The sequence below is a fragment of the Streptomyces sp. NPDC101165 genome, from assembly GCF_044768135.1.
Taxonomy (GTDB): Bacteria; Actinomycetota; Actinomycetes; order Streptomycetales; family Streptomycetaceae; genus Streptomyces.
On the sequence record NZ_JBIWPG010000016.1, the window covers coordinates 168,503 to 224,666 of the forward strand.

Annotated in this window: 53 protein-coding genes and 4 tRNA genes (2 of these 57 cut by a window edge); 14 read left to right on the forward strand and 43 right to left on the reverse strand. The window is 69.4% G+C overall.

Annotated elements, in window-relative coordinates; translation table 11 throughout:
• The 6 genes from ACIRVH_RS31420 to rpsL all read right to left on the reverse strand — a co-directional run.
• Positions 1-694: the beginning of a hypothetical protein gene (locus ACIRVH_RS31420; RefSeq protein ID WP_403960136.1), read on the reverse strand. 1,463 nt of this gene lie to the left of the window's left edge; only the first 694 of its 2,157 coding nucleotides appear in the window; it begins with the start codon at positions 692-694; the stop codon falls past the left edge of the window.
• A 45-nt stretch (positions 695-739) separates the two neighbouring features.
• Positions 740-1,180, reverse strand: coding sequence for a hypothetical protein (locus tag ACIRVH_RS31425; RefSeq protein WP_403960139.1), 441 nt, complete (start codon positions 1,178-1,180; stop codon positions 740-742).
• A gap of 492 nt (positions 1,181-1,672) precedes the next feature.
• Complete coding sequence (gene tuf / locus ACIRVH_RS31430) at positions 1,673-2,866, reverse strand: elongation factor Tu (protein ID WP_403960142.1); 1,194 nt, start codon at positions 2,864-2,866, stop codon at positions 1,673-1,675.
• Positions 2,867-3,021: 155 nt separating this feature from the next.
• Positions 3,022-5,148: an elongation factor G gene (gene fusA, locus ACIRVH_RS31435; RefSeq protein ID WP_403960145.1), complete on the reverse strand. Its 2,127-nt coding sequence runs from the start codon at positions 5,146-5,148 to the stop codon at positions 3,022-3,024.
• Between the two features lie 39 nt (positions 5,149-5,187).
• Positions 5,188-5,658: a 30S ribosomal protein S7 gene (gene rpsG / locus ACIRVH_RS31440; protein WP_003992340.1), complete on the reverse strand. Its 471-nt coding sequence runs from the start codon at positions 5,656-5,658 to the stop codon at positions 5,188-5,190.
• 2 nt (positions 5,659-5,660) lie between these two features.
• Entirely contained in the window at positions 5,661-6,032 is a 372-nt protein-coding gene (gene rpsL / locus ACIRVH_RS31445; protein WP_003948652.1) for a 30S ribosomal protein S12, read from the reverse strand.
• Positions 6,033-6,426: 394 nt separating this feature from the next.
• On the opposite strand from rpsL, the gene ACIRVH_RS31450 reads away from it, so the two are divergent.
• The gene (locus ACIRVH_RS31450) at positions 6,427-7,422 is read left to right on the forward strand and encodes a hypothetical protein (protein ID WP_403960148.1); all 996 of its coding nucleotides are present in this window, start codon (positions 6,427-6,429) and stop codon (positions 7,420-7,422) included.
• On the opposite strand, the gene ACIRVH_RS31455 is transcribed toward ACIRVH_RS31450, so the two are convergent.
• The 11 genes from ACIRVH_RS31455 to ACIRVH_RS31505 all read right to left on the reverse strand — a co-directional run bounded on the left by ACIRVH_RS31455 (position 7,367) and on the right by ACIRVH_RS31505 (position 21,494).
• Positions 7,367-8,047: a hypothetical protein gene (locus ACIRVH_RS31455; RefSeq protein WP_403960151.1), complete on the reverse strand. Its 681-nt coding sequence runs from the start codon at positions 8,045-8,047 to the stop codon at positions 7,367-7,369. The two genes, ACIRVH_RS31450 and ACIRVH_RS31455, sit on opposite strands and share 56 nt — an antisense overlap.
• Before the next feature lie 174 nt (positions 8,048-8,221).
• Complete coding sequence (locus tag ACIRVH_RS31460) at positions 8,222-12,121, reverse strand: DNA-directed RNA polymerase subunit beta' (RefSeq protein ID WP_097252934.1); 3,900 nt, start codon at positions 12,119-12,121, stop codon at positions 8,222-8,224.
• A 97-nt stretch (positions 12,122-12,218) separates the two neighbouring features.
• Entirely contained in the window at positions 12,219-15,704 is a 3,486-nt protein-coding gene (gene rpoB / locus ACIRVH_RS31465; RefSeq protein WP_403960155.1) for a DNA-directed RNA polymerase subunit beta, read from the reverse strand.
• Positions 15,705-16,273: 569 nt separating this feature from the next.
• Positions 16,274-16,657, reverse strand: coding sequence for a 50S ribosomal protein L7/L12 (gene rplL, locus ACIRVH_RS31470; protein ID WP_094215523.1), 384 nt, complete (start codon positions 16,655-16,657; stop codon positions 16,274-16,276).
• Between the two features lie 116 nt (positions 16,658-16,773).
• Positions 16,774-17,304 carry a 50S ribosomal protein L10 gene (gene rplJ, locus ACIRVH_RS31475; RefSeq protein WP_094215524.1) on the reverse strand — a complete coding sequence of 177 codons (531 nt, stop codon included), beginning with the start codon at positions 17,302-17,304 and terminating at the stop codon, positions 16,774-16,776.
• Between the two features lie 314 nt (positions 17,305-17,618).
• Positions 17,619-18,536 carry a hypothetical protein gene (locus ACIRVH_RS31480; RefSeq protein ID WP_403960158.1) on the reverse strand — a complete coding sequence of 306 codons (918 nt, stop codon included), beginning with the start codon at positions 18,534-18,536 and terminating at the stop codon, positions 17,619-17,621.
• 164 nt (positions 18,537-18,700) lie between these two features.
• Positions 18,701-19,426, reverse strand: coding sequence for a 50S ribosomal protein L1 (gene rplA / locus ACIRVH_RS31485; RefSeq protein WP_393467556.1), 726 nt, complete (start codon positions 19,424-19,426; stop codon positions 18,701-18,703).
• Between the two features lie 81 nt (positions 19,427-19,507).
• Complete coding sequence (gene rplK / locus ACIRVH_RS31490; RefSeq protein WP_055515278.1) at positions 19,508-19,942, reverse strand: 50S ribosomal protein L11; 435 nt, start codon at positions 19,940-19,942, stop codon at positions 19,508-19,510.
• A 169-nt stretch (positions 19,943-20,111) separates the two neighbouring features.
• Positions 20,112-20,948 (reverse strand): transcription termination/antitermination protein NusG, encoded by an 837-nt coding sequence (gene nusG, locus ACIRVH_RS31495; RefSeq protein ID WP_403960163.1) that lies wholly within the window; start codon positions 20,946-20,948, stop codon positions 20,112-20,114.
• Between the two features lie 80 nt (positions 20,949-21,028).
• Positions 21,029-21,316, reverse strand: a complete 288-nt coding sequence (gene secE / locus ACIRVH_RS31500) for a preprotein translocase subunit SecE (RefSeq protein WP_403960166.1) — start codon at positions 21,314-21,316, stop codon at positions 21,029-21,031.
• Between the two features lie 105 nt (positions 21,317-21,421).
• Positions 21,422-21,494, reverse strand: a tRNA-Trp gene (locus tag ACIRVH_RS31505).
• A 261-nt stretch (positions 21,495-21,755) separates the two neighbouring features.
• Between ACIRVH_RS31505 and ACIRVH_RS31510 the strand changes: the two genes are divergently transcribed.
• Both ACIRVH_RS31510 and ACIRVH_RS31515 read left to right on the forward strand, forming a co-directional pair.
• Positions 21,756-22,982: a pyridoxal phosphate-dependent aminotransferase gene (locus ACIRVH_RS31510; RefSeq protein WP_403960169.1), complete on the forward strand. Its 1,227-nt coding sequence runs from the start codon at positions 21,756-21,758 to the stop codon at positions 22,980-22,982.
• A 123-nt stretch (positions 22,983-23,105) separates the two neighbouring features.
• On the forward strand, positions 23,106-24,143 hold the full coding sequence (locus ACIRVH_RS31515; RefSeq protein ID WP_403960172.1) for an adenosine deaminase: 1,038 nt from the start codon (positions 23,106-23,108) through the stop codon (positions 24,141-24,143).
• Here ACIRVH_RS31515 and ACIRVH_RS31520 read toward each other — a convergent pair.
• Positions 24,088-24,798 carry a hypothetical protein gene (locus tag ACIRVH_RS31520; RefSeq protein ID WP_403960175.1) on the reverse strand — a complete coding sequence of 237 codons (711 nt, stop codon included), beginning with the start codon at positions 24,796-24,798 and terminating at the stop codon, positions 24,088-24,090. The two genes, ACIRVH_RS31515 and ACIRVH_RS31520, sit on opposite strands and share 56 nt — an antisense overlap.
• A 57-nt stretch (positions 24,799-24,855) precedes the next feature.
• Positions 24,856-25,452: a TetR/AcrR family transcriptional regulator gene (locus ACIRVH_RS31525; protein WP_403960178.1), complete on the reverse strand. Its 597-nt coding sequence runs from the start codon at positions 25,450-25,452 to the stop codon at positions 24,856-24,858.
• A 104-nt stretch (positions 25,453-25,556) separates the two neighbouring features.
• On the opposite strand from ACIRVH_RS31525, the gene ACIRVH_RS31530 reads away from it, so the two are divergent.
• Positions 25,557-26,189, forward strand: coding sequence for an NAD(P)-dependent oxidoreductase (locus ACIRVH_RS31530; protein ID WP_403960181.1), 633 nt, complete (start codon positions 25,557-25,559; stop codon positions 26,187-26,189).
• A 55-nt stretch (positions 26,190-26,244) separates the two neighbouring features.
• On the opposite strand, the gene ACIRVH_RS31535 is transcribed toward ACIRVH_RS31530, so the two are convergent.
• The 8 genes from ACIRVH_RS31535 to ACIRVH_RS31570 form a co-directional block, all read right to left on the reverse strand.
• Entirely contained in the window at positions 26,245-27,300 is a 1,056-nt protein-coding gene (locus tag ACIRVH_RS31535; protein ID WP_403960184.1) for a UDP-N-acetylmuramate dehydrogenase, read from the reverse strand.
• A gap of 173 nt (positions 27,301-27,473) precedes the next feature.
• Positions 27,474-28,910, reverse strand: coding sequence for a DHA2 family efflux MFS transporter permease subunit (locus tag ACIRVH_RS31540; RefSeq protein ID WP_403960187.1), 1,437 nt, complete (start codon positions 28,908-28,910; stop codon positions 27,474-27,476).
• Positions 28,911-29,004: 94 nt separating this feature from the next.
• Positions 29,005-29,574, reverse strand: coding sequence for a TetR/AcrR family transcriptional regulator (locus tag ACIRVH_RS31545; protein ID WP_403960190.1), 570 nt, complete (start codon positions 29,572-29,574; stop codon positions 29,005-29,007).
• Between the two features lie 100 nt (positions 29,575-29,674).
• Positions 29,675-30,103, reverse strand: a complete 429-nt coding sequence (locus ACIRVH_RS31550; protein ID WP_393467532.1) for a MaoC family dehydratase — start codon at positions 30,101-30,103, stop codon at positions 29,675-29,677.
• Between the two features lie 7 nt (positions 30,104-30,110).
• Positions 30,111-30,563 (reverse strand): MaoC family dehydratase N-terminal domain-containing protein, encoded by a 453-nt coding sequence (locus tag ACIRVH_RS31555; protein WP_403960193.1) that lies wholly within the window; start codon positions 30,561-30,563, stop codon positions 30,111-30,113.
• A gap of 88 nt (positions 30,564-30,651) precedes the next feature.
• Positions 30,652-30,816 (reverse strand): 50S ribosomal protein L33, encoded by a 165-nt coding sequence (gene rpmG / locus ACIRVH_RS31560; RefSeq protein ID WP_003948671.1) that lies wholly within the window; start codon positions 30,814-30,816, stop codon positions 30,652-30,654.
• A gap of 89 nt (positions 30,817-30,905) precedes the next feature.
• Positions 30,906-30,978: transfer RNA gene (locus ACIRVH_RS31565), tRNA-Met, on the reverse strand.
• Between the two features lie 46 nt (positions 30,979-31,024).
• Positions 31,025-31,097, reverse strand: a tRNA-Thr gene (locus ACIRVH_RS31570).
• 360 nt (positions 31,098-31,457) lie between these two features.
• On the opposite strand from ACIRVH_RS31570, the gene ACIRVH_RS31575 reads away from it, so the two are divergent.
• Together ACIRVH_RS31575 and ACIRVH_RS31580 are read left to right on the forward strand one after the other, a co-directional pair.
• On the forward strand, positions 31,458-32,723 hold the full coding sequence (locus ACIRVH_RS31575) for an amidohydrolase family protein (protein ID WP_403960196.1): 1,266 nt from the start codon (positions 31,458-31,460) through the stop codon (positions 32,721-32,723).
• 233 nt (positions 32,724-32,956) lie between these two features.
• Positions 32,957-33,613: an NAD(P)H-binding protein gene (locus ACIRVH_RS31580; protein WP_403960199.1), complete on the forward strand. Its 657-nt coding sequence runs from the start codon at positions 32,957-32,959 to the stop codon at positions 33,611-33,613.
• A gap of 75 nt (positions 33,614-33,688) precedes the next feature.
• Here ACIRVH_RS31580 and ACIRVH_RS31585 read toward each other — a convergent pair whose 3' ends face one another.
• Both ACIRVH_RS31585 and ACIRVH_RS31590 read right to left on the reverse strand, forming a co-directional pair.
• Entirely contained in the window at positions 33,689-33,901 is a 213-nt protein-coding gene (locus ACIRVH_RS31585; protein WP_403960201.1) for a hypothetical protein, read from the reverse strand.
• An 80-nt stretch (positions 33,902-33,981) separates the two neighbouring features.
• Positions 33,982-34,063 (reverse strand) — tRNA-Tyr (locus tag ACIRVH_RS31590).
• A gap of 212 nt (positions 34,064-34,275) precedes the next feature.
• On the opposite strand from ACIRVH_RS31590, the gene ACIRVH_RS31595 reads away from it, so the two are divergent.
• Positions 34,276-34,764, forward strand: a complete 489-nt coding sequence (locus ACIRVH_RS31595; RefSeq protein ID WP_145886731.1) for a YajQ family cyclic di-GMP-binding protein — start codon at positions 34,276-34,278, stop codon at positions 34,762-34,764.
• A gap of 76 nt (positions 34,765-34,840) precedes the next feature.
• Here the strand turns inward: ACIRVH_RS31595 and ACIRVH_RS31600 are convergent, their stop codons facing one another.
• The gene (locus ACIRVH_RS31600; RefSeq protein ID WP_403960204.1) at positions 34,841-35,107 is read right to left on the reverse strand and encodes a GlsB/YeaQ/YmgE family stress response membrane protein; all 267 of its coding nucleotides are present in this window, start codon (positions 35,105-35,107) and stop codon (positions 34,841-34,843) included.
• Between the two features lie 155 nt (positions 35,108-35,262).
• On the opposite strand from ACIRVH_RS31600, the gene ACIRVH_RS31605 reads away from it, so the two are divergent.
• Complete coding sequence (locus ACIRVH_RS31605; RefSeq protein WP_403960207.1) at positions 35,263-36,549, forward strand: APC family permease; 1,287 nt, start codon at positions 35,263-35,265, stop codon at positions 36,547-36,549.
• A 1-nt stretch (position 36,550) separates the two neighbouring features.
• On the opposite strand, the gene ACIRVH_RS31610 is transcribed toward ACIRVH_RS31605, so the two are convergent.
• From ACIRVH_RS31610 to ACIRVH_RS31665, 12 genes are all read right to left on the reverse strand, one after another.
• Positions 36,551-36,943 (reverse strand): YccF domain-containing protein, encoded by a 393-nt coding sequence (locus ACIRVH_RS31610; protein ID WP_403960210.1) that lies wholly within the window; start codon positions 36,941-36,943, stop codon positions 36,551-36,553.
• Positions 36,940-37,803, reverse strand: a complete 864-nt coding sequence (gene htpX / locus ACIRVH_RS31615; protein WP_386577155.1) for a zinc metalloprotease HtpX — start codon at positions 37,801-37,803, stop codon at positions 36,940-36,942. Before htpX ends, ACIRVH_RS31610 begins: the two co-directional genes overlap by 4 nt.
• Positions 37,804-38,017: 214 nt before the next feature.
• Positions 38,018-39,541, reverse strand: coding sequence for an NADH-quinone oxidoreductase subunit N (locus tag ACIRVH_RS31620; RefSeq protein WP_403960213.1), 1,524 nt, complete (start codon positions 39,539-39,541; stop codon positions 38,018-38,020).
• Positions 39,538-41,112 carry an NADH-quinone oxidoreductase subunit M gene (locus ACIRVH_RS31625; protein ID WP_403960215.1) on the reverse strand — a complete coding sequence of 525 codons (1,575 nt, stop codon included), beginning with the start codon at positions 41,110-41,112 and terminating at the stop codon, positions 39,538-39,540. The genes ACIRVH_RS31620 and ACIRVH_RS31625 overlap by 4 nt, the downstream gene beginning before the upstream one ends.
• Positions 41,113-41,118: 6 nt before the next feature.
• Positions 41,119-43,140 (reverse strand): NADH-quinone oxidoreductase subunit L, encoded by a 2,022-nt coding sequence (locus ACIRVH_RS31630; RefSeq protein WP_403960218.1) that lies wholly within the window; start codon positions 43,138-43,140, stop codon positions 41,119-41,121.
• Positions 43,137-43,523, reverse strand: coding sequence for an NADH-quinone oxidoreductase subunit NuoK (nuoK, locus tag ACIRVH_RS31635; protein ID WP_403960221.1), 387 nt, complete (start codon positions 43,521-43,523; stop codon positions 43,137-43,139). The genes ACIRVH_RS31630 and nuoK overlap by 4 nt, the downstream gene beginning before the upstream one ends.
• Entirely contained in the window at positions 43,523-44,167 is a 645-nt protein-coding gene (locus tag ACIRVH_RS31640) for an NADH-quinone oxidoreductase subunit J (protein WP_403960224.1), read from the reverse strand. The genes nuoK and ACIRVH_RS31640 overlap by 1 nt, the downstream gene beginning before the upstream one ends.
• Positions 44,164-44,721, reverse strand: a complete 558-nt coding sequence (locus tag ACIRVH_RS31645; RefSeq protein ID WP_403960226.1) for a NuoI/complex I 23 kDa subunit family protein — start codon at positions 44,719-44,721, stop codon at positions 44,164-44,166. The genes ACIRVH_RS31640 and ACIRVH_RS31645 overlap by 4 nt, the downstream gene beginning before the upstream one ends.
• On the reverse strand, positions 44,721-45,689 hold the full coding sequence (locus ACIRVH_RS31650) for an NADH-quinone oxidoreductase subunit H (protein ID WP_381655411.1): 969 nt from the start codon (positions 45,687-45,689) through the stop codon (positions 44,721-44,723). The genes ACIRVH_RS31645 and ACIRVH_RS31650 overlap by 1 nt, the downstream gene beginning before the upstream one ends.
• Positions 45,686-46,957 carry an NADH-quinone oxidoreductase subunit C gene (locus ACIRVH_RS31655; RefSeq protein ID WP_403960230.1) on the reverse strand — a complete coding sequence of 424 codons (1,272 nt, stop codon included), beginning with the start codon at positions 46,955-46,957 and terminating at the stop codon, positions 45,686-45,688. The genes ACIRVH_RS31650 and ACIRVH_RS31655 overlap by 4 nt, the downstream gene beginning before the upstream one ends.
• Positions 46,954-47,607 (reverse strand): NADH-quinone oxidoreductase subunit B, encoded by a 654-nt coding sequence (locus ACIRVH_RS31660; protein ID WP_403960233.1) that lies wholly within the window; start codon positions 47,605-47,607, stop codon positions 46,954-46,956. The genes ACIRVH_RS31655 and ACIRVH_RS31660 overlap by 4 nt, the downstream gene beginning before the upstream one ends.
• Positions 47,598-48,014, reverse strand: coding sequence for an NADH-quinone oxidoreductase subunit A (locus ACIRVH_RS31665; RefSeq protein WP_393467498.1), 417 nt, complete (start codon positions 48,012-48,014; stop codon positions 47,598-47,600). The genes ACIRVH_RS31660 and ACIRVH_RS31665 overlap by 10 nt, the downstream gene beginning before the upstream one ends.
• A 220-nt stretch (positions 48,015-48,234) precedes the next feature.
• On the opposite strand from ACIRVH_RS31665, the gene ACIRVH_RS31670 reads away from it, so the two are divergent.
• The 5 genes from ACIRVH_RS31670 to ACIRVH_RS31690 all read left to right on the forward strand — a co-directional run bounded on the left by ACIRVH_RS31670 (position 48,235) and on the right by ACIRVH_RS31690 (position 55,020).
• On the forward strand, positions 48,235-49,422 hold the full coding sequence (locus ACIRVH_RS31670; RefSeq protein ID WP_403960236.1) for a sensor histidine kinase: 1,188 nt from the start codon (positions 48,235-48,237) through the stop codon (positions 49,420-49,422).
• 151 nt (positions 49,423-49,573) lie between these two features.
• Entirely contained in the window at positions 49,574-50,938 is a 1,365-nt protein-coding gene (locus ACIRVH_RS31675; RefSeq protein ID WP_403960239.1) for a sensor histidine kinase, read from the forward strand.
• A gap of 154 nt (positions 50,939-51,092) precedes the next feature.
• Positions 51,093-51,752 (forward strand): response regulator transcription factor, encoded by a 660-nt coding sequence (locus ACIRVH_RS31680; RefSeq protein ID WP_315903872.1) that lies wholly within the window; start codon positions 51,093-51,095, stop codon positions 51,750-51,752.
• Positions 51,753-52,037: 285 nt separating this feature from the next.
• Entirely contained in the window at positions 52,038-53,966 is a 1,929-nt protein-coding gene (locus tag ACIRVH_RS31685) for a 2-oxoacid:acceptor oxidoreductase subunit alpha (protein WP_403960241.1), read from the forward strand.
• The gene (locus ACIRVH_RS31690) at positions 53,959-55,020 is read left to right on the forward strand and encodes a 2-oxoacid:ferredoxin oxidoreductase subunit beta (RefSeq protein WP_403960244.1); all 1,062 of its coding nucleotides are present in this window, start codon (positions 53,959-53,961) and stop codon (positions 55,018-55,020) included. The genes ACIRVH_RS31685 and ACIRVH_RS31690 overlap by 8 nt, the downstream gene beginning before the upstream one ends.
• Positions 55,021-55,036: 16 nt before the next feature.
• Here the strand turns inward: ACIRVH_RS31690 and ACIRVH_RS31695 are convergent, their stop codons facing one another.
• On the reverse strand, positions 55,037-55,441 hold the full coding sequence (locus tag ACIRVH_RS31695; RefSeq protein ID WP_403960246.1) for a winged helix-turn-helix transcriptional regulator: 405 nt from the start codon (positions 55,439-55,441) through the stop codon (positions 55,037-55,039).
• A gap of 92 nt (positions 55,442-55,533) precedes the next feature.
• On the opposite strand from ACIRVH_RS31695, the gene ACIRVH_RS31700 reads away from it, so the two are divergent.
• Positions 55,534-56,164, forward strand: the 5' portion of a protein-coding gene (locus tag ACIRVH_RS31700) for an SDR family oxidoreductase (protein WP_403960249.1). It continues 224 nt past the right edge of the window; 631 of the gene's 855 nt are visible here — the first part of the coding sequence; it begins with the start codon at positions 55,534-55,536; the stop codon falls past the right edge of the window.

Below are 56,164 nucleotides of genomic sequence, written 5' to 3' on the forward strand. Positions count from 1 at the left end.
CGGAGTTGTCGTGGACGAGGCGCTGCAGCTCTTTGTAGTCGGCCGCCGTGGCCTTGCCGGAGTTGACGCGCTGCGCGATGTCCTTGCCCTCGTCGGCCTCGTACTTCTCGATGTCGCCCTGGGCCTTGCCGTTGAAGTCGGGGACCTTGCCGAGGCCCGTGTCGGGGCCCTTCATGACAGCGGTGAAGGCGACCTCGACGCCCGTGTCGGCGTCGTCCACGTCCTTCACGCACTGATCGATGCGGGCCTGCCAGGAGGCGACGGCTGTGCGGATGCTCTCCTGGTAGTCGGGGTCGTGGGCGAGTGCCTGACGGTCCCCCTGGCTGAGCTTCCCGGTGTCGTACGAGACCACGCCCTGGTCCGACACCTTCATCCCCTTGGCAATGGCGTCGTCCCGCGCCGACTCCAGCTTCTTGCGCAGGTCCACGAACTGGGTGTGCGCATCGCGCAGGAGGGAAGCGATCGCCTTGGCCTCGGTCTGGGCGTTCCGGAACTCCGTGAGCCTGACTCCGAAGCGCGCGTTGGCGGCCTGCTGGCTCTCACCGACCCACGTCGGGCGCAGGGTGATGCCCTGCACGTCCCGCTGGTACGCGGTCTCCTGCTTGTGGAGCTCCGTCGCCATGCCGTCCCAGCGTTCGGCGGCCGTGGTGAGCGTGGACAGGTCTGTCGTCAGGATCTCGTGGTACGTCGGCATGGTTCCCCGTTGATGCGGTGGCGTACGAGTGGGCTCGGCTGTGCGTCAGTGCGTCGGCGGCGACGAGTACGTGTCGAACACCGACACCTTGCGTGCCTTGTCGCCCACCCCGACGTCCGTCCCGGTCATCAGCGTGCTGTCGCTCCGGAGAGCCGATTCGTCCCCCGACAACTGGTTCGCCAGGTTCTTGACCTGTTCGCCCCAGGTCTTGTGCGCCTTGCTCACGGCACCGGAGGTGACCCAGCCATGCCCGTCCTTCGCGTCGAACGCCTTCACGACCGCGCTCGTCTCGTCGTCCGCCCAGGCCCCCGCCGTCGTGGTGTGCGGCTCGATCTCGTTGTGGAGCGTGTTCGCCGCGGCCTTCTTCTCGGCGGGAGAGGACGCGAGGTCGGGCCCGCCGCCACCCGTCGATCCGCCGCCACCCGGGTCGGCCGGGTACTGGTTGAGCCGCATACGCACGGCCTGTTCGCCGCCACTTCCTGCCATGATGCCAACCCCCGTCTGCAACTCTGGCGTGACCCCGTCACGCTAACAATCGACCTTGCGCTGTTGGGGAGTTGAGCTGTGGCCTTGCCGTTTCCTTTACGGCGGGTTGGGCGTTCCGCGAGGCGTACGTGACGAAGTCGGTCCAGGTGGTGCGGATCACGGCGAGCTGACAGCGTGGGTCTTCTTGGAGTCGCGGATGTGGATGGTGGTGGGGGTCGGAGCTATCTCCAGACAGTCTCCTCTGTCGGGAAGTGGTGATATGCCTTCGGTGCGGACGAGGCCGCCCACACCGCTCCGGCCGGCTTCCTCGCTGAAGTCGCACGGAGAGCGGATGAGCTGATAAGAGCCGCCGAAGGGCGGGACCTGTCTGGGATTCTGAGCCGCTCGACAGTCGGCTCAGTTTCGGAACAGCAGAAGGGCCCGTACGACCGAAGTCGTACGGGCCCTTCCGACAGCTACCAGGTCGAAGACCCGGACCGGATCAGCTCAAGATCACTTGGTGATCTTGGTGACCTGTCCGGCGCCCACGGTCCGGCCACCCTCACGGATGGCGAACTTCAGGCCCTCTTCCATGGCGATGGGCTGGATGAGCTCCACCTTCATCTCGGTGTTGTCACCCGGCATGACCATCTCGGTGCCCTCGGGGAGGGTCACGACGCCGGTCACGTCCGTCGTGCGGAAGTAGAACTGCGGACGGTAGTTGTTGAAGAACGGCGTGTGGCGGCCACCCTCGTCCTTGGAGAGGATGTAGGCCTGCGCCTCGAAATCGGTGTGCGGGGTGACCGAGCCGGGCTTGATGATGACCTGGCCGCGCTCGACGTCCTCGCGCTTGATGCCGCGGAGCAGCAGACCGACGTTCTCACCGGCCTGGCCCTCGTCGAGCAGCTTGCGGAACATCTCGATGCCGGTGACCGTGGTGGTGGTCTTCTCGGTCTTGATGCCGATGATGTCGACGGTCTCGTTGACCTTCAGGACACCACGCTCGATACGGCCGGTGACGACCGTACCGCGACCGGTGATCGTGAAGACGTCCTCGATGGGCATGAGGAACGGCTTGTCGACGTCACGCTCGGGCTCGGGGATGTTCTCGTCCACAGCCTGCATCAGGTTGAGGACGGACTGGCCCCATTCCTTGTCGCCCTCGAGGGCCTTGAGCGCGGAGACGCGGACGACCGGCAGGTCGTCGCCCGGGAACTCGTACTCGGAGAGGAGCTCACGGACCTCGAGCTCGACGAGCTCCAGGATCTCCTCGTCGTCCACCATGTCGGCCTTGTTCAGGGCGACGACGATGTACGGAACGCCGACCTGGCGGGCCAGGAGCACGTGCTCCTTGGTCTGCGGCATCGGGCCGTCGGTGGCGGCGACCACGAGGATGGCGCCGTCCATCTGGGCAGCACCGGTGATCATGTTCTTGATGTAGTCCGCGTGACCGGGGCAGTCGACGTGGGCGTAGTGACGGGTCTCCGTCTGGTACTCGACGTGCGCGATCGAGATGGTGATACCGCGCTGGCGCTCCTCAGGAGCCTTGTCGATCTGGTCGAACGCCGAGGCCTCGTTCAGGTTCGGGAACGCGTCGTGCAGCACCTTGGTAATGGCGGCCGTGAGGGTCGTCTTACCGTGGTCGATGTGACCGATGGTGCCGATGTTGACGTGCGGCTTAGTCCGCTCGAACTTCGCCTTCGCCACTGGGGTCCTCCTGTGGAGTGGTTCTGTACGCCTTACTTCATCGGCGCCAGGTGATCTTTGCTGGAAAGCCCGGAACCCGGGGCAAACATCCAGGAATGCGGGTGTTTGCCCCTTGAGGCTCCGGAGTCAAGCCTAAAGCGTGTGAACGCGGTGCGTTACTCGCCCTTGGCCTTCGCGATGATCTCCTCGGCGACGTTCCGCGGAACCTCGGCGTAGGAGTCGAACTGCATGGAGTAGCTCGCACGGCCGGACGTCTTGCTGCGCAGGTCGCCGACGTAGCCGAACATCTCCGAGAGGGGCACGAGGCCCTTCACGACGCGGGCACCGGCCCGCTCCTCCATGGCCTGGATCTGGCCACGGCGGGAGTTGATGTCGCCGATGACCTCACCCATGTAGTCCTCGGGCGTGGTGACCTCGACGGCCATCATCGGCTCGAGCAGCACGGGGCTGGCCTTGCGCGCGGCCTCCTTGAAGGCCTGCGAACCGGCGATCTTGAAGGCGAGCTCGGAGGAGTCGACCTCGTGGTAGCCACCGTCGATCAGCGTGACGCGCACGCCGGTCATCTCGTAGCCCGCGAGGATGCCGAACTGCATGGCCTCCTGAGCACCGGCGTCCACCGAAGGGATGTACTCCTTCGGGATACGGCCACCGGTCACCTTGTTCACGAACTCGTACGAGGCGTCGCCGCCCTCGATGGGCTCGATCGCGATCTGCACCTTGGCGAACTGGCCGGTACCACCAGTCTGCTTCTTGTGCGTGTAGTCGACGCGCTCGACGGCCTTGCGGATCGTCTCGCGGTACGCGACCTGCGGCTTGCCGACGTTGGCCTCGACCTTGAACTCACGGCGCATACGGTCGACCAGCACCTCGAGGTGCAGCTCGCCCATACCGCCGATGATGGTCTGGCCGGTCTCCTCGTCCGAGTGGACCTGGAAGGACGGGTCCTCCTCGGCCAGGCGCTGGATCGCGATGCCCAGCTTCTCCTGGTCGCCCTTCGACTTGGGCTCGATGGCGACCTGGATGACCGGCGCCGGGAAGTCCATGGACTCCAGGATCACCGGGGCCTTGTCGTCGCACAGCGTCTCACCGGTCGTGGTCTGCTTCAGACCCATCACGGCGACGATGTCGCCGGCGCCCACCGACTCGATCTCCTCACGCTTGTTCGCGTGCATACGGTAGATCTTGCCGATGCGCTCCTTGCGGCCCTTGACGGAGTTCAGCACGGCCGTGCCGGACTCCAGGCGCCCCGAGTAGACCCGGACGAAGGTGAGCTTGCCGAGATGCGGGTCGCTCATGATCTTGAACGCCAGCGCCGACAGCGGCTCGTCGTCGGACGGCTTGCGCTTGACGACCGTCTCCGCGTCCTTGACGTCGTGACCCTCGATGGCCTCGATGTCAACGGGAGAGGGCAGGTAGCGCACGACCGCGTCGAGCAGGGGCTGGACGCCCTTGTTCTTGAACGCGGTGCCGCAGAACACCGGGGTGACCGTGGTGTCCTTGGACTTGCCGGACGCGATGGTGATACGACGGATCGCGGCGTACAGCTGCTCCACGGAAGGCTCTTCGCCCTCCAGGTACAGCTCCATGATCTCTTCGTCGTTCTCGGCGACGGCCTCGATCAGCTTGCCGCGGTACTCCTCGGCAGCCTCGGTGTGCGTGGCCGGGATGTCGACGATGTCGTACATCTCGCCCTTGGTGGCCTCGGCGGACCACACGAACGCCTTCATCGTGACCAGGTCGACGACGCCCTTGAAGTCGGCCTCGGCACCGATCGGGAGCTGCATGACGATCGGCTGGGCGCCCAGGCGGTCGCTGATCATGTCGACGCAGCGGTGGAACTCGGCACCGGTCCGGTCGAGCTTGTTGACGAAGCAGATACGCGGAACGCCGTAACGGTCCGCCTGACGCCACACGGTCTCGGACTGCGGCTCAACACCGGCGACGCCGTCGAACACCGTCACGGCACCGTCGAGCACGCGCAGGGAACGCTCCACCTCGACGGTGAAGTCGACGTGGCCCGGCGTGTCGATGATGTTGATGGTGTGGTCGACGTCTTCCAGCGGCCAGTGGCAGGTGGTGGCAGCAGAGGTGATCGTGATGCCACGCTCCTGCTCCTGCTCCATCCAGTCCATGGTGGCAGCGCCGTCGTGGACCTCACCGATCTTGTAAGACACACCGGTGTAGAACAGGATCCGCTCGGTGGTGGTCGTCTTGCCCGCGTCGATGTGGGCCATGATCCCGATGTTGCGGACCTTGGCCAGGTCAAGTGAAGTGGTAGCCATAAGGCTTCAGTCTTCTCTCGGTCTCGATGTGGGTAGCGACTACCAGCGGTAGTGCGCGAAGGCCTTGTTGGACTCGGCCATCTTGTGCGTGTCCTCGCGCTTCTTCACAGCGGCACCAAGGCCGTTGGAGGCGTCGAGGAGCTCGTTGAGCAGACGCTCGGTCATGGTCTTCTCGCGACGGGCGCGGGAGTAACCGACGAGCCAGCGCAGCGCGAGCGTGTTGGCGCGACCGGGCTTGACCTCGATCGGAACCTGGTACGTCGCACCACCGACACGGCGGGACTTGACCTCGAGGGTCGGCTTGATGTTCTCCAGCGCGCGCTTCAGCGTGATGATCGGGTCGTTGCCCGTCTTCTCACGCAGACCCTCCATGGCGCCGTAGACGATGCGCTCGGCGGTGGAGCGCTTGCCGTTCAGCAGCACCTTGTTGATCAGGGAGGTCACCAGAGGAGAACCGTAGACCGGGTCGATGATGACCGGGCGCTTCGGGGCGGGGCCCTTACGAGGCATTCTTACTTCTCCTTCTTGGCGCCGTAGCGGCTGCGGGCCTGCTTGCGGTTCTTGACACCCTGGGTGTCGAGCGAACCACGGATGATCTTGTAGCGAACACCCGGCAGGTCCTTCACACGGCCGCCGCGCACGAGCACGATGGAGTGCTCCTGCAGGTTGTGTCCCTCACCCGGAATGTAAGCGGTGACCTCGATCCCGCTGGTCAGACGCACACGCGCGACCTTACGCAGGGCCGAGTTCGGCTTCTTCGGGGTGGTCGTGAACACACGCGTGCAGACGCCACGACGCTGAGGAGAACCCTCAAGTGCGGGCGTCTTGTTCTTCTCGACCTTGTCCTGCCGGCCCTTACGGACCAGCTGCTGGATCGTAGGCACTACTTCTCCGGTTTCTGTGTGCCGATAGGTACAGCTAACCTGGAACGTCGCCGACCCACGCGGTCGGGTGTGTCGAATCTTGCGGACCTTTGCCGCAAGGCAAAAAGGGCGCAGATTACGGTGGCCGGTGTCGGCTCGCGATGCGGTTGAAGGCACGCACGAGAGCCAGGGCACACCCCAGGCACAAGGTCTGAGCGTACCTACCTCATTCGCTGTGGTCAAAACAAATGGAGTCCGGAGGCCCCGGGCTGCGGGCGATGTCAAGCCGCTGTACCCTACGTGATCTTCGAATTGGCGATCGACGCATGTCTGTGCGACCGGTGCGCGGGGAGCGGTCAGCCGGGCGGAGGGTCTCCGCGTGCGGGCCCGACAGCGCGCCAACAGACTGAGGGTCATGTCCGCGCCACAGGTGCCTCCGGCCGACCCCGATCCCCCTCCTGCGCGCTCACCCCTCTCGACGTTCGGGGAGAAGGTGGCGTACGTCGCGGCGCCGGGGACCGTCGTCTTCGCCCTGCTCTACTACTTCGGCAGCCTCTACGTCAGGGAGTACTACTCCGCCCTCGGCGTGGTGCCCGAGGATCTCGGGATGTCCGTCCAGAACGTCGTGGCCAGCAGCACTAGCGCGATCTTCTTTCCCCTGTGTGTCCTGCTGGTCGGCGGGCTGATCGTGTTCCTGGTGTTCGGCTGGCTGGGACGGGCGCTGGCCGGGCCGGAGCACGACGCTCACCGCCGTACGGCGATCATCCTGCTGCTTGCCGTCGGTGCGGCCATGGTGCTCGTGGGCCTTCCGGCCCTGTTCTCGTACGTGACGGTCCTTTTCCCGGCAGGCTGGCCACGTGTCTTCATGCCGGCCCTGATGGTGGCCGTGGGGTCCACGCTGGCCGTCTGTGCCGTCCATCTGCGGCTGGGCCGGAGCACGGGGGGCACGGTCCGGCAGACCCCCGCCGACGACCGTGTGTGGCTGGCGGTGGGCACGCTGCTGATCGGACTGCTGACGGTGAGCCTCTTCTACGACATGGCGCAGTACGCGGTCGTGGCCGGTCGCAGCGATGCCAGGCTGGACGCGAGAAGGGGGTACAAGGACACCCCGTTCGTGGTGGTCCACTCACGGGTGCTCCTCACCCACTCCGCGAAGGGCATCGAGTTCCTCGACCACGGCAGCGCGAACGGGCCGTACCGGTACGAGTACCGGGGCTTCCGTCTCCTCGCGAAGTCACCGGCCCGCTTCTACCTGGTCTCCTACACCTCGCGCTGGAAGGACCGCCGCGTGGTGGTACTGCCCGACGACCGCACCGCCTGGCTGGAGATCCGCAGCGCCGAGAAGACCGCCGGCGCTACGTCTGTGGGGCCGGCGTCTCGTCTTCGGTCGGAGTCGGCGGCTCGGTGGTGATGGGCTCGTCCGTCGTGGGCTCGTCGGTCGTGGGCTCGTCGGTCGTGGGCTCCGGGGTGGTCGGACCCGTGTCCGGGGTCGGGCCTTCGGTCGCTTCGCCGTGGATGGCGGCCGTGATGGTGGAGCCGTCGGCCAGCGTGAGCGTCAACTCGCCGGTGTACGGGCCCGGTTGCGTCGGCGTGTACTGGAAGACCAACTCGCAGCCCTCCGGCGGCACCTCGCCCAGACACTTCTTGATCATCTCGGCCTCTTCGCCCTCGATCTCGCCCCTGGCGTCCTGCAGGGGCGTGGTGCGCGCCTGCTTCGACGCCTCGAGGTCCACCTCCCCCTGGACCGGCTTGCCCACCTGCGTCGGCGGCAGCTCGATGTCGGACGAGGAGGCCTCCTCGGAGTCGCTGCCCAGGAAGATCTCGCCGTCCGTCTCACCCTCGCCCGTGGGTGTCTCGTTCTCGTCCGGGGTCCGTGTCGTGTCCTCGTCCGGGGTCTGTGTCGCGTCCTCCTCGACGCCACTGGACACGGCCTCGGAGGGCTCGGGAGGCGTAGGCCCGCCCCCGCAGGCCGCCGTCGCCGCCAGCGCCGCCGACGCCGCCGCCACGGCCAGGCATCGGGCAATCGCTGACGTCATGGCGTCGGCACCTCCGCGTCCGCTCGGCCGGGTCCGGCACAAGCTCGCACACCGGCCGCCGGGACGACACGGACTGCGGTCGCCGACACGGAGCGATCACTCGAACGACAGACCCGAACAACGCCGAAGGGCGGTCACCCACAGGGTGACCGCCCTTCAGTTCAAGCTGCTCGCTTACTGGTTGTACGGACCGTAGTCGTAGTCCTCCAGCGGAACGGCCTGGCCGGAGCCGGTGCCGAACGGCGAGTAGTCGATGTCGTCGTAGCCGACGGCCGAGTACATCGCGGCCTTGGCCTCCTCGGTCGGCTCGACCCGGATGTTGCGGTAGCGGGACAGACCCGTACCGGCCGGGATGAGCTTACCGATGATGACGTTCTCCTTGAGGCCGATGAGGCTGTCGGACTTGGCGTTGATCGCCGCGTCCGTCAGAACTCGGGTCGTCTCCTGGAAGGAGGCGGCCGACAGCCAGGACTCCGTCGCCAGCGAGGCCTTGGTGATACCCATCAGCTGCGGACGACCGGAGGCCGGGTGACCGCCCTCCTGGACCACACGACGGTTCTCGGTCTCGAACTTCGAGCGCTCGACCAGCTCACCGGGCAGCAGCTCGGCGTCGCCGGACTCGATGATCGTCACGCGGCGGAGCATCTGCCGGATGATGATCTCGATGTGCTTGTCGTGGATCGACACACCCTGCGAGTTGTACACCTTCTGGACCTCGCCGACCAGGTGGACCTGGACGGCACGCTGACCCAGGATGCGCAGCACGTCGTGCGGGTTGGTGGCACCCACGGTGAGCTGCTGGCCCACCTCGACGTGGTCGCCCTCGCGGACCAGGACCTTGGCACGCTTCGAGATCGGGAACGCCGTCTCGTCGCTGCCGTCGTCCGGGGTGACGACGATCTTCTTGGTCTTCTCGGTCTCCTCGATCCGGATGCGGCCGTTGGCCTCGGAGATCGGGGCGACACCCTTCGGGGTACGGGCCTCGAAGAGCTCGACGACACGGGGCAGACCCTGGGTGATGTCGTCACCGGCCACACCACCGGTGTGGAAGGTACGCATCGTCAGCTGGGTACCGGGCTCACCGATGGACTGGGCGGCGATGATGCCGACCGCCTCACCGATGTCGACCAGCTTGCCGGTGGCGAGCGAACGGCCGTAGCACATCGCGCAGGTACCGACGTGCGACTCGCAGGTCAGGATCGAGCGGGTCTTGACCTCCTCGATGCCGTGGTGCACCAGCTGGTCGATGAGCACGTCGCCCAGGTCCACGTTGGCCGGCGCGATCACCTTGCCGTCGATGACGACGTCCTCGGCGAGCATGCGGGCGTAGACGCTGGTCTCGACGTCGTCCGCCTTGCGCAGCACGCCGTCGGCGCCGCGCGAGGCGATCCGCAGCTTCAGACCGCGCTCGGTGCCGCAGTCCTCCTCGCGGATGATGACGTCCTGTGAGACGTCCACCAGACGACGGGTCAGGTAACCCGAGTCGGCGGTACGCAGGGCGGTGTCCGCCAGACCCTTACGGGCACCGTGCGTGGAGATGAAGTACTCCAGCACGGAGAGGCCCTCACGGAAGGACGCCTTGATCGGACGCGGGATGGTCTCGTTCTTCGCGTTCGACACCAGACCACGCATACCGGCGATCTGCCGCATCTGCATCATGTTTCCTCGGGCACCCGAGTCAACCATCATGAAGATGGGGTTCGTCTTGGGGAAGTTCTCGTTCATCGCCTCGGCGACCTCGTTGGTCGCCTTGGTCCAGATCGCGATGAGCTCCTGAGTGCGCTCTTCCTTGGTGATCAGACCGCGCTCGTACTGCTTCTGGACCTTCTCGTCCTGCGCCTCGTAGCCGCGGACGATCTCCTTCTTCGCCTCGGGAACGACGACGTCGGAGATGGCCACGGTGACACCGGAACGGGTCGCCCAGTAGAAGCCGGCCGCCTTCAGGTTGTCGAGCGTCGCCGCCACGATGACCTTGGGGTAGCGCTCGGCGAGGTCGTTGACGATCTCGGAGAGCTGCTTCTTGCCGACCGAGTAGTCGACGAACGGGTAGTCCTCGGGCAGCAGCTCGTTGAAGAGCGCACGGCCCAGGGTCGTCCGCAGGCGGAAGGTGTCACCCTGCTGCCACTCGGGCTCGCCCTCCTCGCGCGCCGGCGGGGTCCAGCCGCGCGGCGGGATGGTGCCCACCGGGAAGCGGATGTCGACCGCGGACTGGAGCGCGAGCTCGCCGGCGTCGAACGCCATGATCGCCTCGGCCGTGGAGCCGAAGGACCGGCCCTCGCCCTTGGTGTCACGCAGCTCGCCGTCGGTGGTGAGGAAGAACAGACCGAGGACCATGTCCTGGGTCGGCATCGTCACCGGACGGCCGTCGGCGGGCTTGAGGATGTTGTTCGAGGACAGCATCAGGATGCGGGCCTCGGCCTGCGCCTCCGCGGACAGCGGCAGGTGCACGGCCATCTGGTCACCGTCGAAGTCCGCGTTGAACGCGGTGCAGACGAGCGGGTGGATCTGGATGGCCTTGCCCTCGACCAGCTGCGGCTCGAAGGCCTGGATGCCGAGGCGGTGCAGGGTGGGAGCACGGTTCAGCAGCACCGGGTGCTCGGCGATGACCTCTTCGAGGACGTCGTACACGACGGTACGGCCGCGCTCCACCATGCGCTTGGCGCTCTTGATGTTCTGCGCGTGGTTCAGGTCGACCAGGCGCTTCATCACGAACGGCTTGAAGAGCTCCAGCGCCATGGCCTTGGGCAGACCGCACTGGTGCAGCTTCAGCTGCGGGCCGACGACGATGACGGAACGCGCCGAGTAGTCGACTCGCTTACCGAGCAGGTTCTGACGGAATCGACCCTGCTTACCCTTCAGCATGTCGCTGAGGGACTTCAGCGGGCGGTTACCGGGGCCGGTGACCGGCCGGCCACGACGGCCGTTGTCGAAGAGCGCGTCGACGGCCTCCTGGAGCATGCGCTTCTCGTTGTTCACGATGATCTCGGGCGCACCGAGGTCGAGAAGGCGCTTCAGGCGGTTGTTGCGGTTGATGACACGGCGGTACAGGTCGTTCAGGTCGGAGGTCGCGAAGCGGCCACCGTCCAGCTGCACCATCGGACGCAGGTCCGGCGGGATGACCGGCACGCAGTCGAGCACCATGCCCTTGGGGCTGTTGCTGGTCTGCAGGAACGCGGAGACGACCTTGAGGCGCTTGAGCGCACGGGTCTTCTTCTGGCCCTTGCCGGTACGGATGATCTCGCGGAGGCGCTCGGCCTCCTCCTCGAGGTCGAAGGACTCCAGGCGCTTCTGCAGCGCCGCGGCACCCATCGAGCCGTCGAAGTACGTGCCGAAGCGGTCACGCAGCTCGCGGTAGAGCAGCTCGTCGCCCTCGAGGTCCTGGACCTTGAGGTTCTTGAACCGGTTCCACACCTCGTCGAGGCGGTCGATCTCGCGCTGCGCACGGTCACGCAGCTGCTTCATCTCGCGCTCGGCACCCTCGCGCACCTTGCGGCGCACGTCGGCCTTGGCGCCCTCGGCCTCGAGCTCGCCCAGGTCGGCCTCGAGCTTCTTGGCGCGGGCCTCCAGGTCGGCGTCGCGACGGTTCTCGATCTGCTGGCGCTCGACCGAGACGTGCGCCTCCAGGGAGGGCAGGTCGCGGGTACGGCGCTCCTCGTCGACGTACGTGATCATGTACGCCGCGAAGTAGATGACCTTCTCGAGGTCCTTGGGCGCCAGGTCCAGCAGGTAGCCGAGGCGCGAAGGAACACCCTTGAAGTACCAGATGTGCGTGACGGGAGCGGCCAGCTCGATGTGGCCCATCCGCTCACGGCGCACCTTGGCGCGCGTGACCTCGACGCCACAGCGCTCACAGATGATGCCCTTGAAGCGGACACGCTTGTACTTGCCGCAGTAGCACTCCCAGTCCCGGGTCGGACCGAAGATCTTCTCGCAGAAGAGTCCGTCCTTTTCGGGCTTCAGGGTGCGGTAGTTGATGGTCTCGGGCTTCTTGACCTCGCCGTGGCTCCACTGACGGATGTCGTCCGCGGTGGCCAGGCCGATCCGGAGCTCGTCGAAGAAGTTGACGTCGAGCACTATGCGTCAATCCCTCTCAGGGTCGTAAGTCTTTGGTCTGAAACGGGGGCCTGGGGGTCGGCGGGGCCCTGTGGGTGAGGGCCCCGCCGGACTCCCGTCAGACCTCTTCGACGCTGCTCGGCTCGCGCCGGGACAGGTCGATACCGAGCTCCTCCGCCGCGCGGAAGACGTCCTCGTCGGTGTCACGCATCTCGATGGACATACCGTCGCTGGACAGCACCTCCACGTTCAGGCAGAGCGACTGCATCTCCTTGATGAGCACCTTGAAGGACTCGGGGATGCCGGGCTCGGGGATGTTCTCGCCCTTGACGATGGCCTCGTAGACCTTCACGCGGCCGGTGACGTCGTCGGACTTGATGGTCAGCAGCTCCTGGAGGGCGTACGCGGCGCCGTAGGCCTCGAGGGCCCACACCTCCATCTCACCGAAGCGCTGGCCACCGAACTGCGCCTTACCACCCAGCGGCTGCTGGGTGATCATCGAGTACGGGCCGGTCGAACGGGCGTGCAGCTTGTCGTCGACCAGGTGGTGCAGCTTCAGGATGTACATGTAGCCGACCGAGATCGGGTCCGGGAACGGCTCACCGCTACGGCCGTCGAACAGCCGCGCCTTACCGGTCGGGAGCACCATGCGCTCGCCGTCGCGGTTCGGGATGGTGTGCTGCAGCAGACCCGCCAGCTCGTCCTCACGGGCACCGTCGAACACCGGGGTGGCGACGTTGGTGCCGGGGGCGACCTGGTCGGCGCCGATGGCCTGCAGACGCTGCGCCCACTCCTCCGCGAGGCCGGAGACGTCCCAGCCGCGGCTGGCGAGCCAGCCGAGGTGGATCTCCAGGACCTGTCCCGGGTTCATTCGGGACGGGACACCCAGCGGGTTGAGGATGATGTCGACCGGAGTTCCGTCCTCGAGGAACGGCATGTCCTCGATGGGCAGGATCTTCGAGATGACACCCTTGTTGCCGTGACGGCCGGCGAGCTTGTCACCGTCGGTGATCTTGCGCTTCTGCGCGACGTAGACGCGGACCAGCTGGTTCACGCCCGGCGGCAGCTCGTCGCCCTCCTCGCGGTCGAAGACGCGCACGCCGATGACCTTGCCGGTCTCACCGTGCGGCACCTTCAGCGAGGTGTCACGGACCTCACGGGCCTTCTCGCCGAAGATCGCGCGCAGCAGGCGCTCCTCGGGGGTCAGCTCCGTCTCACCCTTCGGGGTGACCTTGCCGACCAGGATGTCGCCGGCGATGACCTCGGCGCCGATGCGGATGATGCCGCGCTCGTCGAGGTCGGCGAGGACCTCCTCGGAGACGTTCGGGATGTCCCGGGTGATCTCCTCGGGGCCGAGCTTGGTGTCACGGGCGTCGACCTCGTGCTCCTCGATGTGGATCGAGGAGAGGACGTCGTCCTGCACGAGGCGCTGCGACAGGATGATCGCGTCCTCGTAGTTGTGACCCTCCCACGGCATGAACGCCACGAGCAGGTTCTTGCCCAGGGCCATCTCACCGTTCTCGGTGGCCGGACCGTCGGCGAGGACCTGGCCCTCGATGATCCGGTCGCCCTCGTTGACGACGACCTTCTGGTTGACCGAGGTGCCCTGGTTGGACCGGGCGAACTTGTGCAGGCGGTACGTGATGTACGTGCCGTCGTCGTTGGCGGTGGTGATGTAGTCCGCGGAGACCTCCTGGACCACACCCGCCTTCTCGGCCTTGACCACGTCGCCGGCGTCGACCGCGGAGCGGTACTCCATGCCGGTGCCGACGAGCGGCGCCTCGGACTTAATCAGCGGCACGGCCTGACGCATCATGTTCGCGCCCATGAGGGCACGGTTGGCGTCGTCGTGCTCGAGGAAGGGGATCATGGCCGTCGCGACCGACACCATCTGGCGCGGCGAGACGTCCATGTAGTCGACGTCCTCGGGGCTGACGTAGTCGACCTCACCGCCACGGCGGCGGACCAGGACACGCGCCTCGGCGAACCGGAGTTCGTCGTTCAGCGTGGCGTTGGCCTGCGCGATGACGAAGCGGTCCTCCTCGTCGGCGGTCAGGTAGTCGACCTCGTCGGTGACCTGGCCGTCGTTCACCTTGCGGTACGGGGTCTCGACGAAACCGAACGCGTTGACCCGGCCGTAGGAGGCGAGCGAGCCGATCAGACCGATGTTCGGGCCTTCAGGGGTCTCGATCGGGCACATGCGGCCGTAGTGCGACGGGTGCACGTCACGGACCTCGAAGCCGGCCCGCTCACGGGAGAGACCACCCGGACCAAGAGCCGACAGACGGCGCTTGTGGGTGAGACCCGACAGCGGGTTGTTCTGGTCCATGAACTGGGACAGCTGGCTGGTGCCGAAGAACTCCTTGATGGAGGCGACGACCGGCCGGATGTTGATCAGGGTCTGCGGCGTGATCGCCTCGACGTCCTGGGTGGTCATGCGCTCGCGCACGACACGCTCCATACGGGCGAGACCCGTACGGACCTGGTTCTGGATCAGCTCGCCGACGCTGCGCAGACGACGGTTGCCGAAGTGGTCGATGTCGTCCGTCTCGACAACGATCATGTCGCCGTTGTCACCGGTGGTCTCGGTCTCGCCGGCGTGCAGCTGCACCAGGTACTTGATCGTCGAGATGATGTCCTCGACGGTCAGGATGCCCGCGTCGAGCGGAGCGTCCGCGCCCAGCTTCTTGTTGACCTTGTAGCGGCCGACCTTGGCGAGGTCGTAGCGCTTCGGGTTGAAGTAGAGGTTCTCGAGCAGCGTCTGCGCGGCTTCACGCGTGGGGGGCTCGCCCGGACGCAGCTTGCGGTAGATGTCGAGCAGCGCGTCGTCCTGGCCCTGGGTGTGGTCCTTCTCCAGGGTGGCGCGCATCGACTCGTAGTCGCCGAACTCCTCGAGGATCTGCTCGGTCGTCCAGCCGAGCGCCTTGAGCAGCACGGTGACCGACTGCTTGCGCTTGCGGTCGATACGGACACCGACCATGTCGCGCTTGTCGATCTCCATCTCCAGCCAGGCACCCCGGGACGGGATGATCTTGGCGGAGAAGATGTCCTTGTCGGACGTCTTGTCAATGCTGGAGTCGAAGTAGACACCGGGGGAACGGACCAGCTGAGACACCACGACACGCTCGGTGCCGTTGATGACGAAGGTGCCCTTGTTCGTCATGAGCGGGAAGTCGCCCATGAAGACGGTCTGGGACTTGATCTCGCCGGTCTCGTTGTTGGTGAACTCAGCGGTGACGAAGAGCGGGGCGGCGTACGTGAAGTCGCGCTCCTTGCACTCGTCGATGGAGTTCTTCGGCGGCTCGAAGCGGTGGTCCCGGAACGTCAGGGACATCGACCCGGAGAAGTCCTCGATCGGGGAGATCTCCTCGAAGATCTCCTCCAGACCGGACTTGGTGGGGACGTCCTGACCGTTCTCAAGAGCCTCCTCGACCCGACTCTGCCAAGCGGTGTTGCCGAGCAGCCAGTCGAAGCTCTCGGTCTGCAGCGCGAGCAGGTTCGGAACCTCGAGAGGCTCCTTGATCTTTGCAAAGGAGATGCGCAGCGGGGCGGTGCTGGCGCCGTTGTTCGTATTCGCGATCGAGGCGTTGCGCGAGGCGGCCAAGAGGGGGTCCTTCCGAGGGCTCGGACTCACTACGCGCGTGCCGGTCCCTCTCCGTACACGGAGACAGAAACCCCAGGTCAAAGGAGCTTCGGTCATCGATGCTGGAGTGAGGGCAGACCCCTGGTGACGGGCAGGGGACAGCTAACAGGCAGCGCAAAGGGTCAGTGTAGCCACTTGGCACACTGATGTCCAGTGCGGGTTTTTCGAGACCCTCGTTGTTCTCAACACCCTTGTCAACGCCTTCGGCCTGCTGCCCTCAACGCACGTTGATACTGCCCTCTTCGTCGTCGATCCATGCCTCGGATTCGGATCCTTGTGACGACGCGTCCTGAGAATTGCGCGCTGCGTGCGGTTCGTCAAGGCCCCCCAGCCCAAACGGGACCGTCCGGAGACACGACGAAGATCACCATACCCCTCGTCACCAGGGGTACAAGGCAACCGAGGCCGGACCTCCGGATACGCCGAAGAGCGACCACCCGGATGGATGATCGCTCTTCGGTGCGTTCGCGTTACAGCCCTAGGAGGCCGTACTCAGCGCGCGGAGAGAGTCGCGAAGACTCCGAGAGGTCTTACTTGACCTCGACGGAGGCGCCGGCGCCCTTGAGGGACTCGGCAGCCTTCTCGGCGGCGTCCTTGGCGACCTTCTCGAGGACGGGCTTCGGGGCACCGTCGACGAGGTCCTTGGCCTCCTTCAGACCCAGCGAGGTCAGCTCACGCACGACCTTGATGACCTGGATCTTCTTGTCGCCGGCACCGGTGAGGATGACGTCGAACTCGTCCTTCTCCTCCTCGACCGGGGCGGCGGCGGCCGGACCGGCCGGGCCCGCAACGGCGACCGCGGCGGCGGCGGTGACGTCGAACTTCTCCTCGAAGGCCTTCACGAACTCGGAGAGCTCGATGAGGGTCATCTCCTCGAACTGGGCGAGCAGGTCTTCCTGGCTGAGCTTCGCCATGATGGGCGATCCTTCCACTGATTCGGCAGGTGCCGGATGTACTGGGTGAGGCGGGCGTACGTCGGCCCGCTGCGACCCGTGCCGCCTAGACGGCCAGGGTCAGAAAGCGAGCCGAGTTACTCGGCACCGCCCTGCTCGTCCTGCTTGGCACGAAGAGCGTCCACGGTGCGGACGAGCTTCGAGGGAAGCGCCTGGAAGAGCTGAGCAGCCTGGGACTGCTTGCCCTTGAAGGCACCCGCCAGCTTGGAGAGCAGAACCTCGCGGGACTCGAGGTCCGCAAGCTTCTTGATCTCATCGGCGGACAGCGCCTTGCCGTCAAGGACACCGCCCTTGATGATGAGATTCGGGTTGTCCTTGGCGAAGTCACGAAGACCCTTCGCCGACTCCACCGGGTCACCGGTGACGAAGGCAACGGCCGTCGGACCAGCGAAGAGCTGGTCGTCCAGCGTGATCCCGGCCTCGTTGGCCGCAATCTTGGTCAGCGTGTTCTTCACCACGGCGTACTGGGCGTTCTCACCGAGCGACCGGCGCAGCGTCTTGAGCTGCGCCACGGTGAGACCGCGGTACTCGGTCAGCACGGCGGCGTTGGAGCTGCGGAACTTGTCCGTCAGCTCGGCAACCGCAGCAGCCTTGTCGGGCCTCGCCATAGAGCCTCGGCCTCCTTCCGGGTGATTCGGACCGCGCGGACCCGAAGGAGGACTGGGTAAAACAAACGCCCCGGCGCAGGCGCTCGGGGCGGACTCGACCGGCCGCACACGCTGAGCGCGTATGCTCCGGGAGTTCTACCACTGTCACCTGCGCGGGTCGCCCACTTTGCAGCGGATCCTTCGGCCACCGCACCCTCGTTCGAGCGTGCGGCAACGACCAGCGGTCTTTGGCTTCTTTAGGAGAGTACGGGACCGGGGCGGTGTCGAGCAAATCGGGCCCTACGGGGCCGCCCCGGTCCTGCTGTGTGCAGGCCTCAGGAGGCGGTGGTGGTGCTGCTGCCCGACACGGTCCCGGGGCCGCCGGCCTTCATCAGCTCCGTGAAGTCCTTGGTGTCGGCGGCCGGGGGCGCCTCCGCGGCGACCTTCACGCCGTAGTCGGTGTAGTAGGCCGTGCTGGTCATGGTGCCGGTCGCCATGTCCGCCTTCTCGACCTTCTTGACCAGCAGGTCCTGGCCGTCGACCCAGATGTCGATGGTCTCGGTGGTGACGCCCGCCTGGCTGAGCTGCTTCTTCAGGCCGGCCAGCTGGTCGGCGGTGAGGTTGCTGTTCTTGCCGGCGAGGTCGGCGACGTCGACCTCGCCCGAGTAGTGCGTGGCGTCGACGCCGGAGATCTTCTCCTGGCCGACCTTCTTCACGTCACCGGAGGCCAGCAGCAGCTTCACCGACTGGTTCGGCGTGGTGTTCTGCATCTGGTCCTTGAGGTACGCGCCGGAGCCGCCGCCGAGCTTGGCGAGGTCGTCGTACGCGTACTTGATCCAGTGCTTGCCGCCGAACTGCGCGGCGAACTTCTCGCTCATCTTGGCGTAGTAGGCGTCCGGCAGATAGCGGGCCTCCATCGACGTGGTGCCGGCCTTGCGCATCGCTTCGGCCATCTTGCCGCCGGTGTACGTGATGGTGAGGTTGCCCTTGAGGCCGTCGCCCCAGGCGAGGGCGCCGTCGGCCGTCATCGACATCGTGTCGCCGAGCGTCGTGCTGGAGCGCACCTTGGCCGACTCGGCCTTGTCCGTGGACTTCTCGGCGGAGAGCAGAGCGGCGAGGGGGCTGACGTGCGTGACGCTCTTGCCGACCGTCTTGTCGCCCTTCCCGGATTCCGAGCCGCAGGCGGCCACACCGGTCAGCGCGGTCACCACCGCGACGGAAAGGGTCACCCGGCGTACGGTCGTGCTCTTCATGTAGTCCCACCCCTATGCGAGTCCTGTGCCTGCAACGTAACCCAGGCCGCTGACAGTCGTACGAAAAGTCGCACAAAGAAAGGACGGGCCCCGAACCTTTCAGGTTCCAGGGCCCGCCCTCTGCTTACGCGTACCTGACGCGGCTACCGGGGTGAGCGCGGGGCTCAGACGGCGGCCGGGTCCTCCTCGACGAGGAGGTTGCGGGTGCGGTTCGAGTCGACCGGAATGCCGGGGCCCATCGTGGTGCTGATGGCGGCCTTCTTGATGTAGCGACCCTTGGCGGCGGACGGCTTGAGACGGGTGATCTCCTCGAGCGCCGCAGCGTAGTTCTCCACCAGCTGGGCGTCCTCGAAGGACGTCTTGCCGATGATGAAGTGCAGGTTCGAGTGCTTGTCGACGCGGAACTCGATCTTGCCGCCCTTGATCTCGGTGACGGCCTTGGCCACGTCGGGGGTGACGGTGCCGGTCTTCGGGTTCGGCATCAGACCACGCGGACCGAGCACGCGGCCGAGGCGGCCCACCTTGCCCATGAGGTCCGGGGTGGCGACGACGGAGTCGAAGTCCAGACGGCCCTTCGACACCTCGTCGATCAGTTCGTCGGCGCCGACGATGTCGGCGCCCGCGGCACGCGCGGCCTCGGCACGGTCACCGGTCGCGAAGACCAGGACCCGGGCGGTCTTGCCGGTGCCGTGCGGGAGGTTCACGGTGCCACGGACCATCTGGTCGGCCTTACGCGGGTCGACACCCAGACGGAAGGCGACCTCGACGGTGCCGTCGAACTTGGTCGTGGAGGTCTCCTTGGCGAGACGGACGGCCTCGAGCGGGGCGTACAGCTTCTCCCGGTCGACCTTGGCGTCCGCAGCGCGGAGAGCCTTGCTGCGCTTGCTCACAACTGCTCCTGTGTGTTCTGAGAGGAGTCGTGGTGTACGGGCCGAGCAGGCCCTACCACGGTGGTTCTACGAAGGTGGGCTTCAGCCCTCGACCGTGATGCCCATGGAGCGGGCGGTGCCGGCGATGATCTTCGACGCGGCGTCCAGGTCGTTGGCGTTCAGGTCGGGAAGCTTGGTCTGGGCGATCTCGCGGACCTGCGCCTCGGTGATCTTGGCGACCTTGGTCTTGTGCGGCTCGCCGGAGCCCTTCTCGACACCAGCGGCCTTGAGGATCATCTTCGCGGCCGGCGGGGTCTTGGTGATGAAGGTGAAGGAGCGGTCCTCGTAGACCGTGATCTCCACCGGGATGACCCAGCCACGCTGCGACTCGGTCGCGGCGTTGTAGGCCTTGCAGAACTCCATGATGTTGACGCCGTGCTGGCCGAGCGCGGGGCCGACCGGCGGGGCCGGGTTCGCCGCACCGGCGTTGATCTGGAGCTTGATGAGCCCCGTGACCTTCTTCTTCTTGGGAGGCATAGCTCTCCGGGTCCTTTCGATTCGGGTCCTGCCGGCACCCGGGCACCACCCGGACGCAGGCATACCGCACAACGATAACGGGTATGGATGCGCGGCCAAAAACCGTGCAGGTCAGACTGGCTACGAGAGCCCGCCTGACCTGCGCGGAAGTGAATTGGTCCAGAAGGAACTAGTTCTTCTGGATCTGGTCGAAGGAGAGCTCGACCGGCGTCTCGCGGCCGAAGATCTCCACCAGGCCCTTGACCTTCTTCGAGTCGGGGTTGATCTCGTTGATGGTCGCCTGGAGCGTGGCGAACGGGCCGTCGGTGACGGTGACCGAGTCGCCGACCTCGAAGTCCAGCACCTGGACCTCGACCTTGCGCTGCGGGGCGGGCTTGCCCTCGGCCTCGGCGGCCTCGCGGGCGGCCTTCTCCTCCGCCTCCGGGGCGAGCATCTTGACGATCTCGTCCAGGGTCAGCGGGTAGGGGTCGTAGGCGTTGCCCACGAAGCCGGTGACGCCGGGGGTGTTGCGGACGACGCCCCAGGACTCGTTGGTCAGGTCCATGCGGACCAGGACGTAACCCGGCAGCTTGTTCTGCTTGATCGTCTTGCGGTCGCCGTTCTTGATCTGGACGACCTCTTCCTGCGGCACCTCGGCCTGGAAGATGTAGTCCTCGACGTTCAGCGAGACGGCGCGCTGCTCCAGGTTCGTCTTCACGCGGTTCTCGTAGCCGGCGTACGTGTGGATGACGTACCACTCACCGGGCAGGGACCGCAGTTCCTCGCGCAGGGCCTCGATCGGGTCGACCGGGGCGGCGGCCTCCGCCTCGACCTCTTCCTCGGTCTCGACCGCTTCCTCGGCCTCGTCCTCGTCCTCGACGTGCAGCGCGGCCTCCTCGGCCGGCTCGCCCGCCTCGGCCTCGGCAGCCTCGAACTCGTCCTGCTCGTCCGCGCCCTCGACGATGTCGAGCTCGTCGTCCACCGTCTCGTCCGGCTCGATTGCGTCGTTCAGGTTCGGGTCAGACACGATGGCTGCTTCTTCCTGGATACATAGGGGTAGAACATGCGAAAGCGGGCGCCGGTACCACGGCGCCCTTCGCTCTTGGCTCAGCCGAAGACGTACTTGGCCGCGTGGTTGAGCCCATAGTCAATCACGGTCACCAGGGCGATCATGATTGCGACGAAGAAGATCACCACGGTGGTGTACGACGTCAGCTGATTACGCGTCGGCCAGACGACCTTGCGGAGTTCCGCGACGACCTGTCGGTAGAAGATACCGAGGCGCTTCAGCGGGCCCTTCTTGGCGCGCTTGCCACCCTTGCGGGCCTTCTTCTTGGTCTCCAGCGCCTCGTCCTGGGCATCAGGCGTGTCGATGGAGCCCACGGCGTCCGTCATTCGTCCTCACCTGATTCCGGGTCGTGGCCGTGCCGCGCCCGGTCTGAGCCGCACGGCGGTGCATCGCTGTACGTACATGTGCACACATCCTGGCGGTGTGTGTAGCAGGGCCGGAGGGACTTGAACCCCCAACCGCCGGTTTTGGAGACCGGTGCTCTACCAATTGAGCTACGACCCTTTGCGTGTCCCCCAACGTACCGCATCCGGACGGGTGCTCGGTGTGCACCGGTTGTGGAGCGACTGCTGAAGGCCAACGAGGTGAGAGTGTACGTGGTCCGCGGCCCGGCGTCGAACAGAAAGTGCCTGTACGGAGTGGCCGCACCGAAGATCGTCCTGGCCGGGGGCCGGATTCGGATGCCTGTTCACGTCGCGACCCCTTGCTGTTCAGTCCGTGAAACCCGCGTGCCGGGGGCGTTTCCGGTCTGAAACGATGGGGCCCATGAGCGCTGCAATCCCTCCCACCGAGCGCCGGGTCTCCGCCCGAGTCGGCGCGATCTCCGAGTCCGCCACCCTCGCCGTGGACGCCAAGGCCAAGGCCCTGAAGGCCGCCGGGCGTCCGGTGATCGGCTTCGGCGCGGGTGAGCCCGACTTCCCGACGCCGGACTACATCGTCGAGGCGGCCGTCGAGGCCTGCAAGAACCCGAAGTACCACCGCTACACGCCGGCCGGCGGCCTGCCCGAGCTGAAGGCCGCGATCGCCGCGAAGACGCTGCGCGACTCGAACTACGAGGTCGACGTGTCCCAGATCCTGGTGACCAACGGCGGCAAGCAGGCCATCTACGAGGCGTTCGCCGCGATCCTCGACCCGGGCGACGAGGTCATCGTCCCGGCGCCGTACTGGACGACCTACCCCGAGTCGATCCGGCTCGCGGGCGGTGTCCCGGTGGAGGTCGTCGCCGACGAGACCACCGGCTACCGGGTGAGCGTGGAGCAGCTGGAGGCGGCCCGCACGGAGAAGACGAAGGTCGTGCTCTTCGTCTCCCCGTCGAACCCCACCGGCGCGGTCTACAGCGAGGAGGAGGCCGAGGCGATCGGCCGCTGGGCCGTCGAGCACGGCCTGTGGGTCCTCACGGACGAGATCTACGAGCACCTCGTCTACGGCGACGCGAAGTTCACCTCGCTGCCCGCGCTCCTGCCTGCGCTGCGCGACAAGTGCATCGTGGTGAACGGTGTGGCGAAGACGTACGCCATGACCGGCTGGCGCGTGGGCTGGGTCATCGGCCCGAAGGACGTCGTCAAGGCCGCGACGAACCTGCAGTCGCACGCCACCTCGAACGTCTCCAACGTGGCCCAGGTGGCCGCCCTGGCCGCCGTCTCCGGCGACCTGGAGGCCGTGGCGATGATGCGCGAGGCCTTCGACCGGCGCCGCAAGACCATCGTGCGGATGCTCAACGAGATCGACGGCGTGCTGTGCCCCGAGCCCGAGGGCGCGTTCTACGCCTACCCGTCGGTCAAGGGCCTGCTCGGCAAGGAGATCCGCGGCAAGCGCCCGCAGGACACCGTCGAGCTGGCCGCGCTGATCCTGGAGGAGGCCGAGGTCGCGGTCGTCCCGGGTGAGGCCTTCGGCACGCCGGGCTACCTGCGGCTGTCGTACGCGCTCGGCGACGAGGACCTCGTCGAGGGCGTGAGCCGGATGCAGAAGCTGCTCGCGGAGGCGCGGGACTGAGGTCCGCTCCGCACCCGGGGGCTGCTCCCTTTCTTGGGAGCAGCCCCCGTTCGCACGTGCGAGCAAGACCACGTTCGGGGAAAGAGCTACCGGCGCGACCGAGACGTACGGCAGGATCCTGGGATGGAGCGTGTACGTGATCTGTCTGAGCTGCCGAAAGCCCATCTGCACCTGCACTTCACCGGCTCGATGCGGCCGGGGACCGTCCTGGAACTGGCCGACAAGTACGGCGTGCGTCTGCCCGAGGCCCTGACCGAGGCACTGACCAGCGGCGAGCCCCCGAAGCTGCGCGCGACGGACGAACGCGGCTGGTTCCGCTTCCAGCGGCTGTACGACGCGGCGCGCTCCTGCCTCCGGGAGCCGGAGGACATCCAGCGGCTGGTCCGGGAGGCCGCCGAGGAGGACCTGAAGGACGGCTCGGGCTGGCTGGAGATCCAGGTGGACCCGACGTCGTACGCGCCCCGGCTGGGCGGTCTGATCCCGGCCCTGGAGATCATCCTGGACGCGGTGAACACGACGGTGCGGGAGACCGGGCTCGGAATGCGGGTCCTGGTGGCGGCGAACCGTATGAAGCATCCGCTGGACGCGCGCACGCTGGCCCGGCTCGCGGTGCGGTACGCCGACCGGGGTGTGGTCGGCTTCGGGCTGTCGAACGACGAACGGCGGGGCATGGCGCGGGACTTCGACCGCGCCTTCGCCATCGCACGCGACGGCGGCCTGCTGTCGGCCCCGCACGGCGGCGAGCTGACCGGCCCGGCGTCGGTGCGCGACTGCCTGGACGACCTGCACGCCTCGCGGATCGGGCACGGCGTGCGCGCGGCGGAGGACCCGCGGCTGCTGAAGCGGCTCGCCGACCGGGGCGTGACCTGCGAGGTCTGCCCGGCGTCGAACGTGGCGCTCGGTGTCTACGAGAAGCCGGAGGACGTGCCGCTGCGCACGCTCTTCGAGGCGGGAGTCCCGATGGCCCTCGGCGCCGACGACCCGCTGCTCTTCGGCTCCCGGCTGGCCGCCCAGTACGAGATCGCCCGCCACCACGGCTTCACTGACGCTGAGCTGGCGGAGCTGGCCCGGCAGTCGGTGCGGGCTTCGGCGGCGCCGGAGGACGTCAGGGCGCGGCTGCTGGCCGGCGTGGACGAGTGGCTGACTCGCCCGGCCGTCTGAAGTGGGCGTAGGGCGGATACGCCTGGAAGCAGATCAGCACCTCGGGGCTGCGCCACGGGTCCACCTCGGGCTCCAGGCCGCGGATGCAGCCCATGAGGGCCGAGCCGCCCTTCACGATCCGCTTCCGGCGCGGTCCCCAGCCCGCCGCCGAGGCGCACTCCATGGCCGTCTCGGCGAAGACGTCACGGCTGCCGATGAGGAAGAACGTCCGTGCGTGGGTGGTGTGGCGCAGCTCGTCCCGGAAGCCGCTGTCGTGGCTGCGCCGCTCCCAGGCGGCCGCGTCGCGCGCGGTGCGCGCCTCGTCGGTTCGGACGGTCAGCGGGGTGCCCCCGGCCAGCCTGCGGCGCAGCTCGGGCCACTTGCCGGGCCGCAGCCCGTAGGTGTGGTGGGCCAGGACCAGGTCGACGGGCTCGCCGGAGCCTCCGTGGTGCGCGGTGACGGTGTCGCGCAGCGGGACGTGGACGACGGTGTGCCGTGAGTAGGCGGCGAAGGAGAACAGGCCGGCCAGCCGGCTGAGCCCGTCGTGGTCGCCGGTCAGGACGCCGTACGGCGCCGGGTCACGCAGTGACGTGTGCCGCAGGGGCTGCCAGGGCTGGACGACGCGGTGCTCGTGCGGCCCCGTCCTGAACCGGAACTCTCGCAGCCTCAGCCGCATGTGCGATGCCTCATGGCATCAGCGTCGCGACCGGCCGCCGTCCCGCGCAACGGGGTTTCACGGGGCCACGCCGCCCAGCAGGGTCCGGGCGAGCGCGGCGGCGAACGCGTCCACGGGAGGTCCTTCGCCGCTCTCCGTGGCGTCGTAGGCGAACGCGCGCTGGGCGCAGGCGCCGAGGAGGAGCGAGGCGGCCGCGAAGGTGTCGGCGTCGGCGCGGACGCGGCCGGCCGCCTGCTCGGCGCGCAGATAGGCGTCCAGGCTCTCGATCGGCGCATGCGGCCCGGAGCCGATCTTCCGCAGCGCCTCGTAGTGCCGCCGCTTGAGCTGCGTCTCGGCGTACAGGGAGGCGGCGATCGGGAAGCTCTGCTCGTAGAAGAGGGCTGCCTGGCGGGCGATCTCGGTGAGGTTCTCCTCCAGGGTGCCCCGGCCCGGCTCGGCCGCGAGACTGCTCAGCAGCGGGGTGAGCCGGGGCAGGCGCTCGGCGAGCACCTGGACGAACAGCTCCTCCTTGCTGTCGAAGTACTTGTAGAGCGCCGCCTCGGAGCAGCCGGCCGCCCTGGCGATCTCCTTGGTGGTGGCGCGGGCGAGTCCGACGGTGAGCATCAGCTCATGAGCGGCGTCGAGGATGCGGACACGCGCCGGCTTCGTCTCCATGAGGACGTCCAATCGGGCTTGACGAGTGGGTGAGTGCTTACCCACTCTAGAAGAAACCAGAGTGGGTGAACGCTCACCCACCTCACTGGAGGACGGGAGTCCCCATGAAACTCACCGTTTTCGGCGCCACCGGCGGCATCGGCCGGGAGATCGTCCGTCAGGCGCTCGACGCGGGTCACCAGGTGACCGCCGTCGTCCGCGATCCGGCCCGGCTGGACGTCACGGGGAACACCCTGGAGGTGTTCCGCGCGGACCTCACCGACCCGCAGGAGCTGCGCGCCGCCGTCGCCGGCCGTAACGCGGTCCTGTCGGGCCTCGGCGCACGCAGCCGCAAGGACGCGGGGGTGGCCGCCCGGCTCACCCGCACGGTGCTCGGGGCCATGGAGGCCGAGGGGGTACGGCGGCTGCTGGTGGTCAGCGCCGGCCCGGTGGGACCGGAGCCGGAGAACGACGGCTTCCTGGACCGCGGGATGCGGGGCCTGGTCTCGGCGATCCTGAAGGACGTCTACGCCGACCTGCGCGAGATGGAGGCCGAGCTGGCGCGCAGCGGCACGGACTGGACGTCCGTACGACCGCCGCGCCTGCAGGACAAGCCGCTCACCGGCCACTACCGCACGGTCATCGGCGGCTTTCCGCCCCAGGGCCGCTTCATCGCGCGCGCGGACGTCGCCCACGCGATGCTGTCGATGATCGACGACATGGGGACGGTCAAGCAGGGGGTGGGGGTCGCGTACTGAACCTGGACGCTGCGTGCGGCCCTGGTGGGCTTGTCGGGCTTGTCGGGCTCGTCGGCTACAGGCTCACGCCGACGGTCACCGGCTCGTTGACCAGCGTGATCCCGAAGGCCTCGTGGACCCCGGCGACGACCTCGCGGGCCAGGGCCAGGAGGTCCTCGGTGGTGGCGGCGCCCCGGTTGGTGAGGGCGAGCGTGTGCTTGGTGGAGATACGGGCCGGTCCGCTGCCGTAGCCCTTGGTGAAGCCCGCCTTGTCGATCAGCCAGGCGGCCGAGGTCTTGGTACGGCCCTCGCCCGACGGGTAGGCGGGCGGCTCGACGCCCTCGCCCAGCCGCTCCCGCACGCGCGCGTGGAACGCGGCGAACTGCTCGTCGGCGAGGATCGGGTTGGTGAAGAAGGACCCGGCGGACCAGGTGTCGTGGTCCTCGGGGTCGAGGACCATGCCCTTGCCGGCGCGCAGCTTCAGCACGGTCTCGCGGGCCGCGGCGAGCGGCACCCGCTCCCCCGGCTCCACACCGAGTGCCCGGGCGGCTTCGGCGTACCTGACGGGCGCGGACAGCCCGTCCGCATCCTCCAGCTCGAAGCGGACGCGCAGCACGACATGGCGCTCGGGGTCGGACTTGAAGCGGCTGTGCCGGTACGAGAAGGCGCACTCCTCGTTCGTCAACGTGACGGTCCGGCCTGCCCGGCGGTCGTACGCGATCACCTCGGTGATCGTCGAGGAGACCTCCTGGCCGTAGGCGCCCACGTTCTGGATCGGGGTGGCGCCCGCGGAGCCCGGGATCCCGGCCAGGCACTCGATGCCGGCGAGCCCGGCCTCGACGGCGCGGGCGACGGCGTCGGTCCAGATCTCGCCGGCCGCCAGCTCCAGCGTGGTGCCGCGCAGTTCGACGCCGGTCGTGGCGATGCGCAGGGCGGTGCCGTCGAAGCCCTTGTCGCCGATGACCAGGTTGGATCCGCCGCCGATGAGCAGCAGAGGCGTCCCGGTGTCGTCGGCCGCACGGACGGCGGCGATCACCTCGGCGTCGGTCGTCGCAGTGACCAGCCGGGTGGCGGGGCCGCCCAGCCGGAAGGTGGTCAGCGGGGCGAGGGGGGCGTCGTGGAGTTCCTGCACGCGCTCAAGACTACGAGACGGCACGGACAGCGCCGCGAGGCGGCACTGACTGCCCGGCCGGGGACCGTTCCTCCGGGGCTGCACGCGCACGTGTACGGCCCCGTCGGCGAGGACGGGGCCGTACACGTGCGCGTGCCGGGCGGTGTTCGTGTACCGGGCCGGGTGGCGGGCACTCAGGGGGCGGCGGTCTCCAGGACCGGCGCGGGCTCGGTCGTGCCGGTGGCGAGGACCGTGCGGCGCCGGGTGGGGATCAGCAGGGCCGCGACCCCGGCGAGGGCGACCACCCCTGCGCCGACGACCAGCGCGGGCCGCAGTCCGTCGACGAAGGCCTGGGCGCTCTCGTAGCCGCCCTGGGACGAGAAGATCGACGACATGACCGCGATGCCGAGCGCGCCGCCCACCTCGCGCAGGGCGTTGTTGGCACCGGAGGCGATGCCCTGCTCCGCGGGCAGGACGCTGGACATGACCAGGTTGGAGGCGGGCGCGAAGAACAGGGCCATGCCGATGCCGCTGATGATCAGGCCGGGCAGCTGGGTCGCGTAGGAGACGTCGGCGGTCACCACGGAGGCCAGGTAGCCGAGCCCTGCGGCCTGCAGGAACAGGCCGGTGGCGACGACCGGGCGGCCGCCGATGCGGTCGGAGAGGATGCCGGCGATCGGCGCGACGAGCATCGGCATGCCGGTCCACGGCAGCATCCTGAGGCCCGCCTCGGTGGGCGAGTAGCCGAGCACGCCCTGCATGTACTGGCTGAGCAGGAAGATCGAGCCGAACATCCCGAGGAACATCAGCAGGCTCGCGGCGTTGATCCCGGAGAAGGCGCGGGAGCGGAACAGCCGCATCGGCAGCATGGGGTGCTTGTTGTGGCTGCCGTGGTACACGAAGCCGCCGAGCAGCGCGGCCCCCGCGATCAGGCCGGTCAGGACGAGGGAGCCGGTCCAGCCGTCGACCGGGCCGCGCACCAGGCCGTACACGATCCCGAAGAGCCCGCCGCTGACGAGCAGGGTGCCGGGGAGGTCGAGCCGGGCGCCGGCGCCGTGGGACTCGGCGAGGCGCAGCCGGGCGAGGGGCAGCAGGGCCACGCCGAGCGGGACGTTCAGCCAGAAGATCCAGTGCCAGGAGATGTGCTCGGTGAGGCTGCCCCCGATGAGCGGCCCGGAGGCGACGGCGAGGCCGTTGACGGCCCCCCAGATGCCGTACGCCATACCGCGCTTGGCGGCGGGCACGGCCGCGGTCAGCAGGGTCAGGGTGAGCGGCATCATCACGGCCGCGCCGACGCCCTGGACCGCGCGGGCGGCGATGAGGGAGCCGATGCCCGGGGCCATGGCCGCTGCGGCGGAGGCGCCGGTGAAGACGGTGAGTCCGACGAGGAAGAGCCGGCGGCGCCCGAAGCGGTCGCCGAGCGCCGCTCCGAACATCAGCAGGACGGCGAAGGTGAGCGTGTAGGCGCTCACGGTCCACTCCAGGTCGTCCAGCGCGCCGCCGAGGTCCTTGCGGATGGAGGGCAGGGCGGTGGTGACGACGAGGTTGTCGAGGGCCGCCATGAACCCGGCGACGCTGGTGATGACGAGGGCCCAGACGGCGCCCCCGCGACGTGCGGTCTGCTGTGACATCTCTCCCCCAGAGGGTGATCACTGCCGTTGATTAGTTATTGCTGACTAACTTTGGAGCCCATGAAGAAAGGACAGGACTCCACTCTCCGTTGCGCTACTTCTCCAGCCGCCCGGTGATCCGGGCCGCCGGGTACATCCCCTGCCAGACCTGATGCTCGGGCGGAAAGCCCATGGCGGTAAGGGCGTTGATGAGCATTCCGTACGCCAGAAAGGTCGTGGTGTCGTTCACGTCCGCCCCGAGCGGCAGATGCGCGGTGTCCCAGAGCTTCATCCAGCCGGCCCGGACGGCCTCACCGAACGCGTGGTCGCCTTCCGCCTCGGCGGCCGCCACCGTGATGTACGTCTGCATCTGCATCTGGAGCGTCTCGGGGTGCTCCGTGAGCAGACGCACATAGGCGTTCGCCATGGCGTGCCGGGCTTCCTCGCCGTCCAGCCCCTCGGCGGCCTCCGCGAGGATCCGGCAGGTGTCGTCGATGCACCGGAGGGACGCGGCGGCGAAGATCGCCTTCTTGCCCGGGAAGAGCCGGAAGAGGTACGGCTGCGAGACGCCGACCCGCTTGGCGATCGCCTCGGTGGAGGTGCCGAAGTAGCCCCTCTGCGCGAACTCCGCGATCGCCGCGCGGATGACGCTCTCGCGCCGCTCTTCTGCGCTCATCCTGACCATGCGAGAAAGTTAGTACTCAATCACTAACTAGTCAAGGGGCCTGTGTCGACATGCGTAAGGGGCGCCTACCCATGGTCAGCGCCCCTTACCGGATCTGCCGTCAGGCCAGTCGCACGACCGCCCGGGACATGCCCAGCACCTTCTCGCCCTCGCTGGTCGCGGTCAGGTCCACGCGGACCGTGTTGTCGTCCAGCTTGGCCGCGACCTTGCCGCTGACCTCGATGACCGCGCCCTTGTCGTCGTTCGGCACGACGACCGGCTTGGTGAAGCGGACGCCGTACTCCACGACCGCACCCGGATCGCCGGTCCAGTCGGTGACCACGCGGATCGCCTCGGCCATGGTGAACATGCCGTGCGCGATGACGTCCGGGAGGCCCACCTCCTTGGCGAACTTCTCGTTCCAGTGGATGGGGTTGAAGTCCCCGGAGGCACCCGCGTACCGCACCAGCGTGGCGCGGTTCACGGAGAAGGTCTGCGCCGGCAGTTCGGTGCCGACCTCGACGTCGTCGTACGCAATCTTCGCCGTCATCGCTTTCTCACGCCTCCTCGGCCGCACGGGCCACGAGCTTGGTCCAGGCGGTCACCACGTGCTCGCCCGCCTCGTCGTGCACCTCACCGCGGATGTCCAGCACGTCGTTGCCCGCGAGGGACTTGATCCCCTCGATGGTGGAGGTGACCGTGAGCCGGTCGCCGACGCGCACGGGGCGGGTGTAGGCGAACTTCTGGCTGCCGTGCACCACGCGGCTGTAGTCGAGCCCGAGCTGCGGGTCCTCGATGACCGCCCCGGCCGCCCGGTAGGTGATGGCGAACACGAACGTCGGCGGCGCGATCACATCGGGGTGCCCGAACGCCTTGGCGGCCTCCGGGTCCGAGTACACGGGGTTGGCCTCCCCGACCGCCTCGGCGAACTCGCGGATCTTCTCCCGGCCCACCTCGTAGGGCTCGGTGGACGGATAGGTCCGTCCCACGAAGGACTGGTCGAGCGCCATGGCCCGGCACCTCCTGGTCTCGGCAGCGTATGAAACGACGTAAGGCCGCCCCCCAGCTTGCGGGGGCGGCCTTACGTACGAGCCTGATTTATCGCGTCTCGCGGTGCGCGGTGTGCGCGTTGCAACGCGGGCAGTGCTTCTTCATCTCAAGACGGTCCGGGTTGTTACGCCGGTTCTTCTTGGTGATGTAGTTCCGCTCCTTGCACTCCACGCAGGCCAGCGTGATCTTCGGGCGGACGTCGGTGGCAGCCACGTGAGTGCTCCTTGACGAACGGATTGACTGAACTTAACGCAAAAAGAGTAGCCGATCGAAGGACCGACCCCGCAATCGGCTACTGTCAGTAGCGGTGACCGGACTTGAACCGGTGACACAGCGATTATGAGCCGCTTGCTCTACCGACTGAGCTACACCGCTTTGATGAGATCAGTCCCCGCCTTGCGACGGGAACCTTTCACACCAGAGCCCCAAAACGGAATCGAACCGTTGACCTTCTCCTTACCATGGAGACGCTCTGCCGACTGAGCTATTGGGGCGAGCGATGAAGACATTACACGGTCCGCCGCCGTTCACCCAAATCCGTTTCCGGCCGCCCGCCACAGGCTCGTTCGCGGGCCGTTCCCGGGCCTCCCGGAGACCTCACAAGTCCCCTTGCGGCGCGGGCACGCGCGCGTGAAACACAGGTCATGAACGGCCGCGGCACGCGGCGCGCGGACGCATGAGCGCTGGTCACACCGGTGGGCGAAGCGCGTACCGACAGAGGCGGACCACGCCGGTACGACTATTGCGCTCCTCCGCGCCGCACACCGCTCGCCACCCTAGGCTCGACTCACTCTGCGTGATCATGGGTCCGTCGCGGCCCTGCCCCGAGCCCCCGGCCCGACCCCTGGAGTCCGATGCCCGACAGTCAGCCGCAGCCACCCTCGTCGTCGAACCCGTCCGGGTCCTCCGGGCAGCCCGACCCGGCTGCCCTGCTGCTGTGCGGGGCCCGGCTCACCGACGGCAGGACCGTGGACGTACGGCTGGGCGGCGGGCGCATCGAGGCGGTCGGCACGGCCGGCAGCCTGACCCTGGGGCCGGCCCGGAAGGGCGCCGCGCGCGTGGACCTCAGCGGCTACCTGCTCCTCGCGGCCCCGGCCGAACCGCACGCCCATAGCGACACCGCGCTCTCCGCCGAGCAGCCGGGACCGGTCTCGTACGCCCCCGAGGACGTGCAGCGCCGGGCCACGGAGGCGGCCCTGCTGCAACTGGGCCACGGGGCGACTGCGTTGCGCGCGCACGTGCGCGTGGGCGACGTCCAGGGCCTGGGCTCGCTCGGCGCCGTACTGCAGGCACGGCGCTCCCTGCGGGGGCTCGCGGAACTGACCACGGTGGCGATGCCGCGCCTGCTGACCGGGGTGGCCGGGGCCGACGGGCTCGCGATGCTGCGGGACGCGCTGAAGATGGGCGCCTCCGTGGTGGGCGGCTGCCCGGACCTGGACCCGGATCCCACGGGGTACGTGGAGGCCGTGCTGGAGGTGGCCTCGGAGCACGGCTGCCCGGTGGACCTGCACACGGACGCGGCGGACCCGGCCCGGCTGTCCCGGCTCGCGGCCATGGCGGGTGGTCTGCGCCCCGGCGTGACGATCGGCCCGTGCGCCGGTCTGGCGCGCCTGAACACCGAGGCCGCCTCCCGGCTGGCGGACCAGCTCGCGGCGGCCGGTGTGACGGTGGTGTGCCTGCCCCAGGGCGGTTGCGGGGGCGTGGACCGGCGGGGCACGGCCCCGGTGCGGCTGCTGCGCGCGGCCGGGGTGCGGGTGGCGGCCGGCAGCGGCGCCCTGCGGGACGTCTCGAACCCCGTCGGCCGCGGCGACCCCCTGGAGGCCGCCTACCTCCTCGCGTCCGCCCACGGCCTGTGCCCCGAGGACGCCTACGACGCGGTGAGCACCTCGGCGCGCGCGGTCCTGGGCCTGCCCGAGGTCCGTATGGAGGCCGGCTTCCCCGCCGAACTCCTCGCCGTGCGCGGCGACCACCTGTCCGGCGCCCTCGCCCTCGCCTACAGCCGGATCGTGGTGCACCGGGGGCGGGTGGTGGCGCGCACGAGTGCGGTGCGCGAGTACTGCAACTCGGCGGCTGCGGCGGAACTGGGGCTGCCGCGGCAGGGGCGGAAGGAGTTGTCGTGAGGTGGCGCTGGTCGCGTCGGGGCACACGTCGGGGTCCGGGACGCCCGTACGGCCCGGGGGCGCATGTTGGCATTGAGGGGCGCGCATTCCAGGCTGCATGCCCGGATCGTGCGCCCAGGCGCCCTCAAGCCGCCACGCGCCCCTGACCATGCTCCGGCGCGCCCCCGAGCCACGGCGCGCCCCGGCGTGAACCCGTGCGGCGGACGCGCTTCTTCGGGCGTACGGTCGGAATCATGCGCATTGTCATCGCTGGTGGTCATGGTCAGATCGCGCTACGGCTGGAGCGACTGCTCTCCGCGCGCGGGGACGAGGTCGCGGGGATCATCCGCAACGCGGAGCAGGGCGACGATCTGCGGACGGCCGGCGCCGAACCGGTCCTGCTCGACCTGGAGTCCGCCACGGTCGAGGAGGTCGCGGCGCATCTGCAGGGCGCGGACGCTGCGGTGTTCGCGGCGGGCGCGGGCCCTGGCAGCGGTACGACCCGCAAGGACACGGTGGACAAGGGTGCGGCGGTGCTGTTCGCGGACGCGGCCGTACGCGCGCGGGTACGCCGTTTCGTGGTGGTCTCGTCGATGGGCGCGGACCCCGCGCACGAGGGCGACGACGTCTTCGACGTGTACCTGCGCGCCAAGGGCGCGGCCGACGCGTACGTCACCCGTCAGGACGCCCTCGACTGGACGATCCTGCGCCCCGGTGCGCTGACGAACGACGCGGGCACCGGCCAGGTCCGCCTGGAGGCCCACACCGGGCGCGGCCCGATCCCGCGGGACGACGTGGCGGCCGTGCTGGCGGAGCTGCTGGACACCTCGGCGACGGCCGGTCTGACGCTGGAACTGATCGGCGGGTCGACGCCGGTGTCGGTCGCGGTGAAGTCGGTCGCGGGGAACTGAGGCCGGCCGCCGGCCGTTCACCTGTCAGACCGTCAGAGGACTGGGCCGGCCGCCGGCCGTCCAGCCGTCAGACCGTCAGAAGAGAGGCAGCTGCCCGAGAAAGTCCGGCAGAACGTACCCGTCCAACGCCGGCTGGACCGCCCCGAGTTGAGCCTGCCGCCGCGATCCGGAACACGAGACGAGCTCCCCGCCCTCCCGCGCCCCGGGCGGGTCGTGCCGCGCAAAGCGCCCCGCGACGACGGCGATCTCGCGACGGCACACAGGACAGGTTCTGCGACGGGAGGCCATGCCGCCAGTGTGCCCGCCGCACAACGAAGAGACCCCCTCCACTCTGCGTTTCCGCAAGGTGGAGGGGGTCTTCCCCAGTGTGGCGGCGCCAGGATTCGAACCTGGGAAGGCTGAGCCGGCAGATTTACAGTCTGCTCCCTTTGGCCGCTCGGGCACACCGCCGGGGTTGCTGCCGTTCGAACCGCTTTTCGGCGGCGCTCCCTGGCAACGACGTAAACAATACCCGATGCCGAGGGGTGCTTCGCCACCCGATTCATCTGCGCCCCTCGGGTCCCAGGGTGGCTAGGCTGGGGCGGATGCGGCCCGGTGCCACGCCGGGCCAGGCGGCCGCCGCCACGCACCCGATTCGCACCCGATACAAGGAGCCACAGGACATGGCCGACTCCAGTTTCGACATCGTCTCGAAGGTCGAGCGGCAGGAGGTCGACAACGCCCTCAACCAGGCCGCCAAGGAGATCTCGCAGCGCTACGACTTCAAGGGCGTGGGTGCCTCGATCTCGTGGTCCGGTGACAAGATCCTCATGGAGGCGAACTCCGAGGACCGGGTCAACGCCGTCCTCGACGTCTTCCAGTCCAAGCTGATCAAGCGCGGCATCTCGCTCAAGGCGCTGGACGCGGGTGAGCCCCAGCTGTCCGGCAAGGAGTACAAGATCTTCGCGTCCATCGAGGAGGGCATCTCCCAGGAGAACGCGAAGAAGGTGGCGAAGATCATCCGCGACGAGGGCCCCAAGGGCGTGAAGGCCCAGGTCCAGGGCGACGAGCTGCGGGTCACCTCCAAGAGCCGCGACGACCTGCAGGCCGTGATCTCGCTGCTCAAGGGCAAGGACTTCGACTTCGCGCTGCAGTTCGTGAACTACCGGTAGGACACCGGCGGGAGACGAGCAGGAAGGGTGGGCACCGCACGGTGCCCACCCTTCCTTCGCACGTGGTGTGCGTCCGTCAGTCGCGCGAGTTGCCGAACAGGATGCGGTAGAGGATCAGCAGCACGAGCGATCCGCCGATCGCTGCGGCCCAGGTCGCGCCGTCGTAGAAGTTCTTGCTGATCGGGTGGTCCAGCCAGCGCGCCGATATCCAGCCGCCGATGAACGCGCCCGCGACGCCGATGAGGGTCGTGCCGATGAAGCCGCCCGGGTCGCGGCCCGGCAGCAGGACCTTGGCGATGGCTCCGGCCAGAAGCCCCAGGATGATCCAACCGATGATGCTCATGCCGTGAACCTGCCCTCCCGCGCTGTGTCCGCACTGTCCGGCCCTTGAGAATCCGGTGAGGATCGGCTGTCCGTCGCGCGCGTGTTCGTGCCGTGTCGATGAAGAGGACGTCACCGGTCCACCACGCGGTTGCGGCGATCAGTAGGGTGCGGCGCATGACTCCCTCCGACACCGGCCTGCGCCGCACCCTGGGCGTGCGGGACGCCGTGGTCGTCGGCCTCGGCTCGATGGTCGGGGCCGGCGTCTTCTCCGCCCTGGGCCCGGCCGCGCGCGCCGCCGGGCCGGGGCTGCTGATCGGGCTGGCCGTCGCGGCCATGGTGGCCTACTGCAACGCCATGTCCTCGGCCCGCCTGGCCGCCCTCTATCCGGCCTCCGGCGGCACGTACGTGTACGGCAGGGAGCGGCTGGGCGCGTTCTGGGGCTATCTCGCCGGCTGGGCGTTCGTGGTCGGCAAGACCGCCTCCTGTGCGGCCATGGCGCTCACCGTGGGGGCGTACGTGTGGCCGGGACAGGCGCACGCGGTGGCGGTGGCCGCCGTGGTGGCCCTGACCGCCGTGAACTACGGGGGCATCCAGAAGTCGGCCTGGCTGACGCGGGTGATCGTGGCCGTGGTGCTGGCCGTCCTCGCGTGTGTGGTGGTCGTGTGCCTGACCTCCCCAGAGGCCGACGCCGGGCGTCTCGGTATCGGGGTGTCGTCGGGTGTGGGCGGGGTGCTGCAGGCGGCCGGTCTGCTGTTCTTCGCGTTCGCCGGGTACGCGCGCATCGCGACCCTGGGCGAGGAGGTGCGGGATCCCGCGCGCACCATTCCGCGGGCCGTCCCGCTGGCGCTCGGGATCGCGCTGGTCGTCTACGTGGCCGTGGCGGTGGCCGTGCTCGCCGTCCTCGGCGCGGACCGGCTGGGGCACGCGGCGGCACCGCTGGTCGAGGTGGTGCGGGCGGCCGGGGCGCCGGGGCTCGCGCCCGTGGTGCGGGTGGGGGCCGCGGTGGCCGCGCTGGGGTCGCTGCTCGCGCTGATCCTCGGGGTGTCCCGGACGACGCTCGCCATGGCCCGGGACCGTCATCTGCCCCGGGCGCTGGCCGCCGTGCATCCGCGGTTCCAGGTCCCCCACCGGGCGGAGCCGGCCGTCGGCGCTGTGGTCGCCGTGCTGGCCGCGACGGTTGACGTGCGCGGCGCGATCGGCTTCTCCTCGTTCGGCGTGCTGGCCTACTACGCCGTCGCCAACGCCTCCGCCTGGACGCTGAGTCCGGCCCTGTCGGCACGCCTCGTGCCGACCGTGGGGCTGCTGGGCTGCGCGACGCTGGCGTTCGCCCTCCCGGCGGCATCGGTCGCCGTCGGGGCGGGCGTGCTGGCCGTGGGCGTGGTGGCCTACGGCGTACGGCGGTGGTGGGCGGGGCGCGGCTCCGACACGGCCGGTGCGGCCGACGAGGCCTCTGGGCGGTAGGTCAGCGCGCCGCGAACGGCTGGTCCGTGCGGACGATCTCGCGGCCCAGCGGCAGCAGGGAGACCGGGATCATCTTGAAGTTGGCGATCCCGAACGGGATGCCGATGATCGTCAGGCACAGGGCGATGCCGGTGGTGATGTGGGCGAGAGCCAGCCACCAGCCGGCCAGGATCAGCCACAGCACGTTGCCGATGCACGAGGGCGCGCCCGCGTCCCGGCGCTCGACCGTGGTGTACCCGAAGGGCCACAGGGCGTAGACGCCGATGCGGAACGCGGCGACTCCGAACGGGATGCCGATGATCGTGATGCACAGCAGCACGCCGGCGAGCAGGTAGGCGAGGAACAGCCAGAAGCCGCTCAGAACGAGCCAAATGACGTTCAGGATGGTCTTCACCGGTAGCGACCTGCCATCTTCTCGAGCCGGGCGATGCGTTCCGCCATCGGCGGGTGCGTGGAGAACATCTTGGACAGTCCCTGGCCCGCGCGGAAGGGGTTCGCGATCATCATGTGGCTCGCGGTCTCGATGCGGGGCTCAGGGGGCAGCGGGAGCTGCTGGGTGCCGACCTCCAGCTTGCGCAGGGCGCTGGCGAGGGCCAGCGGGTCGCCGGTGATCTGGGCGCCCGAGGCGTCCGCCTCGTACTCCCTGGAGCGGCTGATGGCCAGCTGGATGAGGGAGGCGGCGATGGGGCCCAGGATCATGATCAACAACAGGCCGAGCAGGCCCGGGCCGTCGTCGTCGTCCGAGCGGCCGACCGGGATCAGCCAGGCGAAGTTGACCAGGAACATGATCACCGAGGCGAGGGCGCCGGCCACGGAGGAGATCAGGATGTCGCGGTTGTAGACGTGGCTCAGCTCGTGGCCGATGACGCCGCGCAGCTCGCGCTCGTCGAGCAGGCGCAGGATGCCCTCGGTGCAGCACACGGCCGCGTTGCGCGGGTTGCGGCCGGTCGCGAAGGCGTTGGGTGCCTCCGTCGGGGAGATGTACAGGCGGGGCATGGGCTGGCGGGCCTGCGTGGACAGCTCGCGGACCATCCGGTACAGCGCGGGGGCCTCGAACTCGCTCACCGGGCGGGCACGCATCGCGCGGAGCGCCAGCTTGTCGCTGTTCCAGTACGCGTAGGCGTTCGTGCCCAGCGCGACCAGGACCGCCACGATCAGTCCCGTACGGCCGAAGAAGCTGCCGATGACGATGATGAGTGCGGACAGTCCCCCGAGGAGTACGGCGGTCCTGAGCCCGTTGTGCCGGCGGTGCACGGTACGCCCTCCAAGTCGTGCAGCAGGGGAACCCTTTGGTCCAGTGGACCCTCCCGCTCTGGTCAACGCCAGGCGGCTGCGGCAAGTTCCCTTGAGTGGGCGTCGGCGCACGTCGGCCGTACGGGTGACGTGCTCTTACGTCCTTCCGTACGCCTCTTGCTCCTCGCCGCGCGCGTGGGATCACGGGTGCCCCACGCGCGCGCGTGGCGCGTCCTCAGAACAGTCCGGTGGCCGCGAAGCGCAGGACCAGCTGGGGTGCGCCGGAGAGGACCACGCCGAGGACTCCGGTGAGGGCGAGCGCGGCGGTGAGGGGGGCCGGGACCCGGTGCCGGGCGGGGGTGCCCTCGGGGGCGCGGAACAGCAGGGCTGTCCACTGGAGGTAGTAGAAGAGGGCGATCACCACGTTGACGGCCATGACCACGGCGAGCCAGCCCAGGCCCGCGTCGACGGCCGACGCGAACACGGTGACCTTCGCGAACAGGCCGATGACGCCCGGCGGCAGTCCGGCGAGGCAGAGCAGGAAGAACGCCAGGAGGAGGGCGGCGGCCGGGTTGGACGCGTACAGGCCCCGGTAGTCGCTGAGCCGGTTCAGGGACTTCGTACGGCCCACCAGGGCGGCGACGGCGAAGGCACCGAGGTTCACGGCGCCGTACATGAGGGCGTACGCGACCGTGGAGCCGATCGCCTTCTGGCCGTCCTTGACGTACGCGGCGGCGGCGATCGGCACCAGGAGGTAGCCGGCCTGGCCGACCGAGGACCAGGCGAGCAGTCGTACGGCGCTGTACGCGCGCGTGGCCTGCTGGCGCAGGGCGCCGACGTTGCCGACGGTCATGGTGAGGGCGGCCAGCGCGGCGAGCGCGGGCCCCCAGACGTCGGCGTAGGACGGGAGGGCGACGACGGTGACGAGGATCAGGCCGGAGAAGCCGACGGCCTTGCCGACGACCGACAGATAGGCGGCGACGGGCAGCGGCGCGCCCACGTAGGTGTCGGGCACCCAGAAGTGGAACGGGACGGCGGCCGTCTTGAAGGCGAAGCCGACCAGAGTGAGGACGACGCCGGTCTGGACGAGGGTGTCGAGCCGGCCGTCGACGTGCTGGATCCGCTGGGCGATCTGGGTGAGGTAGAGGGTGCCGGTGGAGGCGTAGACGAAGCTGATGCCCATCAGGCTGACCGCGGTGGCGGTGACCGAGGACAGGAAGAACTTCAGGGCCGCCTCGGAGGACCGCTTGTCGCCGTGCCGGATGCCGACGAGGGCGAAGGCGGGCAGGGAGGCGACCTCCAGGGCGACGATCAGTGTGGCCAGGTCGCGGGAGGCGGGCAGCAGGGCGGCGCCGGCCGCGGAGGACAGGAGCAGGAACCAGAACTCCCCGGCCGGGACGCGCTGGTGATCGTCCCTGAGGTTCGTCACCGACATCAGGGCGGCCAGCAGGGCGCCGCCGAGGGCGAGGAACTGGATGACGAGGGTGAAGTGGTCGGCGGTGTAGCTGCACACGCTCGCGTCGCCGGGCAGGCAGAAGGTGCTGCGGTCGCCGTCCAGCAGCGGCAGCAGCATCAGTGTGGCCGTGGCGAGACCCGCGACGGAGATCCAGCCGAGGAGGGGCTTGCGTGCCTCGGGGACGAACAGGTCGGCGACGAGGACGGCGAGCCCGACCACCGCGGCGATGGTGGGCGGCGCGATCGCGAGCCAGTCGACGGACTGGACCGCGGACTGGGCCAGCGGCTGGGCCAGGGCGCTCATCGGGTGCCTCCTGCCAGGAGCTGCTGCACGGCCGGGTCGGTCAGGCCGAGCAGGACCCTCGGCCACAGTCCGGCGACGACGGTGAGGGCGACGAGCGGGGTCCAGGCCGCGAACTCGTAGCCGTGGACGTCCGCGAGCTTCGGCATGTCCTGCGGGGTGGCGCCCATGCAGACCCGGCGGACCACGATCAGCATGTACGCGGCCGTCAGCAGGGTGCCGAACGCGCCGATCGCCATGAAGGTGAGGAACGCGGGCCGGCTGAGGTCGGCGGCGGGGTTGAACGCGCCGAACAGGGCCAGCATCTCGCCCCAGAACCCGGCGAGTCCGGGCAGGCCGAGCGAGGCCACGGCGCCGAAGGCGAGCAGTCCGCCGAGGCGCGGGGCCTTGCCGTAGAGCGCGGCGCCGGTCTCCTCGGCGAGGGTGTCGAGGTCGGTGCTGCCGGTGCGGTCCTTGAGCGCGCCGACCAGGAAGAACAGGAGGCCGGTGATGAGGCCGTGGGCGATGTTGGCGAAGAGGGCGCCGTTCACGCCGGTCGGGGTCATGGTGGCGATGCCCAGCAGGACGAAGCCCATGTGGCCGACGGAGGAGTAGGCGATCAGCCGCTTCAGGTCGCCCTTCGCGCCCTGCTTGGCGAGGGCCAGACAGGCCAGGGACCCGTAGATGATCCCGACGACCGCGAACGCGGCGAGATAGGGCGCGAAGGTGTGGAAGCCGTTCGGCGCGATCGGCAGCAGGATCCGGACGAATCCGTACGTACCCATCTTCAGCAGGACGCCGGCCAGCAGGACCGAGCCGACGGTCGGGGCGGCGGTGTGGGCGTCGGGCAGCCAGCTGTGCAGCGGCCACATCGGCGTCTTGACCGCGAGCCCGAGACCGATCGTCAGAACGGCGATGACCTGCACGGATGCGGTCAGCGACCGGCCGTTGTCAGTGGCGAGTGCCACCATGTCGAACGTGCCCGCCTTGATTCCGATCAGGAGCAGGCCGAGCAGCATGACGACGGAGCCGAGCAGCGTGAACAGGATGAACTTCCACGCGGCGCGGGTCCGGCCCTCGCCGCCCCAGCGGGCGATGAGGAAGTACATCGGGATGAGCACCATCTCGAACGCGAGGAAGAACAGCAGCAGGTCGAGGACGGCGAAGGTCGCGAGGGTGCCGGACTCGAGCAGGAGCACCAGCGCGACGAACGCCTTCGGGGACGCTCCCGTCGGCGGCTTGAAGTACGAGTAGAGCGCGCAGAGGAAGGTCAGCAGCGCGGTCAGGACCAGAAGGGGGAGGGAGATGCCGTCGATGCCGAGGTGGATCCGCACGTCGAGTGCGGGGATCCAGCTGATGTCGGTCGTGGCCTGCATCTTCGACGGCTGGTCGTGGTCGAAGCCGAGCGCGAGGGCGAGCGCCGCGATGAGGATCGCGCCGGTCACGGTCACACCGTGCCGCAGCACGGCCTGCTCGGGCGACTTCCCCTTCAGCCCGGGCGGGGCCGGCAGGAGAGCGGCGACCGCACCGAGGAGCGGGCCGACGACGACGAATGCCAGAAGGAACTGCATCACGGACTCGTTGATATCGATCACGCCTGCTCACGCTCCCGTGGCGACGAGGAGGACGGTCACCGTCAGGACGACGGCACCGGCGAGCAGCGCGCTCACATAGGTCTGCACATTGCCGGTCTGGGCACGCCGCACCGCGGCCCCGAGCAGCCGGGGCAGGGCGGCCGCACCGCTCACGTAGGTGTCCACGACCGCGCTGTCGAGGAACCGCACGAGGCTCGCTCCGGCCTGCACCGGGCGGACGAACAGCACCGAGTAGACGGCGTCCAGGTGGAAGCCGACGGCCGCGTGCCGGTACAGCGGGCCGAGCAGCAGCCGCCCGGGGTCGGGCGCGTGGGCGAGGTCGCCGTAGGCCGGCCCGTGGTCGGCGAGGGCGTGGGCCTCGACCAGGCTCGCGTCGCCCTCCGGGTGGGCGGCGGCCTCGCCCTGGAGGCTCTCCCACTCGAAGGAGGGGGCGGGCGCTGCCGGGACGCGGGCGGCGAGCGCGCGGGTGCGCTGCCAGGTGCCGTAGGTGACGAGCCCGCCGACCACGGCGAGGCCGGTGCCGAGGACGGAGGTGAGGAGCGTCGGGGTCAGGTCGCGGCCGTCGAACCAGGCGGGCAGCGAGCGGTAGGCGAGCCCGCCGAAGGCCAGGGACGGTACGGCGAGGACCCACAGCACGACGGTCATCGTGAGCGGCTGGCGGCCGTGGTCGGGGGCTTCGGCGCCCTTGCCGCGGAAGGCCAGCAGCCACAGGCGCGTGGCGTAGGCGGCGGTGAGCAGGGCCGTGAGCAGACCGGCGACGAGGACGATCCAGCCCGCCGCGCCGGGGGCGTGGTCGGTGTGGCCGGTGGCCACGTGCTCGGCGGCGCCCAGGACGGACTCCTTGGAGAAGAAGCCGCTGAAGGGAGGGATCGCGGCGAGCGCGAGGAGCGCCACGGTCATCGTCCAGTAGGCGTCCGGGACGCGGTCGCGCAGGTGGCTCATGCGGGACATGGCGCCCAGCGAGTTGGTGCCGGCGGCGTGGATGATCACGCCGGCCGCGAGGAACAGCAGCGCCTTGAAGGCGCCGTGCGACAGGAGGTGGAAGACGGCGGCACCGCGGTCGCCGACGGCGAGGGCGCCGGTCATGTAGCCGAGCTGACCGATCGTCGAGTAGGCGAGGACGCGCTTGATGTCGTCCTGGGCGAGCGCGGCGAGGCCTGAGCCGGTCATCGTGACGGCGGCCATGACGGCGAGGACCACCATCGCGGCCTGGGACGCCTCGAACACCGGGAGGAGACGGGCGACGAAGTAGACACCGGCGGCGACCATCGTCGCGGCGTGGATCAGTGCCGAGACGGGCGTCGGGCCCGCCATCGCGTCGGGGAGCCAGGTGTGCAGCGGGAACTGGGCCGACTTGCCGGCCACGCCCGCGAGCAGCAGCAGGGCGATCAGGGTCGGGTGGCCGATGCCGCCGCTCGCCGCGGCGCCCAGGACGCGGGTGATCTGGAACGAGCCGGCGTCCGTGCCCAGGGCGAACAGGCCGATGAGGAACGGCACGTCACCGAGCTTGGTGACCAGGAAGGCCTTCAGGGAGGCGGCGCGGGCCTCGGGGGTCTCCCAGTAGTGGCCGACCAGGAAGTAGGAGCAGATGCCCATGACTTCCCAGCCGACCAGCAGCACGATCAGGTCGCCGGAGTAGACGACCACGAGCATCGCGGAGGTGAACAGGGAGACGAGGGCCGCGTACGAGGGGTAGCGCGGGTCGTCGCGCAGGTAGCCCGTCGAGTAGATCTGCACGCAGGTCGCGACGAAGGCGACCAGGACGGCGACGAGCGCGGCGAAGCCGTCGATGTCCAGGGACAGCTCGATCGGCACCGAACCGGTCGGGGTCAGCTCGGTGTGAGCCGTGATGGGCTGGCCGCCGCCCTGGCGTACGGCGACCAGCGCGGCCAGCACGAGCGCGGCGAGGGCCGGCAGTACGGCGAGCGGGCGGACGAATCCGGGGGCGGTGCGGCCCAGCAGCAGGCCGGCCGCGGCGCCCAGGAACGGCAGGAGGGGGACGAGGACGGCGAGGGTGGTGGTGGTCACGCGGTGGCCTCCGCCTTCTCGGCCGCGGAGGTGTCGGTGCCGGGGCCGTCGGTGTCGTCGCCGTGGCCCTCGGCGGTGTCGCGGAGCTTGTCGATGTCGGAGGTGCCGCGGTTGCGGTACACGGCGAGCACGATCGCCAGGCCGATGCCGATCTCGGCGGCGGCGATGGCGATGGTGAACAGGGTCAGCGCCTGACCGGAGTGCAGGGTGTCCTCGGCGGCCCGGCTGAGCCAGACGTCGAAGGCGACCAGGTTGAGGTTGACGGCGTTGAGCATCAGCTCGACCGACATCAGGACCAGGATCGCGTTGCGGCGGGCGAGGACGCCGTACAGGCCGGTGCAGAAGAGGAGGGCGGAGAGAACGGCGGGGTAGGCGAGGTGCATCAGCGGGCGCCTTCCTTCTCGCCGGGAACGGTCACGGGGGTGGCCGGGGTGCCGGAGGCGGTGGCCGGTGTGCCGGAGGCCTCGCCGGTCGTACCGGAGGCCGTGTCCGCCTTCGCCTTGCGGGACAGGACGATCGCGCCCACCAGGGCGGCGAGGAGGAGGACGGAGAGGGCCTCGAAGGGCAGGACCCAGTTCTGGAAGAGGCTCTCGCCGGTGACCCGGGTGGTACCGGCGGGCGGGCCGGTCAGGTCGATCCAGGTCGTGCGGAACGCGTCGACGACCACCCACACCAGGGCGCCGGCGGCGGCCACCGCGACGGCGAGGGCGATCCAGCGGTTGCCGGAGTCGGCGTCCGGCGAGCGGCCGATGGGGGCCTTGGTGAGCATCAGGCCGAACAGGAGGAGGACGACGACGGAGCCGACGTAGATGAGGACCTGCACCCAGGCGATGAACTCGGCGGTGAGCAGGAGGTACTCGACGGCGAGGCCGCCGAGCGTGACCACCAGCCACAGGGCGGCGTGCACCAGCTGCCGGGTGGTGACGGTGACGAGGGCCGCGCCGAAGGTGACCAGGCCGACGAGCAGGAAGGCGATCTCGACACCGGTCGGGGACAGGAAGCCGTGCTGGGCTGCGGCGAGACTCACGACTCCCCCTCCTGCGGTTCGGCCTGTGCGGCGGCGAGCTTCTCGACGGTCTTGCGGGCGGCGGCGATCTCCTTCGGCTCCTCCGCGCCGGCGTCCAGGGCGGGCGGCGCCGGGACGGTCCACATCCACTCGCGGAGCTTGTCGCGCTCGTGGGTGAGTTCGCGGATGTCGGTCTCGGCGTACTCGAACTCCGGGGACCAGAACAGCGCGTCGAAAGGACAGACCTCGATGCAGATACCGCAGTACATGCACAGGGAGAAGTCGATGGCGAACCGGTCGAGGACGTTGCGGCTGCGCTCGCGGCCGCCGGGGGCGGCCGGCGGGACCGTCTCCTTGTGGGAGTCGATGTAGATGCACCAGTCCGGGCACTCGCGGGCGCACAGCATGCAGACCGTGCAGTTCTCCTCGAACAGGCCGATCACCCCACGGGTGCGGGGCGGCAGTTCGGGCTGGACGTCCGGGTACTGCTCGGTGACGTGTTTCCTCGTCATCGTGCGCAGGGTGACGGCCAGGCCCTTGGCGAGGCCGGAGCCGGGGATCGACGGGCGGGACATTACGAGATCACCACCTTGACGATGCCGGTGAGGGCGATCTGGGCGAGGGAGAGAGGGACGAGGAGGGTCCAGGAGAGCTTCTGGAGCTGGTCCTCGCGCAGACGGGGGTAGGTGACGCGGAGCCAGATGACGACGAAGGCGAGGATCGCCGTCTTCAGCAGGGTCCAGAGCCAGCCGAGACCGTCGGCGCCCCAGGGGCCGTGCCAGCCGCCCAGGAAGAGGACGGTGGTCAGACCGCACAGGACGATGATCCCGGCGTACTCGGCGAGCAGGAACAGCGCGAAGCGCAGGCCGGTGTACTCGGTGTACGCGCCGAAGATGATCTCCGAGTCGGCGACGGGCATGTCGAAGGGCGGACGCTGCAGTTCGGCGAGGCCGGCCACGAAGAACACGACGGCGCCCACGATCTGCCAGGGCAGCCACCACCAGTGGAAGGCGTGCAGGATGCCCGGCAGGGAGACGGTGCCGGCCGCCATGGCCACCGAGGCCGCGGCGAGCAGCATCGGGAGTTCGTAGGCGAGCAGTTGGGCGGCCGTGCGCAGGCCACCGAGCAGGGAGAACTTGTTCGCGCTGGCCCAGCCGGCCATGAGCGAGCCGAGGACGCCCACGCCCATCACCGCGAGCACGAAGAAGACGCCCGCGTCCAGGACCTGGCCGACCGCTCCCTCGCTCGGCCCGATCGGGATGGCGAGCAGCACGAGCAGGTACGGCAGCAGGGCCACGGCGGGGGCCAGCTGGAAGACGCGGCGGTCGGCGCCCGCCGGGACCACGTCCTCCTTCTGCGCGAACTTCACGCCGTCGGCGATGAGCTGGGCCCAGCCGTGGAAACCGCCCGCGTACATCGGGCCGAGGCGGCCCTGCATGTGGGCCATCACCTTGTGCTCGGTCTGGCCGACGATGAGGGGGAAGGTCAGGAAGACGACGAACACGGCCACGAGTCGCAGGGCGACGTCCAGCGCGTCGTTCACTGCGGGCCTCCTGTGGGATCGTCGGGGGTGTCGGGGGTGTCAGCGCTGTCGGAGGTGCTCTGGTCCTCGGGCGCCTCGGGGGCTTCGGGGGCCTGGGGTGCTTCTGATGCCTTGGGTGCTACGGGCTGCGGCTCGGGCGCCCGGTTCTCCTCGGGTACCTGCTCGTGCTCCGGTGCCTGCTGCGGCTGCGGTGCCTGCTCGGGCTGCGGTGCCTGCTCAGGCTCTGACGCCTGCTCCGGCTCCGGTGCCTGCTCCGGCTTCTGCTGTTCCTCGAACGCCGGGCGCGCGTGGTGCCAGGGGGCGTCCGAGCTGCGCGGGGTGCGCTGGGAGGTCGAGCCTTCCGAGGCGCTGCGTGCGCGGCGCGGACCTGCCGGTGCATCCGCCGCAGCCCCGGCCGCCGCCTGGCTCGTCGAGCCCTCGCTCGCGCTCCTCGTCCGACGCGGCCGCGCGGCAGCACCGCCGGCCCCGGCCGCTCCAGCCGCTCCAGCCGCTCCAGCCGCTCCAGCCGCTCCAGCCGCTCCAGCCGCTCCAGCCGCAGTCTCCTCGGTCTGGCCGGCCGCCTGGCTGGCCGAGCCCTCCGCCGCCGTGCGCGCCCGCCGTACCGGACGCTCGCCGGGCGCGGCGCGCTCCCCTGCCGCACGCGCCGGCCGCTCCCCCGCCGCGCGGGCCGGACGGGCAGGACGGGCCGGGGCAGGGGGCAGCTGGCCCTTCAGCGGGCCCCATTCGTTCGGGTCCGGGACACCCGGCGGGAGCATCTGGCGGCGCTTGGGGCCGCCGTGCTCGGACTCGCCCGGCTCCTTGGCGCCGGGCCAGGCCTTGGCCACGCGGGCGGCGAGGACGAAGTCCTTGCGCAGGGGGTGGCCCTCGAAGGTCTCCGGGAGGAGGAGGTGGTCCAGGCCCGGGTGGCCCTCGAAGTCGACCCCGAACATCTCGTGGGTCTCGCGCTCGTGCCAGGCGGCGCCCGCGTAGACGCCGACGGCGGAGGGCAGGGCCGGCGCCTCGTGCGGGACCGTCGTCCGCAGGAGCAGGCGGCGGACCGGCGCGAGGGCGACGACGTGGGCGGAGACCCGGAAGCCCGTGCCCGGTTCGTCGACGGCGCTCAGCCAGTCGAAGTAGGTGCAGGACAGGGTCGTACGGGCCGTCTCCAGGGCGGTGAGCCAGGAGGACGGCGGGACGTCCACCGTCAGGAGCTCGTACGCTTCCTCGGCCGTGGCCTCCGGACCGAAGAGCTCCTCGGCGGGGGCGGGCAGCCAGCCGGCCGTGCTCATCGCGCGCCCTCCTCAGGCGAACCCGAGGCCGCAGCCGAGGCCGAGGCAGGTGCCGGGGGCTGCACCAGGCCGCTCTGCAGAGCGGCGGCGGACGGCCGGTGGTGGGAGGCGTACCGCTCCTCCAGCGACTCGCGGGCGATCTTCTCCTGGAGCTTGAGGATGCCCTGGAGCAGCGCCTCGGGCCGCGGCGGGCAGCCGGGGACGTACACGTCGACCGGGATGATCTGGTCGACGCCCTTGGTGACGGAGTAGGAGTCCCAGTACGGGCCGCCGCAGTTGGAGCAGGCGCCGAAGGAGATGACGTACTTGGGTTCCGGCATCTGCTCGTACAGGCGCTTCACGGCCGGGGCCATCTTGTCCGTGACCGTGCCGGAGACGACCATCAGGTCGGCCTGGCGGGGGCCCGGCGCGAAGGGGATGACGCCGAGGCGGATGAAGTCGTGGCGGGCCATCGACGCGGCGATGAACTCGATCGCGCAGCAGGCGAGGCCGAAGTTGAAGACCCAGAGCGAGTAGCGGCGGCCCCAGTTCAGGACCACCTTCATGGGCTCGGGCGCGAGCCGGGCGAGGGCGCCCAGCCGCTTCGGCTCGGGAAGCAGGAGAGGCTCTGCACCGGACGGGCTCACGTCACCGGACGGGTTCACGCCCATGTCAGGACCCCCTTCTTGTAGGCGTACAGCAGGCCCACGGCGAGGAAGCCGAGGAAGATGAACATCTCCACCAGGGTCGTCGCGCCGTAGCCGGGGGCGGCGAAGACCGTCGCCCAGGGGAACAGGAAGATCGAGTCGACCGCGAAGATCACGTAGAGGAAGGCGTAGACGTAGTAGCGGACCTGGGTGTGGGCCCAGCCCTCGCCGACGGGGTCGACGCCGCATTCGTAGGTCAGGAGTTTCTCGGGGGTGGGCACGACCGGACGCAGCAGCCGACCGGCGCCGAACGCGACCGCGACGAAGAGCACGCCGATGAGGGCGAGCAGTCCCACGACCGAGTAGGACCGGAAGTAGCCGGCCGCGACGTCCGCCGCGGCGATCGTCGAGTGCCCCAACGTCTCCCGCACCGTCCGCCCTCGCTCCCTGACCTCGTGACTTGGTGAACCCTGTGATGCAACGTGATTCGAGGATCTGTACGCACGGGAGTCTAGGCCCTGATAAAGACGCGGTAAGCAGCCCGTCACACCGTGAGATGTGGGGAGCGTGCGGAGGGTGGGGTTTTCCCCCGGAAACAGGGGCGGTGGACCGCATGGCGCAAGGGGTGCCGGGCACGGCAGGCTGGCCGTTATGACCGCTCCCGCCTCCGCCGCCGACCGGACCGACGGCCCCGACCGTGTGCCTCCGGCCCGGTTCGCCCTCGCCGTGCACACCTGGAAGGAGATCGCGCATCTCCTGCTGAACCTGCCGGTGGCGCTGCTCGGCTTCACCTACGTGTTCACCGTGGTGTTGGTCAGCGGGGTCCTCACCCTCACGGTGATCGGACTCCCGCTGCTGGCCGTCTGCCTGCTGGGCGCCCGGCAACTGGGCAAGCTGGAGCGGATCCGGTCCCGGGCGCTGCTCGGGGTGCGGGTCGAGGAGCCGACGCCGCTGCCGATCGCCAGGGGCGGGGGGCCGATGCAGCGCCTGTGGCTGGCGCTGAAGGACCCGGTGGGCTGGCGGACGCTGCTGTACGACTTCATCCGGCTGCCCTGGGGGATCCTCACCTTCACCCTCGTGCTGACCTCCCTGTTCGTGCTGTGGCCGGTGCTGCCGTTCATCACGCGGGGACTGGCCAACGTGGACCGGGCGATGGTGCGCGGGCTGCTGTCGCCCTCCGACGAGCTGGAACGCCGTATCGCCGAGCTGGAGTCGGACCGCGGGATCGTGGTCGACACCGCGGCCGCCGATCTGCGCCGCATCGAGCGGGACCTGCACGACGGGGCGCAGGCCCGGCTGGTGAACCTGGCGATGGGCCTCGGCCTGGCCAAGGAGAAGCTGCGGGAGGGCCAGGCCGACGAGCATGTCGCCACGATGGTGGCGGAGGCGCACGGCGAGGTGAAGCTCGCGCTGCAGGAACTGCGGGATCTCGCCCGGGGCATCCATCCGGCCGTGCTGACCGACCGGGGCCTGGACGCGGCCCTCTCCTCGGTCGCCTCCCGCTGCACAGTCCCGGTGGCGGTGACGGCGGACCTGCCGGCCCGGCCGGCCCCCGCCATCGAGGGCATCGCCTACTTCACCGTCTCCGAACTGCTGCAGAACATCAGCAAGCACAGCCGGGCGCGCTCGGCCTCGGTGGAGGTGTGGCGCTCGGACGACCGGCTGCTCATCCAGGTCCGGGACGACGGCCGCGGCGGCGCCAGCCTGGAGGGCGGCAGCGGGATGCGGGGGCTGGCGGAGCGGCTGGGCGCCGTGGACGGCCTGTTCGTGGTCGACTCGCCGGTCGGCGGCCCGACGGTGGTCACGGCGGAGCTGCCCTGGCGGGACCGCAAGGAGTAGCCGCACCCCGGCGCACCCCGCACGCCCTCGGAGGGTGGGGAAAACCCCCGGCTCAAGAGGCCGACGGCCTCCATGGCCCGGGAAGCCGCCGCACACCAGGCTGGGAGACACGGCAGCACGCCGCCAGGACGAGGAGAACGGGACGACACCGATGGCCACGGAGTACGGACAGGAGTACGGGCAAGGACACGGGCACCCGGCCGGATCCGGCTTCCCCGCCCCCGACGGGGAGCGGCGCCACCTGCTGCCCGCCGCGCTGCGGGCGCCGATCGAGGCGCGCAGCTGGCGCGAGTTCGGTTACGTGCTGCTGAGCCTGCCGATCGCGGTCGTGCTGTTCAGCTGGACGGTCACCATGGTGGCGCTCGGCGCGGGCCTGCTGGTGACCTTCCTCGGGATCCCCGTGCTGGCGGCGGCGCTCGCTGGCTGCCGCGGCTTCGGCGCGCTGGAGCGCACGCGCGCGCGTGCGCTGCTGCGCCTGGAGGTGGCCGACCCGGAGCCGCTGCGGGCGCGCCGGCCGGGCGCGTTCGGGTGGATGGGCGCGGTGCTGAAGAGCGGCACGTCGTGGCGGCATCTGCTGTACGCGCTGCTGCAGTTCCCGTGGGCGGTGTTCTCGTTCGTCGTGGCGGTGAACTTCTGGGCGTACGGCTGGGTGCTGCTGACGTACCCGCTGTGGTTCTGGGTGTTCCCGATGTACGGCGGCCAGGGCGGCCTGCAGCTGTACGGCGACGCGCAGCACAGCGTCTATCTCGACAACCCGTTCGAGATCACCGTGACCGCGCTGGTCGGCCTGCTGTTCACGCTGGCCACGCCCTGGATCGTGCGCGGCCTGACCACGGTGGACGGGTTGCTGGTGCGCGGGCTGCTCGGGCCGTCGCGGCTGTCGGCGCGGGTCGTGGAGCTGGAGTCGGACCGCGGGATCGTGGTCGACACCGCGGCCGCCGATCTGCGCCGTATCGAGCGGGACCTGCACGACGGGGCGCAGGCCCGGCTGGTGAGCCTGGCCATGGATCTGGGCCTGGCCAAGGAGAAGCTGCAGGAGGACCCGCAGGCGGCGGCCCGGATGGTGGAGGAGGCCCATGGCGAGGTGAAGACGGCCCTGCAGGAGCTGCGCGACCTCGCGCGCGGGATCCATCCGGCCGTGCTGACCGACCGGGGCCTGGACGCGGCCCTCTCCTCGGTCGCCTCCCGCTGCACGGTCCCGGTGCGGGTGGAGGTCGACCTGCCGGCCCGGCCGGCACCGGCGATCGAGGGCATCGCCTACTTCACCGTCTCCGAGCTGCTGCAGAACATCAGCAAGCACAGCCGGGCGCGCTCGGCGTCGGTCGACGTGTGGCACGCGGAGGACCGGCTGATGCTCCAGGTCATGGACGACGGGGTGGGCGGCGCGGACGCGACCCGGGGCTCGGGCCTGGCGGGCCTGGCCGGCCGTCTGGATGCGGTGGACGGAGTCCTGGTGGTGGACTCACCGGCCGGCGGCCCCACCCGGGTGATCGCCGAGCTGCCCTGGCGGGCCTGAGGGTGCACGCCGACCGCGGTACGGCCTCCTGCGACATCCCGTGTGATTCCCCGGCTCCTGCGCACGACGGCCCGAATGCTGGAATGCTGGACCTTCGTACAGGACACCGTCGGAAGGTCGGGCTGTGGGGGGCCGGGAGATCGTGGAGGACAGGGTGCGGGTCGTCATCGCCGAGGACTCGGTGCTGCTCAGGGAGGGCCTGACCCGGTTGCTGACCGACCGCGGGCACGATGTCGTGGCGGGCGTCGGGGACGCGGAGGCGCTGATCAAGACCATCGCCGACCTGGATGCGCAGGGCACGCTGCCCGACGTGGTGGTGGCGGACGTACGGATGCCGCCGACGCACACCGACGAGGGCGTGCGGGCGGCCGTACGGCTGCGCAAGGCGCACCCCGGGCTCGGGGTGCTGGTGCTGTCGCAGTACGTGGAGGAGCGCTACGCCACCGAACTGCTGGCCGGTTCCAGCCGGGGCGTGGGCTATCTGCTCAAGGACCGGGTCGCCGAGGTGCGGGAGTTCGTGGACGCCGTGGTGCGGGTGGCCGAGGGCGGTACGGCGCTGGACCCCGAGGTGGTCGCGCAGCTGCTCGGGCGCAGCCGCAAGCAGGACGTGCTGGCGGGGCTCACCCCGCGTGAGCGCGAGGTGCTGGGGCTGATGGCGGAGGGCCGGACCAACTCGGCGATCGCCCGGCAGCTGGTGGTCAGCGACGGGGCCGTGGAGAAGCACGTCAGCAACATCTTCCTGAAGCTCGGGCTCTCCCAGAGCGACGGCGATCACCGGCGTGTTCTGGCCGTTCTCACGTACCTGAACTCATAACGGGCTGACACTGTGTCAGCAGCGTGTCAGTCCGTCCGGCTTCTGTGGAGACCGGACGTCCGGGTGGGAGGCCGCAGGAGACAACCGGGAAATACGCGGGGAGCGTCTTGATCGATGCTCCAGTGATACGGGAAATCATGAGCAGTCAGCGCGACCAGCCGTCCCGAAAAGCCGCCCGTCCGCGGATGGCCACGGGAAGGCGACCCTAACCGACGTAGGGTTGATACCGGGAAGGTCCCTGGGACGACCATCCCCGGACAGCCGCCTCGAAGGAGGTCCAGTTCAGTGACCAGTCAGGTCAGCAGCCCAGCGGAGCAGGCCGACGGAACCGTCGTGGGAGAGCAGCGCAAACCGGGCGGAGCCAAGGACGTGCGGCGCCTGGATCGGGTGATCATCCGGTTCGCGGGGGACTCGGGTGACGGCATGCAGCTCACCGGTGACCGGTTCACCTCGGAGACCGCGTCCTTCGGTAACGACCTCTCCACCCTGCCGAACTTCCCCGCCGAGATCCGCGCCCCTGCCGGCACCCTGCCCGGCGTCTCCTCGTTCCAGCTCCACTTCGCCGACCACGACATCCTCACCCCGGGCGACGCGCCGAACGTGCTGGTCGCGATGAACCCGGCCGCCCTGAAGGCCAACATCGGCGACCTGCCGCGCGGCGCCGAGATCATCGTCAACACGGACGAGTTCACCAAGCGTGCCCTGCAGAAGGTCGGCTACACCGCCTCCCCGCTGGAGGACGGCTCGCTGGACGGCTACAGCCTGCACCCCGTGCCGCTGACCAGCCTCACCGTCGAGGCGCTGAAGGAGTTCGACCTCTCCCGCAAGGAGGCCGAGCGCAGCAAGAACATGTTCGCCCTCGGGCTGCTGAGCTGGATGTACCACCGGCCCACCGAGGGCACCGAGAAGTTCCTGCGGAGCAAGTTCGCCAAGAAGCCCGACATCGCGGCCGCCAACATCGCCGCGTTCCGGGCGGGCGTGAACTTCGGCGAGACGACCGAGGACTTCGCGGTCTCCTACGAGGTCGCCCCGGCCACCGAGGCCTTCCCGGTCGGCACCTACCGCAACATCTCCGGCAACCTGGCCCTCGCCTACGGCCTGATCACCGCGTCGCAGCAGGCGGATCTGCCGCTGTTCCTGGGCTCGTACCCGATCACGCCGGCGTCGGACATCCTGCACGAGCTGAGCAAGCACAAGAACTTCGGCGTGCGGACCTTCCAGGCGGAGGACGAGATCGCCGGCATCGGAGCGTCGCTGGGGGCGGCCTTCGGCGGCTCGCTCGCGGTGACGACGACGAGCGGTCCCGGCGTGTCGCTCAAGAGCGAGACGATCGGCCTGGCGGTCTCCCTGGAGCTGCCGCTGCTGATCGTGGACATCCAGCGCGGCGGCCCCTCGACCGGCCTGCCGACCAAGACCGAGCAGGCGGACCTGCTGCAGGCGATGTTCGGCCGCAACGGCGAGGCCCCGGTCCCGGTCATCGCCCCGAAGACCCCGGGCGACTGCTTCGACGCGGCCCTGGAGGCCGCCCGGATCGCGCTGACCTACCGCACCCCGGTGTTCCTGCTCTCCGACGGCTATCTGGCCAACGGCTCCGAGCCGTGGCGGATCCCGGACCTGGACGAGCTGCCGGACCTGCGCGTGCAGTTCGCCTCCGGCCCGAACCACACCCTGGAGGACGGCACCGAGGTCTTCTGGCCGTACAAGCGGGACCCGCAGACCCTGGCCCGCCCGTGGGCGATCCCGGGCACGCCGGGCCTGGAGCACCGCATCGGCGGCATCGAGAAGCAGGACGGCACGGGCAACATCTCCTACGACCCGGCCAACCACGACTTCATGGTCCGCACCCGCCAGGCCAAGATCGACGGCATCGACGTGCCGGACATCGAGGTCGACGACCCGCACGGGGCGAAGACGCTGGTCCTGGGCTGGGGCTCGACGTACGGGCCGATCACGGCCGCGGTACGGCGGCTGCGCAAGGCCGGCGAGTCGATCGCACAGGCCCATCTGCGCCATCTCAACCCGTTCCCGCGCAATCTCGGAGCGGTGGTCACCTCGTACGACAAGGTGGTGATCCCCGAGATGAACCTCGGGCAGCTCGCCACCCTGATCCGGGCGAAGTACCTGGTCGACGCGCACTCGTACAACCAGGTCAACGGCATGCCGTTCAAGGCGGAACAGCTCGCCGCCGCGCTGAAGGAGGCCATCGATGACTGACGCCACCCACTCGCTGCTGCAGCTGGTCCCCAAGGCCGAGGCCAAGCAGTCCATGAAGGACTTCAAGTCCGACCAGGAGGTGCGCTGGTGCCCGGGCTGCGGTGACTACGCGATCCTGGCCGCCGTCCAGGGGTTCATGCCGGAGCTGGGCCTGGCGAAGGAGAACATCGTCTTCGTCTCGGGCATCGGCTGCTCCTCCCGTTTCCCGTACTACATGAACACCTACGGGATGCACTCCATCCACGGCCGCGCCCCGGCCATCGCGACGGGCCTGGCGTCCTCCCGCCGGGACCTGAGCGTGTGGGTGGTCACCGGTGACGGCGACGCCCTGTCCATCGGCGGCAACCATCTGATCCACGCCCTGCGCCGCAACGTCAACCTCAAGATCCTCCTGTTCAACAATCGGATCTACGGCCTGACCAAGGGGCAGTACAGCCCGACCTCCGAGGTCGGCAAGATCACCAAGTCGACCCCGATGGGCTCGCTGGACGCGCCGTTCAACCCGGTGTCGCTGGCGATCGGCGCGGAGGCGTCCTTCGTCGCGCGCACGATCGACTCCGACCGCAAGCACCTGACCGAGGTGCTGCGCGCGGCCGCCGACCACCCGGGCACGGCCCTGATCGAGATCTACCAGAACTGCAACATCTTCAACGACGGCGCCTTCGACGCCCTGAAGGACAAGCAGCAGGCGGACGAGGCGCTGATCCGCCTGGAGCACGGGCAGCCGATCCGGTTCGGCACCGACGGCACGCGTGGTGTCGTACGGGACCGGCAGACCGGCGACCTGAGGGTGGTGACGGTGACCCCGGAGAACGAGGCGGACCTCCTGGTGCACGACGCGAAGTCCGCGTCCTCCACCACCGCCTTCGCCCTCTCCCGGCTGGCCGACCCCGACACGCTGCACCACACCCCGATCGGTGTGTTCCGCTCCGTCGAGCGGCCGGTGTACGACGTCCAGATGTCCGAGCAGCTGGACACGGCCATCGAGCAGCACGGCAAGGGCGACCTGGCCGCGCTGCTGGCCGGCGGGGACACCTGGACGGTCGTCGGCTGATCTCGTCGCTCTGTGATCACGAGGCCCGGGAGCGGAGTTCCCGGGCCTCGTCGTACGTCTGACGGGCCTTCTCCACCTCGCCCATGCGGTCGTGCGTCCACTGCGCCAGGGACCGCACCTGCTCCGCCGCCTCCCGGCCCAGGGGGCTGAGCGAGTAGTCGACACGGGGCGGGATGACCGGCTTGGCGTCCCGGTGGACCAGGCCGTCGCGCTCCAGGGTCTGCAGGGTCTGGGTGAGCATCTTCTCGCTGATGCGGCCCACCTGGTCGATCGCCCGCCGCAGCTCGCTGAACCGCCGCGAGCCCTCCATCAGCTCGATCAGGACGAGCACGCCCCAGCGGCTGGTGACGTGCTCCAGGACGAGCCGGTAGGGGCACATGGCCTCGGCTCCGGTGCGCGCACGCGCATTACTTACTGCCATGCCCGTACCTTACTTCAAAGTGGGTACTTTCGCTTGGTTAGTGCACCTCCTAGGGTTAGTGCCATAGCCACCCCACAAGGAGTCTGTGAACCATGAGCATCGTCGTCACCGGAGCCACCGGACACCTCGGCCGTCACGTCGTGGAACAGCTGCTGGAGAAGGTTCCGGCAGACCAGATCACCGCAGTCGTCCGCGACGAGGCGAAGGCCGCCGACTTCGCGGCCCGCGGGGTGAAGCTCGCGGTCGCCGACTACAACGCGCCCGAGACCTTCGACGGCCTGTTCGCGGCCGGCGACAAGGTCCTGCTGATCTCCGGCAACGAGTTCGACAAGGGCCGGGTCCAGCAGCACCGGGTCGTCATCGACGCCGCCAAGGCGGCCGGCGTGGCACTGCTCGCGTACACCAGCGCCCCGGGCAGCCTCGAGGCCGCGCTCGCCGACGACCACCGGGCCACCGAGGAGGCGCTGCTCGCCTCCGGCCTGCCCTACAGCCTGCTGCGCAACGGCTGGTACCACGAGAACTACACCGAGAACCTGGCCCCGGTACTGGAGCACGACGCGGTCGTCTCGGCGGCCGGCGAGGGCCGGGTCTCCTCGGCCTCCCGCGCCGACTACGCGGCCGCCGCGGCCGCCGTGCTGACCGGCGAGGGCCACGAGAACACGACGTACGAGCTGGGCGGCGACGTGGCGTGGAGCTTCGCCGAGTACGCGGCCGAGCTGAGCC

Bases quoted from the DNA above. Each gene is read 5' to 3' on its own strand.
- ACIRVH_RS31540 (WP_403960187.1), bottom strand. From the start codon at position 28,910: ATGTCACAGCAGACCGCACGTCGCGGGGGCGCCGTCTGGGCCCTCGTC.
- ACIRVH_RS31620 (WP_403960213.1), bottom strand. From the start codon at position 39,541: ATGAGCGCCCTGGCCCAGCCGCTGGCCCAGTCCGCGGTCCAGTCCGTC.
- ACIRVH_RS31660 (WP_403960233.1), bottom strand. From the start codon at position 47,607: ATGGGCGTGAACCCGTCCGGTGACGTGAGCCCGTCCGGTGCAGAGCCT.
- ACIRVH_RS31655 (WP_403960230.1), bottom strand. From the start codon at position 46,957: ATGAGCACGGCCGGCTGGCTGCCCGCCCCCGCCGAGGAGCTCTTCGGT.
- ACIRVH_RS31510 (WP_403960169.1), top strand. From the start codon at position 21,756: ATGAGCGCTGCAATCCCTCCCACCGAGCGCCGGGTCTCCGCCCGAGTC.
- ACIRVH_RS31645 (WP_403960226.1), bottom strand. From the start codon at position 44,721: ATGTCCCGCCCGTCGATCCCCGGCTCCGGCCTCGCCAAGGGCCTGGCC.
- secE (WP_403960166.1), bottom strand. From the start codon at position 21,316: ATGACGGACGCCGTGGGCTCCATCGACACGCCTGATGCCCAGGACGAG.
- rplJ (WP_094215524.1), bottom strand. From the start codon at position 17,304: ATGGCGAGGCCCGACAAGGCTGCTGCGGTTGCCGAGCTGACGGACAAG.
- ACIRVH_RS31425 (WP_403960139.1), bottom strand. From the start codon at position 1,180: ATGGCAGGAAGTGGCGGCGAACAGGCCGTGCGTATGCGGCTCAACCAG.
- nuoK (WP_403960221.1), bottom strand. From the start codon at position 43,523: ATGCACCTCGCCTACCCCGCCGTTCTCTCCGCCCTCCTCTTCTGCACC.
- fusA (WP_403960145.1), bottom strand. From the start codon at position 5,148: ATGGCTACCACTTCACTTGACCTGGCCAAGGTCCGCAACATCGGGATC.
- rpsG (WP_003992340.1), bottom strand. From the start codon at position 5,658: ATGCCTCGTAAGGGCCCCGCCCCGAAGCGCCCGGTCATCATCGACCCG.
- ACIRVH_RS31670 (WP_403960236.1), top strand. From the start codon at position 48,235: ATGACCGCTCCCGCCTCCGCCGCCGACCGGACCGACGGCCCCGACCGT.
- ACIRVH_RS31455 (WP_403960151.1), bottom strand. From the start codon at position 8,047: ATGACGTCAGCGATTGCCCGATGCCTGGCCGTGGCGGCGGCGTCGGCG.
- ACIRVH_RS31545 (WP_403960190.1), bottom strand. From the start codon at position 29,574: ATGGTCAGGATGAGCGCAGAAGAGCGGCGCGAGAGCGTCATCCGCGCG.
- rplL (WP_094215523.1), bottom strand. From the start codon at position 16,657: ATGGCGAAGCTCAGCCAGGAAGACCTGCTCGCCCAGTTCGAGGAGATG.
- ACIRVH_RS31675 (WP_403960239.1), top strand. From the start codon at position 49,574: ATGGCCACGGAGTACGGACAGGAGTACGGGCAAGGACACGGGCACCCG.
- ACIRVH_RS31575 (WP_403960196.1), top strand. From the start codon at position 31,458: ATGCCCGACAGTCAGCCGCAGCCACCCTCGTCGTCGAACCCGTCCGGG.
- ACIRVH_RS31515 (WP_403960172.1), top strand. From the start codon at position 23,106: ATGGAGCGTGTACGTGATCTGTCTGAGCTGCCGAAAGCCCATCTGCAC.
- ACIRVH_RS31555 (WP_403960193.1), bottom strand. From the start codon at position 30,563: ATGGCGCTCGACCAGTCCTTCGTGGGACGGACCTATCCGTCCACCGAG.
- ACIRVH_RS31580 (WP_403960199.1), top strand. From the start codon at position 32,957: ATGCGCATTGTCATCGCTGGTGGTCATGGTCAGATCGCGCTACGGCTG.
- ACIRVH_RS31585 (WP_403960201.1), bottom strand. From the start codon at position 33,901: ATGGCCTCCCGTCGCAGAACCTGTCCTGTGTGCCGTCGCGAGATCGCC.
- ACIRVH_RS31695 (WP_403960246.1), bottom strand. From the start codon at position 55,441: ATGGCAGTAAGTAATGCGCGTGCGCGCACCGGAGCCGAGGCCATGTGC.
- ACIRVH_RS31600 (WP_403960204.1), bottom strand. From the start codon at position 35,107: ATGAGCATCATCGGTTGGATCATCCTGGGGCTTCTGGCCGGAGCCATC.
- ACIRVH_RS31595 (WP_145886731.1), top strand. From the start codon at position 34,276: ATGGCCGACTCCAGTTTCGACATCGTCTCGAAGGTCGAGCGGCAGGAG.
- ACIRVH_RS31530 (WP_403960181.1), top strand. From the start codon at position 25,557: ATGAAACTCACCGTTTTCGGCGCCACCGGCGGCATCGGCCGGGAGATC.
- rplK (WP_055515278.1), bottom strand. From the start codon at position 19,942: ATGCCTCCCAAGAAGAAGAAGGTCACGGGGCTCATCAAGCTCCAGATC.
- ACIRVH_RS31605 (WP_403960207.1), top strand. From the start codon at position 35,263: ATGACTCCCTCCGACACCGGCCTGCGCCGCACCCTGGGCGTGCGGGAC.
- ACIRVH_RS31690 (WP_403960244.1), top strand. From the start codon at position 53,959: ATGACTGACGCCACCCACTCGCTGCTGCAGCTGGTCCCCAAGGCCGAG.
- ACIRVH_RS31450 (WP_403960148.1), top strand. From the start codon at position 6,427: ATGTCCGCGCCACAGGTGCCTCCGGCCGACCCCGATCCCCCTCCTGCG.
- ACIRVH_RS31525 (WP_403960178.1), bottom strand. From the start codon at position 25,452: ATGGAGACGAAGCCGGCGCGTGTCCGCATCCTCGACGCCGCTCATGAG.
- ACIRVH_RS31480 (WP_403960158.1), bottom strand. From the start codon at position 18,536: ATGAAGAGCACGACCGTACGCCGGGTGACCCTTTCCGTCGCGGTGGTG.
- ACIRVH_RS31550 (WP_393467532.1), bottom strand. From the start codon at position 30,103: ATGACGGCGAAGATTGCGTACGACGACGTCGAGGTCGGCACCGAACTG.
- ACIRVH_RS31520 (WP_403960175.1), bottom strand. From the start codon at position 24,798: ATGCGGCTGAGGCTGCGAGAGTTCCGGTTCAGGACGGGGCCGCACGAG.